This is a genomic window from Ruegeria sp. HKCCD8929 (genome assembly GCF_013031405.1).
Lineage (GTDB): Bacteria > Pseudomonadota > Alphaproteobacteria > Rhodobacterales > Rhodobacteraceae > Ruegeria.
In genome coordinates this window covers 1-55639 of record NZ_WPZY01000004.1, presented here as the reverse complement: position 1 = coordinate 55639, position 55639 = coordinate 1, and the positions used below count along the sequence as shown (strand labels likewise).

Sequence of the window (55639 nt, the reverse complement as noted above, 5' to 3'; positions counted from 1 at the left end):
CGTGGCCTATGACGGCACCGGGCGGAACAGCTTCTTCACCGAGGCGTTGCTCAGCCATATCTACACGCCGGGGCAGGATATTTCCGATCTGATGATTTCGGTCCGCAAGGATGTGCTGGCCTCGACTGGCGGGCGGCAGATCCCGTGGGACAACTCCTCGCTCACCCGCCAGTTCCGGTTCGACAACAGCCCAGTGACCGCTTCCGAAGAAACGCTGCTGTGGCAGGTCGCCGCCAATGCGCAGGACCCGTCGCTGATGCAGCTTTATATCGACCGCTACCCGCAGGGCTCGCATGCGGAAGAGGTTGTGGCGTTTCTCGACAGCACCGGTCAGGAGGGCACGCAAACCCGCACGCTGGCAGTCGGCGATGAGGATGAGCAGGCCGAGCGGCTGTGGAAACTGGCACAGCGCAGCCGAATGCGGCCATTGCTGGAGTTCTACCTTGAGCAATATCCCGAAGGCGCCCACGCAACTCAGGCCGAACGCTTGATCCAGTCGATCCCGCGGCCCGAGGACAGCACGCCGGGCGGTATCTGTGAGCGGCTGGCCACGCATCCCCGCGACCGCACCGCCTCGATCCCCGGGGTGCCCTTTGCGCGCCTGCAGCAGAATGCCTTGACTGCCATTCAGGCCTGCAGTGCGGCCACCGTTCAATCACCTGAACTGCCGCATTACGTAGCCCTTCTGGCCCGCGCTACAATTGCGGGAGGGGATATCGAACGGGCTGTGAGGCTTTATCGTCAGGCCGCCGAACGGGGCGATCTGCGGGCGATGGTCTCGCTGGCGCAGCTGTACGAGGGCGGTACGGGCGTACCGCAGGACGTGGGCCGCGCGATGGAGCTTTACGAACAAGCCGCCGAGGGCGGCAGTTTTGATGCGATGATCAATTTGGCCGTGACCCTGTTCGAAGGCCGGGTGCTTCCCAAGGATGACGACCGCGCCATCGCGCTGCTGCAACAGGCCGCCGAGGGCGGTTCGGCCAAGGCCACCTTCAATCTGGGCGTGCTGGCGCAAGATGGTATTGCCGGATTGCCGTCGCAGGCGCTGGGCTATTTTCAGAAGGCCGCGCGTGAGGGCGAACATCAGGGATATCTGGCCGCCGCGATCCTGCTGGACGAGGGGCGGGGTGTTCCCCGTGACCCCACCGCTGCCGCAAAGGCACTGCTGCGCGGGGCCGCCGAGGATAATGGCGCCGTGCTTGACCAGTTGACCCGCGCGTCAAACCAATGGTCCCGCGACACGCTGCGCGAGGTGCAGACATTGCTGAGCCAGGCGGGTTACTACACCAGCACCATCGACGGCCTGCCCGGTCCGAACTTAACCGCCGCACTCGAACAATGGCGCACCGGAGGCTTCATCGCCGAACTGCTCGCCGAGTAGTTGGTAGGGCGGCAAGCCCGGGCGCTCTGCCGAAGATTCCGACCCTGACTGGACGCTAGTGTCACCCGACGGACATCCCCCAAAACACGCGGCCAATAACGTTTTGCAAGACTGGGTGAAATGACATAGCGTCTCGCAACGACAAAGACGCCTGCCCCACCAGAACTGAGCGCCCGTGACAAAAAGCAAACAGAACCTCGATCTTACGCTGTCATCTTTCGTGTTTGACGGACACCATCCCTCTCATTACCGCGACCGGATCGGTCTGCCCGAAGAGAGGGACCCGAACTACGATAACCGCTATGATTTCCACACTCTGATCTATGATTGCTACTTCGATCCGGGCGCAGGCGAGGTGATCCTGATTTGCCCCACGCTGCTGAATTTCCGGCAGTTGATCGAGCGCGCGGAATTCCGGATCGATGGAACCCCTGCCGCCGTCAAGCAGATCGGAGATCTGTCGCGCGGCAACTTCATCACGTTCTCGGCGCCATCGGATAACCCGCAGACCCTGAGCCTGTCGCACGAGCTGTTCAAGGGGGAGCTGGCCATAAACCCGCTGCATACGGACGTATTTGCGGGCAAGAACGCGGTCTATGCGATCTCAAAGGACAACCAGCTGGAGTGGATTGCGGACTGGGCCCGTTACTACGTCAACGAGCATGGGGCCAACGCCTTTGTCATCTATGACAATCACTCCACCGCTTATCCGATGGAGGCGCTGAAAGACACGCTACAATCGGTGGACGGCGTCGAGGCAACGGCGGTTGTGCGGGCATGGTTCCCGTTTGGCCCCGGCGGGGCCGGGAACACGAACTTCAACTCCAAGTTCCTTCACATGACGATGGTCGAACTTGGCCGCCGTCGGCTGCTTGCCGAGGCGCGCGCGGTTTTGAACGTGGATATCGACGAGTTGGTCTATTCCCACTCGGGCACGTCGATCTTTGATGCAACGGCTGCGTCGGAACAGGGCTATGTCCGCATCGACGGGCGTTGGGCGTTTGCCGAAGTGCCCGCTGACGGCGCGCTTGTGCGGCACGCGGATCATCAGTTCATCCGCAGCGACGGCAAGCCCAAGGTCAGCCGGAAATACTGCGTGGCGCCGACCGGTCCGCTGAAGGGCAGGCCGTGGTTGACACACCGCATCATCTCGCGCCGCGACCCTACCGACCCGGATTTCGGGTTCTGGCATTTTCGGCGGATCACCAACAATTGGGACTACAACCGCGAGGATTTCGACACCAACCTGCTGGAGACCGATACGCGACTGACCCGGACCATGTCCCGCGTCTATGGCACTCCGGAAAAAACCTCTGCCCAGCCCAAACCGGCGGAGGTTGAGGGTGGGGGCAAAAACCATGCCGAAAAGGCCCTAATCATCACGTCGATGAAAAACGAGGGCCCCTATATTCTGGAATGGATCGCATATCACCGGGCCATCGGCTTTGATCATTTTCTGGTCTATACAAACGACTGCTCAGACGGCACCGACCTGATCCTGGACCGGCTGGACGAACTGGGTCTCGTGACTCATGTGCGGAACACGGTCCTGCGCCGTGGCCCTCAGAAAAGCGCGCTTAAATACGCCTATGATCATCCCGCGGTGGCCAAGGCCGACTGGATTTTGGTCTCGGACGCGGATGAGTTTCTGAACATCAAGACAGGCGAGGGGTGCCTCAACGATCTGTTGCACGCGGTGCCCGAGGCGGATGTCATCCCTGTCGTCTGGCGCCTGTTTTCGAATGATGGCAATGTCACCTTTTCGGACAACCTCGTCATCGAAGACTACACCGACGCCGAATTGCCGATCGATCAGGGCGGCCAGTCCCAGCGCTTTGCCAAGTCCTTGTTCCGGTTCCGGCCCGAAATCGAGCGCTTTGGCACCCATGGGCCGGTGCATCCGGATGAGGCGCTTGCAACGGTGCGCTGGGTTACACCGGACGGTGGCAAGGTCGCGGCAAGCACGCGCACGCGACCGAAACGGAAATTCGCGTATGAGGTCGCGCAGATCAACCACTATGCGACCCGTTCGGTTGACAGCTATCTGGTCAAGAAGGATCGGGGGCGGGTCAATCACTACCGCCAGATTATGGGGCTGGAATACTGGCAGAAAATGAACCTCGGCGGCGAAAAGGATCTCTCGATTGCCCGCTGGATTGGCCCGACGCGGGAAGAGATGTACCGGATCGCACAGGATCAGCCTCTTGCGCAGTTGCTCGACGCGGCAACCCGCTGGCATCGCCAGAGAATCCGCGAGTTGTGTGATACGCCCGAATACAGTGAGTTGCGCGCGCAAATTCTGGGCGACCCGGTGGAATGATTCAGGTCTGATCAATGAGATACTTGGCCCGGTGGAGGCTGCGGTGCGGGGTACGAGCACGTTTTCACGACCGATGCCGCCCTTGTAAACCAGCCTCCCGACCAATAAATATGTCTTTTCACGTTGTTAGACATTTGGCGCCATCTATGTCAGCATAATATGACCGGCGCCGTTGAGGAGATTTAGACGATGCTTGCCGCCCGGCTTTTAGATATGCACGCCTGCCCGATGGTATCTCCGGTTGTTCCACCGGTTCCGCATGTTGGCGGACCGATCTCGGGGCCGTGTGTTCCGACGGTTCTCACCTGCAAGATGCCGCAGGCAACCATAACCGATATGGCGATTTGCGTTGGCCCCCCCGATACGATTGTCAAAGGGTCGGCGACCGTATTGGTGTCCAAGAAACCAGCCGCCCGCATCACAGATACATGTGCACATGGCGGGATGATCTCAGCCGGGGCGCCGACTGTCATGATCGGAGGCTGAGCGGGCCCGGGCCCGCAGCGACACGCCATGCCCTGTTTCTGCAAAACCTCTGCCGCCAAACTGCCGACGGTCACACCCACGGCCAGCCTTTCGGTGATGGCCGTGCCGCCGCAGATGCAGCAATTGCTGAGCCTTCTGGGGCTTGAGGCTGCTGGCAGTGCCCGTGCCGATCTCAAACTGGCGGCGATGTTGCCGGGCATGACCGGCGACGCCTGGATGAAGGCAACACTGGCGGCAACGGCACCCCATATCCAACTGCCGGCAATCCTGCCCAGCGGCGGCGGCGGCATGATGTCGATGATGATGCGTCTGGCCGTGGTGGCGCCGATGTTCCCGCTGACGGATGTGCGACGTCTGGTGGCCGAGATTCAGCAGGCCGTCACCAGCCTGATGGCGCAGGTGATGCCACAGGCACAAGCGCTGCGGGGTATTCCCGGACCACAATTGCAGAACATGGCGCTGGCGGCGCGGATGACCCTGGCGCTGCGGGCGCAGGGGATTTACCCGATGGCACTGGCCAATCTGGACTTCAGCTTCGCCGCTCAGGCGGGCGTGGCCAGCCCGCAGAACCGCATGACCGCCGCGCTCGCCTTTGCGGCCCGGTTGCCCAAGATCACCATGGCGCCGTTCGCTTTGCCGCTGCCCAAGGTCAATCTGGCGCTGAACATGGCGGCTCTGGCGCCCATGGCGACCGCTCCGCAGGCAATGGGGCTGCCGCCCGCATCTGATCCCAATCTGGCGCGTATGCTGATGAACCAGCTTGCGGCACTCTCGACCGTTCCCCTGCCGCCCTTGCCGCTGCCGGTTGACGAGTTGCTGGCGCTGGCCGCCAAGCTTGAGGATCTTGAGACCATCAAGCTTGCCTTTGGCGAGGACGCTCTGACCCCTGCCGGAGTGGCGCGGGTCAACGCCATGCTGCGGTTCATGGCGCAACTGCGCATCCCGATCCCTCTGCCCGCCGTGGCGCTTCAGGCCAAGATCGACGCCTTGCCCAAGATCGACGATATCAAGCTGGGGGCGCAGGCTGCTAAAGGGGCCGGCATGAATCTTGCCGCCTCAATGACCGCGCAAGTGCCGCCGGTGCCGATATTGCCATTGCTTGAGGCTTTGGCGGCGCTCAGCGGCGTGCTGCAAAAGGCACTGAAAGTGCCGCCACTGGGCCCGTGCGACGCCTGCAACTTTGATATCGGCGCGATTCAGGACAGCCTGTCGAACATGCAGCTTCCACCTCCACCACCGCTGCCGCCATTGCCATCGTTCTAGGACAGGATTGGCGGCATCGAAGGTCAGACCAACTCATCCATTCCGACGACACGCCCTTCGGCAATTGAGATCTGCGCGGCCTTGCCCATCAGCACCGCCATGCGGCCATCGTCATAGGTGACTTCCGGGTGCGCCCGGGTTTTGCGGACCACCTCAAGGAACCGCTGGTGCTGGTAAAAAGTGGACCCGTTGTGGTCCCCCGCTTCCAGAATATCCGGATCAACGGGAACATCGTGAATTTCAGGCCCGCTGCCCCCACGCGGGCTGACGATCAGTTTCGGGGTTGGCGGCGCGCCCAGATGGTCCGGCCAGAACCGCACCGGACCGGGCACCATCGCCTCGATCTTTCCGTTCGGGCCAACGGCGCTGATCTCCTCCTGGTACATCGAACCCTCGGCAAACATGCACAACTCAAGCATCGCGCGAGAGCCGTTGGCGAACTCGACGATCGCATAACCGTTGTCCATAATATCCGGCACTTCGCCCGCGTAGGCCTCGCCCAGATGGTTTACGTCCTGACCGCCTGATGCCATCACCCGCACGGGCTCGGATTGCAGCGCAAACCGCATCAGGTCGAAGAAATGGCAGCACTTTTCGACAAAGGTGCCGCCGGTGTACCGGTTGAACCTGTTCCAGTCGCCCACCTTCTCGAGAAACGGAAAGCGATGTTCGCGTATTGTCAGCATCCTGATACCGCCGGTCACGATGTCTGCCTGTTCCAGCAACGCCGCAATCGGCGGCATGTAGCGATACTCCATCGCGACCCAGACCGGTGCCGGATAGTTCGCCATGATCGTCTCTAAACGGGCGGTGTCTTCCAGCGTCGTAAACAAAGGCTTTTCTACCAGCACCGGCAAGGGCCGCTGCGCCGCCAACTGTTCCAGTTGCTCGACATGTAGGTAATTGGGGCTTGCGATCACAACACAGTTCAGTTCGTTGATGGCCAACAGTTCAGTCATGCCGCCGACCAGTTTCGCGCTCGGATCAATGGCTGCCCCCAGCGCGGACATCTTTGCGTCGGGTTCATAGATCGCCGAAACCTTGGCATCGGGCAGCAACGCGATATTGCGCATATGCTCCTGCCCCATCATGCCGCATCCGATGAGGCCGTAGTGAATGATCTCAGCCATGCAGTTCCCTTATTTCAGACGTTGCACGTACAGTGCCTTGTCGGTGTCGTACCATGTGCGTGAATACTCGACCGGCTCAGGGGACGCGGCCCAACTGAACCGTTCTATGAATCCCGTCATCTCGCCGGGTTGTCGGCCAAAGCCCTCGGGCGCCCAGTCCGGAACCCGGCCAATGGAAACCCAGTCTTCGGCGTGTTGAATCCAAAGCCCGAGTTTGTGCTGGTAGTAGTGGTAGAGCGAATCTGAAACTGCCGCAGACAGGACTGGTCCGCTATCCCGGTCCAGCCAGATTTCCTCGACCGCAATCGGTGTCTCGTTCAGGTATCGCAGCCGCCGGATCCGGGTCGCGCGGCGCGATGTGCCGAAATCCGGCAAATTGGGGTCTTTTTCGCATTCCGTCAGATCAAGGATTGTGGCAGTTGGCAGCCCGCCTCCACCGTGCAGTTCCAGCCTGAACATAGAATAGATGCTGCGGACATCGCCGCTGTTGCGGACATAATTCCCCGAGCCCTGAATACGCTCCAGAAGCCCCTTTTTCTCCAGCTCGGCCAGCGCCTTTCGCAACGTGCGAACGGTTGTTCCATACTGTTCGGCCAGCTTGCGTTCCGGCGCCAGACGCTCGCCATCGACCAGACGCCCGGCCGAGATTTCCCTTATCAGAACCTCGCTGATCTGCAGATAGATCGGCAGCGCTGTGTGCGGGTTTGTGGCCGGGCTCTTCAAGGTTGTGACGCCGTGTCGCAGGAAAAATTGATACACCATTGATCTACATCAAGGCGCCTGATATGCAAGAAGAAATTGGGCGCTGATCGCAGGGAGCAAAAAATGACGGTCGTACCGGTCACATCAGCCGATCTGGATGCATCCGAGGTATCCTGGTTTTCGGCCCTGTGTTCGGACGATTATCAGTTTTTGGGGGTGCCGGATGGCGATCTGCGGTCGTCATGGGCGCATTGCTCGGAAATCGTCAAAACCGCCGAGGCGCAAGGGTTTCGGAACATCCTGTGCCCGTCTTCCTATCAGGTCGGGCAGGACACGCTTTCGTTTGTCGCCGGGTGTGCTCCGATCACGTCAAAGATAAACCTGCTGGCTGCCGTGCGCTGCGGTGAGATGCAGCCGATCATGCTGGCCCGGACCATCGCAACGCTGGATCACATGTTGCAAGGCCGGTTGACGGTGAACATCATTTCCTCGGACTTTCCCGGGGAAAAGGCCGCAAGCAGATACCGGTACCAGCGATCCCGCGAGGTGGTCGAGATCCTGAAACAGGCCTGGACGCGAGGCGAGATCGATCATCAGGGCCAAGTCTACACTTTCAGCGGACTGACAACCGATCCGGCCAAGCCGTACCAGACCGGCGGCCCGATGCTGTATTTCGGAGGCTATTCGCCCGATGCGCTGGAACTGTGCGGCGAGCACTGCGACGTTTATCTAATGTGGCCCGAGAAGGTCGAGGAACTGGAGGGCCGCATGAAAGCCGCCCATGCCGCTGCCGGGCGTCACGGCCGCACGCTGGACTATGGTCTGCGGGTGCATGTCATCGTGCGTGATACTGAGGCAGAGGCCAGGGAATACGCCGACTACATCGTCTCTAAACTGGACGATGAGCGGGGCCGGGCGATCCGCGAGCGCGCGCTGGACGCAAAATCACTGGGCGTCAGCCATCAGTCCAAGAACCGCGACATCGCGGACGAACACGGCTTCATCGAGCCGCATTTGTGGACCGGGGTGGGTCGCGCTCGCTCGGGCTGTGGTGCGGCGTTGGTCGGGTCAGCCGATCAGGTTCTGTCCAAGCTTGAAACCTATCGGAACATGGGCATACGTGCCTTCATCCTGTCGGGCTATCCGCATCTGGATGAGGCCGAGCATTTTGGCACGCGCGTGCTGCCGCATCTCAAGACCTGCTCGTTGCCGCATGAATATGGCCGCGTGCCCGCAGAGACACCCAAGACACCGCTCGGCGTGGGAGAGCGACGCTGATGGATCGAATTTCCCTGACACCCGATCTGGAATTCAGCCGCCTGATCTACGGCATGTGGCGTGTTGGCGACGATACCGATACGTCGCCCGCGCGTGTCGAGGCCAAGATTCAGGCCTGTCTGGATCAGGGCATCACGACATTCGATCAAGCCGACATCTATGGCGGCTACGTTGCCGAGGCCATTCTTGGCGCCGCGCTAAAGGCGAACCCGTCCCTGCGCGCCCGGATGGAGATCGTGACGAAATGCGATATCGTCGCTCCGATTGGTCGGTACGCCGACAAAAGGGTCAAATACTATGACACGTCTCGTGCGCATATCGAAGCGTCGGTCGAAACCTCACTGCGTGACATGGGCATTGAGCACATCGATCTGTTGCTGATTCACCGTCCCGATCCGCTGCTGGACCAGCATGAAACCGGCCAGGTGCTGGATGATCTGGTTGCCGCGGGAAAGGTCAGGGCGGTTGGTGTGTCAAATTTCCGTCCGTGGGATTGGGAGTTGCTGCAGTCAGCGATGAAAACGCCGCTTGCCACCAATCAGATCGAGATATCGCTGGGCGAAATCTCCCCCTTCACCAACGGAGATCTCGCGTTTCATCAAAGGCTTGGGCATCGCCTGATGGCTTGGTCTCCGCTGGGTGGCGGCAGTCTGATGACCGGGTCCGGGGCGGTTGCCGAACGTCTGGATGCGATTGCCGCCGAGCAGGGTGTGGATCGCGCCGCGGTTGCCGTCGCGTTTCTGCTCAGACATCCCGCCGGCATCCTGCCGGTGCTTGGCACCAACAATCTTGAACGTATCCGCCGGATTTCAGACGCCCTGAAAGTCCGGCTGGATCGCGAGGCGTGGTTCACCCTTTACGAAGCCGCCCTCGGGCAGGAGGTGCCGTGATGTCGCTGCAATTTGCCAACGCGAAAACGGCATTTGTGCCGGATGCCTCGAACACCAGATTGCTGCGTGACGCATTCGGCAGGTTCGCAACCGGCGTGACCATCGTGACGACACGCACCGAATCCGGGGCCGTCGCGATCACGGCAAACAGCTTTGCGTCGGTGTCGCTCGATCCGCCGCTCGTCTTGTGGTCCCCGGATCGGAACTCGCGCCGGTTTCCGTTTTTCGAGGACGCGGAGCACTACGCAATCCACGTCCTGGCGGCGGATCAGCGCGAATTGTGCTGGCAGGTCGCGCAGGACGCTTATGCGCTAAAGAACAGAGAACTTGGTATAAACGATCAGGGCGTTCCCATCCTGCCGGACTGTCTGGCACGGTTCGATTGTACGCAAAAGGCGGTTTATGACGGCGGCGATCACGCCATCGTTCTGGGGCAGGTCACGCACGCTCAGATGCGCGACGGAGGAGATGCGCTGGCGTTTTACATGGGCCAGGTCGGAAAGTTTGCGCCGGGCTGACGCGCCGAATTTGGGAGGAGGAGGACCACTTGGGATCAGATGATGCCGGGCCGCTGATAAAAGGGATGGCCGTACTGGCCGTCGTAAACGACCAGCTTTTGCGGTTAGGTCGCGCAATCGGTGTTGCCGCCATCGCGGTGATGGTCGCGGTCATTCTGATACAGGTGGTGTTCCGGTATCTGCTCAACAACGCACTCCCCTGGCCGGATGAGGCCGCTCGGTTTTGCATGTTGTGGATGACCGGTTTGATGGCGCCGACCGCCTTTCGGCAGGGCGGGTTTGTCGCTTTGGACACGATCGACGCGCTGCTGCCATCCAAGGTCTTGAATGCGCTTCAGATCGTCCTGCTGGCCGTGTCTTTGGTTGTCCTGATCATCGCGATCCGGATAGGATGGTCCGAGGTGAACGGCATCGGAGGCCGCTTTGCCACCGCATCGCTCTATCTCCCACTATCCCTTGGGTTTGACGAATGGTTCCGCCTGCCGCGAAGCTGGATGATGGCATCTCTGGTGGTGGGTCTCGCCCTGCTCATACTGGTGAATATCGAGCTGATCCTGCATCGCCTGCTCACCTTGTTGGGATACGACCTGCCACCGCTTGGGCAAAACGATGATCAGATGCAGAGGGCCGAGTGATGTTGATCTGGTTCCTCCCGCTGTTTCTGTTCTTTCTGATCATCGGTCTGCCGGTGTTTTTCGGCCTTCTGGCCGCGCCCGGCATCCTGCTATGGCTGAGCGGTCAGGAACGTGACCTGACCCTGCTTTATCGCAATCTTTACAACGGCATGGACAGCTTCCCGCTAATGGCCATCCCGTTCTTCATGCTCGCGGGTGAGTTGATGAATCGTGGCGGGATCACGATGCGTTTGGTGGAATTCGCACAGGCCCTGATGGGGCACCTGCGCGGCGGTCTGGCGCATGTGAACGTCCTGTCCTCGATCCTGTTCGCGGGTCTCTCCGGCTCGGCTGTTGCCGATACCTCGGCGCTGGGGTCGATGCTGATCCCGGCGATGGAGAAACAGGGCTACACCCGCCGGTTCGCCGCAGCGATCACCGCAGCCAGTTCGGTGATCGGCCCGATCATACCGCCATCGGGCATCATGATCATCTACGCCTACGTGATGGGTGAAAGTGTCGCCGCCCTATTTCTGGCCGGGATGGTGCCGGGTCTGATGGTCGGGATCGGCCTGATGGTGGTCATCAAGGTCATGGCAGACAAGTACGACTTTCCCGTCGCAACACGCAAATACACATGGAGCGAGCGCGGACAGGCCAGTCTGAGCGCATTCTTTCCCCTGCTGACACCGATCATCATTCTGGGCGGTATCCTGCTGGGCGTCTTTACTCCGACCGAGGCTGCCGCGGTTGCCGTTGCCTACGCGTTGGTGATCGGCCTCTTTGTTCTCAAGACCCTGAAGTTGAGCGAATTGCCGGATGTTCTGGGCCGCGCGGGTCTGACGTCGTCTGTCGTGCTGTTGCTGGTGGGCGCCGCGGTCTCGTTCAAGACCGTTGTCAGCCTGAGCCACGCGCCGGAAATCCTCGCCGATTTCATACTGACGCTGACAGAAAATCCGTTGCTGCTGCTGTTTCTGATCAACCTGCTGCTGTTCGTTGTCGGCATGTTCCTGGATGCGGGCCCGGCAATCATCATTCTGGGGCCGATCCTGGGACCGGTCTTTACGGGGCTGGGCGTTGACTCGATCCACTTCGCCATCATCATGTGCGTGAACCTGACCGTCGGACTGGCGACGCCCCCCATGGGTCTGGTCCTCTTCGTTGCCTCTGCCGTCTCAGGTGAGAGGGTGACGACCATCGCGCGCGCCATTTTGCCGTTTCTCGCCGTCGAGGTTGTGGTGATCTTCCTCATCACCTTCTTCCCGGCGCTGTCCATGACGATCCCCACGCTGACGGGATTTGCAAACTGACACAAGATCTGAGCCACAGGGAGGAAACGCAAATGCTCAAATCTAAACTCTGGACGGTCGCAACCGCGGCGCTGCTGGCCTGCGGTGTCGCAGGGGCTGCCGCAGCCGCGGATTTCAAGATACGGGCGACCGCCAACTCGAACGAAAACGATGAAGACTATGACGGTCTGGTCGTGTTCAAGAACTATGTCGAGGCGGCCTCGAACGGGGCTATCGAAGTTGAGCTGTTCATTGGCACGCAGCTCTGTTCGAACGGGGCGGAATGCCTGCAGGGCATCGCCGATGGCTCGGTCGACATCTACATTTCGACATCTGGCGGTGCTGCGGGCCTGTTTCCTTATGTCCAGGTCCTGGACCTTCCCTATCTGATGGCGGACGACCGCATCGCGGAACACGTTCTGTCCGGAGATTTCACCCGGACGATTCGCCAGATGGCATTGGAGGATTCCGGTGACTCGATTCGTCTGATGACCATCGGCAACACCGGTGGCTGGCGCAATTTCGCCAACACCAAACGCCGGGTGCAGTCGCCCTCGGACATGGAAGGGTTGAAGATCCGCACCGTGGTTGCCGACCTGCCGCAGGAGCTGGTCAAGGCACTTGGAGCGTCGCCCACGCCGATCCCGTGGCCGGAGCTGTTCACCTCGTTCCAGACTGGGGTGGTCGAGGGATCCAAGAACGGGATCACCGACATCATGGGCATGAAGTTCCCCGATGCCGGCCTGCAATATGTGACCTTGGACGGACACGCCTATATGGGCGCCCTGTGGTGGATGTCGAACCAGACTTTCATGTCCATGCCCGAAGACATTCGGACGGTGGTCGTGGATGGCTTTGCGGCCCTGCAACAAGCCACATTCGCTTCACCCAAGCGCAAGTCGATCGCCGCATATGAAGAGTTCGTTTCCGGTGGCGGTGACCTCTACGTGCTGTCGCCGGACGAAAAGGCCGCGTTCAAGGAGGCCGCTGCGCCGGTCTATGACTGGTTCACCGGCAATGTCGCACGGGGTGACGAAGCGTTTAACGCTTTGACCGAGGCCGTTGCGGCAGCTGAGGCGGATATCAACGACGCCCGCGCATCGGATATCCAGTAAAAACCGGGCCGATGGCGTGTCACTAAAAACGCCGTCCGCCAAATCCGTCCCTCATCGAAAGGGATACATCCAGACCTTGTAATCGGCGATCAGAATATGGGCCTTATCGATCTGCTCCGGCGTCATCTTCTTGATAACCTCTTCCAGACTGATCGCCGCGTCCGGGTCGCCGCCGATGGCCGACAGGGTGTACCACATATAGGCGCGCACCAGATCCGGGGCGGGCATTCCCCGGCCGATCTCATAATACCAGCCCACCCCGGACTGCGCGCCGGGATGCCCCTTCATTGCGCTGCGCAGATACCACTCGAACGCGCGCTGATCGTCCCGCTCGACGCCAAGACCCATGGCGTACATCACGCCGATCAGCTCTTCCGCATCGGCATTCCCCGAGCGTGCCGCCGGTTGCAGCTCGACCAGGGCGGCCTGATAGTCACCGGCTTCCATCAAATCGCGGGCCTGTTCGATTTCTGCAAATGCCGGGAACCCCGTCATTGCAAACGCCGCTACCCCCAGAAACCTGTTCACTTCGCCGCTCCCTTACTGCTGGCGCTGTCGATGGGCACTGCATGGGCCCAATCCCTTCCCAAACCGCTGACCGACGCCGATTTTCTGCAGTTCGATCCGCTGCAGGCGGAACTTGGTCAGTTGCTGTTTTATGACAAACTGCTGTCCGGGAACAGAAATATAAGCTGCGGAACCTGTCATCACCCGGCTTTCGGGTCGTCGGACGGCCTCTCGCTGGGACTGGGTGAGGGCGGCGTTGGTCTGGGTCCCGACCGCACACCCGGGATCGGCGCCGCACGGATCGAACGGCGGGTTCCTAGAAACGCACCGGCCCTGTGGAACCTGGGGGCAAGGGACATCACGGTGCTGATGCACGATGGGCGCATCAGCCGGGACACTCTGTTCGGCAACGGGTTCAACACGCCAGCCGAGGAATGGCTGCCGCAGGGGCTGAATTCGATCCTGGCCGCGCAGGCCCTGTTTCCCGTCACCTCGCACACCGAGATGGCAGGACAACCGGAGGAAAACGAGATTGCCGGGGCAGTTAATGACCGGATCGACTACGCGTGGCCCATTCTGGCCAAGCGCGTGCGCGGCATTCCGGAATATGGGGCCATGTTCGTGGCCGCCTTCGACCATATCGAGAGCCCAGAACAGGTAACCATGGTCGATATCGCCAACGCCCTGGCGGCCTTTGTTGCCGTGGAGTTCAGAAGCCATAACAGCCGCTTCGATCAGTACCTCGCCGGAGACGACACCGCGTTGTCAGCCCGCGAAAAGGATGGAATGGGGCTCTTCTTCGGCAAGGCCGGGTGCAGTGGTTGCCACGGGGGTCCGCTTCTCAGCGATCAGGGTTTTCACGCCCTCAGCCTGCCGCCATTCGGGCCCGGACGCACCCGCAGGTTCGACCTGATCGCGCGGGATGTGGGCCGGATGGGAGAATCGGATCGTCTTGAGGACATGTATCGCTTTCGAACGCCCATGTTGCGCAATGTCGAGCTTACCGCCCCTTATGGTCACAACGGCGCCTATCGCAACCTGGAAGACATGGTGCGCCATCACCTCGACCCGCAAGAACAACGCTCGCAATGGTCGCAGACGATCCCTGTGTTGCCCGACGTTCCTGAGTTGACCAAGGTCGATTTCATTGTGCAGCAAGACCGGCGCGAAATGGAACGGCAGCAGGCTGCGGTGGATATCCAGATAGGCCAGCGTTCGGAGGAGGAAATCGGGGCCCTTGTTGCGTTCCTGAAATCCCTGACCGACACATCCGAGGGTGTCATGCCGTTTGGCGTCCCAAACGAGGTGCCCAGCGGACTTCCGGTGGATCTGCAACCGTGAACTGACAAAGGTAATGGATGGGCGATGGTGCCTGAAACACCAATTTAGGGTCTAATCAACCTCGACCTCAACGGTTTGAACCCATGCTCAAGCATTCAAAACTCTTTGCAGATCGTCCAGTCCTGTGGACCTTCGGGCAGGTTTGGCTAGCTTAAGCCCATGTTGGACCTGCTCAGCGATATTCTCACCCGCCTGTCCCTTCGGGGCACGCTCTACTTCCGAACCTCCTTCACTCCGCCTTTCGGCATTCAGGTGCCGCCTTTCGAAAATGTGGCCCGGTTTCACTTCGTACAGCGGGGAGAGCTCAAGGTGCACGTGCCCGCGACCGGAGAGACGCTGCGGTTGAAACAAGGCGATCTGATCCTGATCCCCCATGGTGCTGCGCATATGCTGCTCTGCAACGAAGTGCAGCCGATGGAGGCCCTGCCGCTTGACCGGGTGCTGGAGGAGGCCGGATACAAGGGCGACGGCGTGCTGGTCTATGGCGGTGCCGATGACGGACGGGACACGCAGTTGATCTGCGGGCATTTCTCGTTTTCCGGACCGCCGGGGCGGGGCGGCACGGGGCATATGCTGATCGACCGGCTGCCGCCCTTCATCGTGATTGAGAACTATGGCGAAGAGGGCGGTGCCTGGATCGAGGCGACGTTGCGCATGATCGGGTCCGAGGTGAACGGGGCACGGATCGGCGCCGATCTGATCGCGCTGAAACTGTCCGAGGTGCTGTTCGCGCAGGCGATCCGGGCCTATCTGGAGCATCAAAGCCCCAGCGACGCGGCCCTTGCCGGGTTCGCCGACCAGCGCATCTCACGCGCGCTGACCGCCTTTCACCGCGCCCCGGCCGAGGACTGGAGCGTCGAGGGTCTCGCGCGCGAGGCAGGCATGTCGCGCACCGCCTTCGCGCAGGTCTTTGCCGAGAAGATGGCGGTGACGCCGATGCAGTATCTGACCAACTGGCGCATGCAGATCGCCTGCCACGGCCTGTCCGAAAGCCGCTGGAACGTGGCGGACGCGGCAGCAGAGGTGGGTTACGCCTCCGAGGCAGCGTTTTCACGCGTGTTCAAGAAGCAGGTCGGCCTGTCTCCGGCTGCCTATAAGGCAATGCACTGAAACGTGAGGTGATCCGGACGATCTGCAAGATATCGCGGACGCACTGGGCTGCACCGTTCGGCGGGCCTTTCCTAACTTGGGGACATCTCAACTCAGGAAAGGAAATCAGATGTCCCTTCGTTTCGTGACCCGTAGCATTCATGCCTATCTCGACTATCCGGTGGCATTTGCCCTGATGGGGCTGCCCTTTGTTCTTGGCCTTGGCCAATCCAACCCGCTGGCGCTGTGGCTGTCCGTCGCGACAGGCGTAGCGGCCTTTGTCCTGACCGTGCTGACCGATCATCATCTCGGCGTCTGGCGGGTGCTGCCGTACAAGTTCCATCTGGCGGTAGATCTGACCGTGGGCATCGCCTTTCTGGTGGCACCCAGCCTGTTGGGCTTTGCTGGACTCGACGCCTTGTTCTACTGGCTGAACGGTGCCGCGGTGGTTGCGGTGATCTCACTCAGCGCGCCCGAACAGGAGGCGATGGCCTGAGCGCGGCCAGGTCAAACAGCCAACCATGAGCTTTCATGAAGTAAGGCCGTGGGTTCTTGGACCCGCGGCCTTGCTTTTGCTGCCAGGGTAGTTGCGAGGCAGGCGCCTTCAGAAATCGACGCCCCGCTGGGCCTTGATGCCAGCCTTGAAGGGGTGTTTCTCCTCGGTCATTTCGGTGACCAGATCGGCATAATCGCGCAATTCCTGTGGTGCATCGCGACCCGTGAGGAACACGCTGGTCTTGTCCGAGCGGGCCCTGAGACCTTCCAGAACCGCATCCACCGACAGGTATTCATACCGCAGCGCGATGTTGATCTCGTCCAGCACCACCAGATCGTAGTTGCCGCTTTCCATCAACTCGTGTGCCTTGCCGAACGCCGCCGTTGCCGCCGCGATGTCGCGCTCGCGGTCCTGCGTGTCCCAGGTGAAGCCTTCGCCCATCGTGTGCCAGGTCACCAGCCCGTGCTCTTCGAAAAACCGGCGCTCGCCGGTTTTCCACTTGCCCTTGATGAACTGGACTACGGCCACTTTCTGCCCCCAACCCAGCGCGCGGATGACCACGCCAAAGGCGGCTGAGGATTTGCCCTTGCCCTTGCCAGTGTTTATCAGCAACAGACCCCGGCCCGGATCGACCGCCTCGGACACTTTCTTGCGGTGCTTGGCCTGCACCTCCTGCATCTTTTCCTTGTGATCCTGCGCGTCGCTCATGGGGGAATCCTCGCTCGTTGTCCGGCCCAACCTAGGGGATGTGCGGCAAAGGTAAAGGTCAGGCCTTGGGATCGGTGACCGCACGGGCCTTGCCGCGCTCCAGCCCCAGTTGATGCTCGCGCCAGATCACCAGCACGTTGCCCGCGATGACCAGCGCGGCACCGGCCAGCATCACCACCGTCGGCAATTCGTCGAACCAGATATAGCCGATGACGATGGCGAACAGCATGGTGGTGTAGTCATAGGGTGCCAGCATCGAGGCCTGACCGAAGCGGTAGGATGAGGTCACCAGAATCTGCGCCACCCCGCCGACGAGCCCGGTCAGGATCATCAGCGCCGCCTGCTCCCATGTTGGCACCACCCAGCCGAAGAATACCGTCAGGCCCGAAAGCAGTGTGGCGGTGGCGGAGAAATAGAACACGATGGCCGCCGGGTGGTCCACCTGCACCAGCTGCCGGATATGGATCTGGACGAAGGCACGGGCGATGGTGGCGCCCAGCACGCAGAGCGCGCCAATGGTTGCCGCGCTTTCCATCGTGCCGCTGCCCAGACGCGGCCAGAGCATGATCAGGACACCCAGCAGCCCCACTGCCACCGCGCCTATGCGAATCATTCGGATCTGCTCACCCAGCATCACGGCGGCGAGGACAAGGGTGAAGATCGGGGTGGCATAGCCGATGGCCGTCACCTCGGGCAGGGGCAGCAGGCCGAGGCCGGTGAAGGTCAGCCCCATGGCGGTGGTGCCCAGCACGCCGCGCCAGAAATGGCCCATCGGTTTCTTGACGATGAAGCCTTGCCGCAATTCTCCACGCGAAATCAGCCAGATGACGATGACGGGAATGGCGAAGAGTGAGCGGAAGAACACCAGCTCTCCCGGCGGGATCTCGTCCGAAAGCGCCTTGACCAGTGCCGACATCGACGTGAACAGAACAAGGGCGCCCAGTTTGAGCGCCACTGCCAGCATGGGTCGATGCGATGTTAAGGAAACGGTCATCGCGGCGACCCTGCGCCTTTGCTGGGCAAAGATCAACGGGAGACCTGAAAGTTTCAGGCCCCGTTTCGTTCTGGCGTCCATCCGGTTGGGACGATGGCGCCGATTTCGCCTGCGAATTCTTCGAGGAATCGCAGCATCCGGCCCGTGCGTTCCTGCGCCAGCGTCCGTCCCCTCTCGGTCAGCATGTCCTCGGGCAGAGCCAGCAGCTTGACCCGCCAGTGGTCGATCGAGAACTGCAGGTCGTCCAGCGGACGGTGTTCGGCAAAGGGGTCGGACGGGTCATAAAGCGCGCGGCCCAACGCACCGGCCACTGCAAAGGTGCGGGCAATGCCGACGGCGCCGAGCGCGTCCAGCCGGTCGGCGTCGCGCAGGATCCTCGCCTCTGGCGTTTCGGGCGGGATTTGGGCCGAAAAGCTGTGGGCTGCGATGGCGTGTTGAGTGGCCTCGATTTCCGCCGGGGCGAACCCCAGATCGCGCAGGATGGGCGCGGCCTGATCCGCCGAATGGCGCGAGGCGAGGTGGCGGTCGGGGTCGTTCTTGGGCAGGTTGACCAGATCGTGCAGATAGCTGGCGGCCATCAGCACACGCAGGTTGGCCTGACGGTCCGCAATGGCTTGTGCGTTGAGCCAGACCCGGTCGAGATGCGCCAGATCATGGGCCGGGTCGGTTGCCATGCGGGCGCTTGCGACCTCGCGCAGCTGGGACTGAAGCTCAGCCAATGTGGCCCCGGTTTTTGCCAATCTGGCCGCGATGCAGCAGCAGGTGATCGAGGATCACGCAGGCCATCATCGCTTCGCCCACCGGCACGGCGCGGATGCCGACGCAGGGATCGTGGCGGCCCTTGGTGATGATCTCGGTTTCCTCGCCCGATTTGGTGATGGTCTTGCGGGTGGTCAGGATAGAAGATGTGGGTTTTACGGCGAAACGCACCACTACATCTTGTCCGGTTGAGATGCCGCCAAGAATACCGCCCGCGTGGTTCGAGCTGTATTGCGGGCCGTCCGGACCCATGAAGATCTCGTCGGCATTGGCCTCGCCGGTGAGTTCGGCGGCGGCCATGCCTTCGCCGATCTCGACGCCTTTGACGGCGTTTATGGACATCATCGCGGTGGCCAGATCAGTGTCTAACTTGGCATAAATCGGCGCGCCGAGACCTGCGGGGACACCCCGGGCGACGACCTCGACCACGGCGCCGACCGAGTTGCCGGATTTGCGCAGGTCGTCCAAGTACACCGCCCAGTCCTCGGCTGCCTGTGCATCGGGCGTCCAGAACGGGTTTTGTTCGATTTGTACCCAGTCAAAACGCTCCCTGTCTATTTTGTACGCCCCCATCTGCACCATGTAGCCGGTGATCTGGACATCAGGGGCAAGCTGCTTGATCGCCTCGCGCGCCAGCCCGCCTGCCGCGACCCGTGCAGCCGTTTCGCGGGCCGAACTGCGGCCACCGCCGCGATAATCGCGGATGCCGTATTTCTGCCAGTAGGTGATGTCGGCATGACCCGGGCGGAACTTGTCGATGATGTCGCCGTAGTCCTTGGAGCGCTGATCGGTATTTTCGATCATCAGCTGGACCGGGGTGCCGGTGGTCTGGCCTTCGAATACGCCGGACAGGATTTTCACCGCGTCCGCTTCGCGCCGCTGGGTGGTGAACTTGTTCTGCCCCGGTTTGCGCTTGTCGAGCCAGTGCTGGATCATGCCTTCGTCAATCGGCACACCCGGCGGGCAGCCGTCGACGGTGGCGCCGAGCGCCGGTCCGTGGCTTTCGCCCCAGGTGGTGACGCGGAAGAGGTGGCCAAAGCTGTTCATGGACATGCGCGGTGCTCCTTTGAGGGTCGTGCTTAGCGGGGTGCGCTTTGGGCCTCAAGAGGATTTGCTTGGAGGAGGTGGGGGAGGGGGCGCTGCCCCCGTCGCCTGAAGGCGACTCCCCCGGAGTATTTTTGAAAAGATGAAGATCAGGCCGCCTTCAGCAGTTTGGATCTGGTTTCGGTGATCTGGAGCGCGGTGCGGGCGGCTTCGCGGCCTTTTTCCACGAAATGCGCGCGGTAGATCGCGTTGTGATGATCCGTCTCCTGATACTGGTGCGGGGTCAGCGAGACCGAAAGTACCGGAATGCCGGTATCGAGCCCGGCGCGCATCAGGCCATCGACCACGGCCTGGGCTACGAAGTCGTGGCGATAGATGCCGCCATCCACCACGAAGGCGGCGCAGGCGATAGCGGCGTATGTGCCGGTCTGGGCCAAATCGCGGGCCAGCAGCGGCATCTCGAACGCGCCGGGGACGTCGAATATATCGACCTGGTCGGGCGGAATGAGGTCGAGAAAGCCGTCGAGTGCGCGGTCGACGATATCGGAATGCCAGTTGGCTTTGACGAAGGCATAGCGGGTGTGTGTCATCGTGAACTCCTTTAGGTTTGACACGTCACCCAAGGCGATCACGGGCCCGCCCGCCGGGTTTCCGGCGTGGCTTGCGCGTTCTCTTTCATCCGGACTGTGACCGTCGGCTCTGGCCTCTCACCAGATCTGCTGACACTTTTCGCTGGCTCCACGATCCGAAAACCGGTTCCCACTTTTCGGATCGTGGACGCGGGAAAGCCGCTCGCGGGCTTACGAGGTCACGCCCCGCATACCGCCGGTGGGGAATTCCGCCCCGCCCTGAGAACGAAAGCGAGCTTGCCAAGCCATGCCGCGATCTGCAAGAGCGATGTCAGGACAGAGGAGAGAAACGATGCATCCCAACCCGATCTTTCGCGGTGAGGCACGCGCGCGGTGTGAGGCGTTTGCCCGGGACCGGGGGTTTGGTGTGCTGGCGGTCGCAGGTGACGGGGCGCCGCTGATCAGCCATGTGCCGTTTTTGCTGTCTGAGGACGGGACGCTGGCCGAGCTGCATCTGATGCGGTCGAATCCCATCGTTCGGGCGCTGAAGGCACCGGCACCGGCCCGGATCGCGGTCAGCGGGCCGGACGGCTATGTTTCGCCCGACTGGTACGGGGTGCCGGATCAGGTGCCGACCTGGAATTATGTCGCGGTGCATCTGGCCGGAGAGCTGGAACTGCGCCCGCAAATGGAGTTGCGGGATCTGCTGGACCGCCTGTCGGCCCATTTCGAGGCGCGGCTGCTGCCCAAAACCCCCTGGGTCAGCGCCAAGATGACGCCGGAGGCATTGGAGCGGATGATGCGGATGATCGTGCCCTGCCGGATGCGCGTCGATGACGTGCAGGGGACCTGGAAGCTGAACCAGAACAAGCCGGACGACGTGCGGCTTGCGGCGGCGAGGCAGATCGAGGCCGGAGGTGTCGGGGCCGAGCTGGGCGCCCTGGCCGCGCTGATGCGCGGGGATTAGGCGTTTTGCGTTTTATCTGAGATACGTTCACCGGAATGCGCGTTCGACCTAAGGGAGAGGTAGCGTATTCCGGTTCAAATCAAACGTAAAGCGCTTTGGGCGCCCGAGATCTGGATGTGAATCAGGCTCTATTCCGGGCTGAATGTGGTCAGATAGGCCGCGATGTCGGCTGCGCCCTTTTTCAATTTGACGCTCATGTTGGGGCGGGCGGTGTCGTCGTTCAGGAACGCGCGGATGAAACCGATGGGATCGGCAGCGTAGGCGGCGATGTTGTCCTCGGTCCAGACCAACCCCTCTTGCCCGGCGCGGATCATATCATCGGTGAACATGCCGATGGGCAGCCGCTCGCTGCCGTTGAGATAGTCGTATTCGGTGCCCGCGACCCGGCCAACCACGCCGTAGAGGTTGGGGCCGGTGATGCCGCCCTTCACCAGAACCTCGCCATCCTTGATGATCGCGTGGCATGAGACGCAGCGCGAGTAGAGCGCCTTGCCCCGGTCGGGATCGCCCGCCGCCTGTGTCTGAGCCGTGGTGACCAGCGTCAGGAAGAGGGCGGCCAGAGTGTTCCTTGTCATGTAGACTCTCCGTTGGTGGAGTTCGCGCGTCGGGCGGGTTATCGGCATTCGCGCAGAAAGTGCAAGGTGAAATTGTTTGTGGCCTGAGATAAAGAAATATAGCTTAAAATTAATGTTTTAGATGAAATGGAAACAGCCCTCGATTGTCAATTACATCGCACTGAACGCCGTTAACTCGACCCCTCGCACCAAAGGATTGACCCGTCCTCATAATCAAGGCGCAGGATCTGCGCCTGCGCAGCCCGGTATTCTGCTGTTATGATGGGGAATTGAATGACACCGATGCTGTTTCGAAAGGTTTTGGAGATGAAAGGCAAATTGAGCGGTGGATGTGCCTGCGGTTCTGTCCGCTATGCCAGTGACGCGGATATCGAGTTCTCCTTTAACTGCCATTGCAGGAAATGCCAGCGCGCAACGGGATCGGGACATGCCTCGGCGTTTGCACTGCCGCTCGACTCGGTGAAGATCGAAGGCGATATCAAGGAATACAAAGGGGTGAGCGACTCGGGGGCCGCTACCTATAGCGGGTTTTGCCCTCATTGTGGGTCGCCGCTGATGAGCCGCACCGAGCGCTTTCCTGAACGGCGCTATTTCCATGCAGCGACGCTCGACGACCCGTCGATGTTTGATGTCGGTTTCTCGGTATTTCAGGAAGAAGCCCAACCTTGGGATCCGCCGCATGAGGATGCAGGCGCTGCACCGGAATAGGTTTGAGCCCAGCCAGGTCGCACCGTTCAATGTACTGCCTCTCGTTTGAAGGGTGTGCCGGGGTGGTTCTGATGTCTCCGAATCGTCCGGAATTTGGGGCTGGAATGCGGGTTAAATAGCGGGGTTGAGGCGCAAATCGGGGACTTTCGGATGGTCGTCGTCTTGAAATTCTGTGTCTGCGTTGCGACATGAATGCGCACATGCGGCGTAGTGCGCGCCTATGACCGCTGGACGAACCGATTTCTCCCGGATAGATACCCGCTGATGAGTCACCGCATTCGTGCGGCGCACATGCATGTTTGCCCGGGCTCGGGCGCTGGAATCGGAGAAAACCTCGTGTCCCACGCAGAAGACCACGAAGGCACCCGCAGAGATTTCCTCTACTATGTCACGGGTGGCGCAGGTGTAGTAGCAACGGGGGCCGCCGTCTGGCCTCTGGTCAACCAGATGAACCCGTCGGCGGACGTTCAGGCGCTGTCCTCGATTCGCGTTGACGTGTCGGACATCGAGGTTGGCACCCAGATCACCGTGAAGTGGCTGGGCAAGCCGGTGTTCATTCGCCGCCGGACCCAGGAAGAGATCGACGAAGCCCGCGCGGTCGAGTTGTCGGAACTGCCGGACCAGGAAGACCGCAACGCCAACAAGCCGGGTCTGGATGCCGCGGACGAGAACCGCAGCCTGGACGAGGCCGGTGAGTGGCTGGTGATGATGGGTGTGTGTACCCATCTGGGCTGTGTGCCGCTGGGTGATGGCGCAGGCGACTTCCACGGCTGGTTCTGCCCCTGCCATGGCTCGCACTACGACACCTCGGGCCGCATCCGCAAAGGGCCCGCGCCTGAGAACCTGTTCGTTCCGGTCGCCGAGTTCGTCGACGAAACTACCATCAAGCTGGGATAAGGAGACGCGCTCATGTCCGGTATTCCGCACGACCACTACGAACCGAAGACGGGTGGCGAGAAGTGGCTGCACAGCCGCTTGCCCATCGTCGGCCTGCTGTATGACACCCTTATGATCCCCACGCCCAAGAACCTGAACTGGTGGTGGATCTGGGGCATCGTCCTGGCGTTCTGCCTGGTGCTGCAAATCGTCACCGGCATCATTCTGGTGATGCACTACACGCCGCATGTTGATATGGCCTTTGCCAGCATCGAGCACATCATGCGCAACGTGAATGGCGGCTATATGCTGCGCTACCTGCACATGAACGGCGCCTCGCTGTTCTTTGTCGCGGTCTATATCCACATCTTCCGCGGCCTGTTCTACGGCTCGTACAAGTCCCCGCGCGAGATCACGTGGATCATCGGCATGCTGATCTATCTGTGCATGATGGGCACCGCCTTCATGGGTTACGTGCTGCCCTGGGGGCAGATGTCCTTCTGGGGTGCGACCGTGATCACCGGCCTGTTTGGCGCGATCCCGTTCATCGGAGAATCGATCCAGACCTGGCTGCTGGGCGGGCCTGCCGTGGACAACGCCACGCTGAACCGCTTCTTCTCGCTGCACTACCTGCTGCCCTTCGTGATTGCGGCGCTGGTGGTGGTGCATATCTGGGCCTTCCATTCGACCGGCAACAACAACCCCACCGGTGTTGAGGTTCGCCGCGGCTCGAAAGCCGAGGCCGAGAAGGACACGCTGCCGTTCTGGCCGTATTTCGTGATCAAGGACGTGTTCGCACTGGCCGTTATTCTGGTCGTCTTCTGGGCCATCGTCGGCTACATGCCGAACTATCTGGGCCACCCGGACAACTACATCGAGGCCAACCCGCTGGTCACGCCTGCACACATCGTGCCCGAATGGTACTTCCTGCCGTTCTACGCGATCCTGCGGGCCTTTACCGGTGAGGTCTGGGTCGTTCAGTTCGCCAGCTTCATCACCGGCGGCATCATCGACGCCAAGTTCTTTGGAGTTCTGGCGATGTTCGGTGCGATCCTGGCCATGGCGCTGGCGCCGTGGTTGGACACCTCGACCGTGCGTTCGGGCAAGTACCGTCCGATGTTCAAATGGTGGTTCTACCTGCTGATCTTCGATTTCTTCGCCCTGATGTGGCTGGGGGCGATGCCCGCCGAGGAGCCTTTTGCGACTTGGTCGCTGATCGCCTCGGCCTACTGGTTCGCCTATTTCTTCGTGATCCTGCCGATCCTGGGCGTGATCGAGAAGCCCACCGCGCAGCCGGAGACCATCGAGGAAGACTTCAATGCGCATTATGGCAAGGCTGGCGGCGACGCCACGCCCGCCGAGTAAGAAGAGGGACCGGAAACCATGTTGAAGAAACTTGCAATCGGTGCCGCTTTTGCCCTGGCTCTGACCCCTGCCGCGTCGTTCGCGGCAGGCGGCGGCGAGCAGCATATCGAGGACTTCCAGTTCTCGTTCGAGGGGCCGTTCGGCAAATACGACCAGAACCAGCTGCAACGCGGTCTGCAGATCTATACCGAGGTCTGCGCGGCCTGCCACGGTCTGCAATACGTTCCGCTGCGCACGCTGTCGGATGAGGGTGGCGTGGGCCTGCCCGAGGATCAGGTGCGCGCCTATGCGGCCGAGAACTTTACCGTTTTCGACCCCGAACTGGACGATGACCGCGAGGCACGCCCGACCGATCACTTCCCGGCCAACACCGCTGCCGGTGCGCCCGACCTGAGCATGATGGCCAAGGCGCGTGCGGGCTTCCACGGGCCTGCCGGTCTGGGCATCAACCAGCTGTTCAAGGGCATGGGCGGCGCGGAATACATCGCCTCGCTGCTGGACGGCTATACCGGTGAGGAAAAGGAAGAGGCTGGCACCATCCTCTACGAGAACTCCGCCTTCCCCGGTGGCTGGATCTCGATGGCGCCGCCGCTGTTCGATGAGCAGGTCGAGTTCGCGGACGGTCACGAGGCGACCGTCGAAGCCATGTCGCAGGACGTTGCCGCGTTCCTGATGTGGGCCGCCGAGCCCAAGATGATGGCACGCAAGCAGGCCGGTTTTATCGGGGTGATCTTCCTGACCATCTTGTCGGTGCTGCTGTACCTCACCAACAAGCGTCTCTGGGCGCCGGTGAAGGGCAAGAAGCACTAACCGTCAAAGTGCTGAACAGATGACCCCGCGCTTACCCGGCGCGGGGTTTTTTCTTTCCGCCGGTGTGCGCCAATGGCGTTTCGGGGAAGCTTGAAGCGCCAATACCCCGTCGCGCTCTTGGGACATTGGCGATCAGGGATGTGTCAGCGTGTTCCCGAAACACCCTAAGTCAGGGGTCGCTATGGCGAGCTGGCGCGCGCCTTGGCGTTGAACTTGGCCCCGTTGCTTGCGCAATGGCCGCTCCAGGTGCCGTTCCACTTGCCCTTGTCGTTTCGTTTCAGGGCCAGCCGGCCCTTGGAGTTCGCCCCGCACCGGCCCCCGGTAAAATCGACATCGACAACCAGGGTTCTGCCCTTGGCGGCCAAAGTGGAGACTCGGGTTGCGGTGCTTTCCCCGACCCGTCCGTCCGGGATCGAGGCCTGTCCGTTTCGGGTCTGCAATTGCAGGGTGAACGGGTATTTTGATTTGATATCAACGCTCCACCGTCCCTCGGGCAGCGTGTCTGCGAATGTGCCGCTTGCGGCAAATGTACAGATGAGGGTCGCAACCAATAACTGTGGCTTCATACTTTTTGTCCAATTTTCACACAAATAATCACTATCAAATACCATAACACGTCAAAGCGGCCAAATATTCGGCCTGTCGTGCGGGAATATGGGGTGTCATCCGGGGGTATACAACCGCCCCCGCAAAGGCTCAGGCCGCGCGCAGGGAGGTCGCATCCGTTCCTGTCACCAGCGCCTCGATCACCGCGCCTTCGGCCTTGGGCGAGCCGAACTGCACCTCGGCAAACTGCTCGGTCCGGCCCATATGCGGGTTTTCCATCAGGATGCGATGGGTCTTGCCGATCTGGGCGCTGAGGTGGTTTTGCACTTGCCGGTTGCCCTCGGCGCGCAGCCGGGCGGCGCGCTCCTTGATGGCCTTGCCGTTCACCTGCGGCATCCGCGCGGCGGGCGTGCCGGAGCGGGGCGAGTAGGGGAACACGTGCAGCCAGGTCAGGTTGCAGTCCCGGACCAGCTTCAGCGAGTTCTCGAAATGCGCCTCGGTTTCGGTGGGGAACCCGGCGATGATATCGGCGCCAAAGGTCATCTCAGGCCGCAGCTTGCGCGCGTCTTCGGCAAAGCGGATGGCGTCGTCGCGCAGGTGGCGGCGTTTCATCCGTTTCAGAATCAGGTCGTCGCCATGTTGCAGGCTGAGGTGCAGATGCGGCATCAGGCGCGGCTCGGTGGCGATGGCCTGCATCAGGTTGTCATCCACCTCGATCGAGTCGATCGAGCTGATGCGCAGGCGCGGCAGGTCGGGCACTAGTTTCAGGATGCGCATGACCAGATCGCCCAGTTGGGGTTGCGCCGGCAGGTCGGCGCCCCATGAGGTCAGGTCGACCCCGGTCAGCACCACCTCGTTATAGCCGCGATCCACCAGGCGCTTGATCTGATCCACCACCACGCCTGCAGGGACGCTGCGCGAGTTGCCGCGGCCATAGGGGATGATGCAGAAGGTGCAGCGGTGGTCGCAGCCGTTCTGGACCTGCACATAGGCGCGCGAGCGGGTGCCGAACCCGTCGATGAGATGCCCGGCGGTCTCGGTGACCGACATGATGTCGTCGACCTGCACCGCCTCGGTTTCGCCGATGAAATCGGCGGCCATGCCGGTCCAGGTCTCGGGCTGCATCTTTTCGGTGTTGCCGATGACCGCGTTGACCTCATCCATGGCGGCGAAGGTCTGGGGTTCCGTCTGCGCGGCGCAACCGGTCACGATCAGGCGCGCATCCGGGTTTTCGCGGCGCAGCTTGCGGATCTCCTGCCGCGCCTTGCGCACCGCTTCGGAGGTCACCGCGCAGGTGTTCACGATCACGGCGTCGGTGAGGCCTGCCTGCGCCGACAGCTCCTTCATCGCCTCGGTCTCATAGGCGTTGAGACGGCAGCCCAGCGTGGTGAATTTGGGCGCGCTCATCTGAGGCTCTCCAGAAATTCCCGGGTCAGGGTGCCGGAGAAGACATGCATGGTCGGGCCGGTCATCCAGACCCCATCCTCGCGCCAATCGATCCAGAGCGTGCCGCCGTCGAGGTCGATCTGTACCTTGCGCCCGGTAAGCCCCCGTCGGGCGGCGGCAACGGCCGTAGCGCAGGAGGAAGAGCCGGAGGCCAGCGTGATGCCCACGCCCCGCTCCCACACCCGCATGCGGATGTGATCGGGGCCGATGAGCTGTGCGACCTGCACGTTGGTGCGCTGAGGATAGAGCGGGTGGTATTCGTAGCGGGCGCCGAACTCTTCCAGCGGGATCGCCTCGGCATCCTCGACAAAGAAGGTGCAGTGCGGGTTGCCCATTCCGGTGGCCGTCGGGCCCCCTTCGATGGGCAGTTCCAGCGTGTCCACCTCTTCGGCTAGTGGGATCTCGCGCCAGTCGAGCTGCGGTGCCCCCATATTGACCGAGGTCAGCCCGTCGCCCGCATCCCGCGCCATCAGCGCGCCCCGCTCGGTGGTCAGGAGCAACTCGGTCTTGCCGGTCTCCTCCATCAGATGTCGCGCCACGCAGCGCGTTGCATTGCCGCAAGCGGCGGAGGTCGAGCCGTCGGCATTGTAGAACACCAGATGCGCGTCCCCGGTACCGTTCTCGATCACCGTCAGCTGATCGAACCCGACCCCGAACTGCCGATGGGCTATTCCCCGCGCCAGAGCCGGGGTGATCCCGATCTCCTGCGCGCGCGCGTCGACAATGACAAAGTCATTGCCCAGCCCGTGCATCTTCATCAGGGGCAAACCGGTATCCGTCTGGCGTTGCATGGCGGGCATATAGCGCTGCTCCGGGGGCGAATCCACCCTGCGGCCGAGATTTCTGAAAAAAGGTCTTGACCCCCCTCCGTGTGCTCCCTAATTAGGCCGCCTATCGGGTCGCTGGACGGTTGGAAAACTAGGGCGGCACGAGGTGCGAAATAAGGTCTTGAACCCACCCGGCAAAATGCCTTAGAGAGCGCCACGGATCGAGTGATCCGACACAGAAGTGGGCCGTTAGCTCAGTTGGTAGAGCAACTGACTTTTAATCAGTGGGTCGCAGGTTCGAATCCTGCACGGCTCACCACTGTTTTCAATGACTTACAAGAACCACAACGCTGCCATCCCGATGCGATTTCTTGTCTGGGGGACACATGGGGGACAAATATTCCGCGTTTGCCGAGGCCTTTGGGTATGCTAACTTCGATGTGCACCAGTTATTCGCTCCTCCCCGACAACTAGCTGAAACCAGCAAAAAAGCCACTTAACCCTTCAAAAGTGGACGCGGAGCGCGTACCTACTTTGCCAGCAAAATGCAACAAAATGCAGCAAAAAGCGGCGCCAATAGTGCAGGCACACTTACCGCGCTTGGAGATTTAAATCCGTGCCGGTGATTTCATACAGTGTCAGACGATTCCAACACTTGCATATGCCGAATTGATTGCGGCTTGCACATCCGCGGATTTAGCAGGATCGCCTCTAAAGTATGTTAGGGCGGCAGAACGCAGGGTGCGCCGACAGTCGCGGAAAGTTGCCATGCGCGACAAGCGAGTGAGTGTCAGGTAGTAAAGCAAGCCTGTCTCGCCTGGCTGCAACAAAGGATCTCCGTTCGCATCCTGTGAATTGAATAGATTGTAGGCAGCCTTGTTGTGAATGTTGCTGTTGATGTGTACTCCGCCATTGTCGAATGGCGTTCCGATATGTCGGCGTTGCGACCAGTGATCGGGATCGCCGGTGCGGGCTGGGTTCTCCATATCACGGAGCGGCAAACCGCCATTACCTAGCCCGGACCCGAGTTCCCAATTCCAGTTTCTCAAGGGTTTTGGCTCGTCGGGATACCAATTCTTAACCAGTATTCCGAAGATGTCGCTGAAAGACTCGTTCAGAGCGCCTGATTCGTCCCGATAGACAAGATTGCTTGTAGTTTCGGTGACGCCATGACTCAATTCATGCGCGATAACATCCAGATGGCGTGCGTAACTTTCGAACTGGCCCGTGGAGTTTTGGGTTTGTCCATACCACATGCGTTTGTTCCACCAGACCGCATTCTTCCAGACTGGAGGGGGGCTATGCTGTGAATAGGTACAATTCACCATAGAGATGAGGCGCATGCCTTTGCCATCAATTCCATTGCGCTTCAAAACATTGTTGAAGAAGTCGAAGACCAAAGTCGCATGAAAGTGCGCACTCACACCGGCAGGATTGCTGCTCATGAAATCGGTAGCCGCACTGTCGATGGGAGTGGCGGTTGGCGGGGAGGTGATGTCATTGAGACTGTGGTCGAAAGTTTCAATGTTTCGCAGCGGGTCGACCATTTCAAAGCCGTTACCGTTGGTTCTACCGTGAAAGTCGCGCTGAATACCGATATCGTCGTCACCCTGGCAGAGGACAGGTATGTCGAGGAACGGCTGAGAACTAAAGTAATAAACAATCTCCCCGGAATGGGCGTCGACCAGGTAATCGAACATTAGAAAGTGCTCGCGCGGAGACGGGCCTATGCCATGGCCATGGCCCTCAGAGAGTGCATCTACGGTTTCACGAGGTGCGCCGGGCACGCTCTTGAAGTGAAATGTTAGGTGCCAGTCGCCGCCGTCCTGAGTGGCAAAGTAGCAAAGCACCGGGGCTTCGACCTCTACTGCTTCAAGAGTCGCTCCTGAAAAAGCCCTGATGCTGTCAAGGGCTTGTGCGGCGCTGAGTGTTGCCACAGGCGAGACATCCGGGGAGTTGGTGAGTACTGCGTCGAAGGAGTTGAGCCGTCGGCTGTATGCCTCCAATTCGACCACGGCATTGGTACCGAAGACAGGAATGCCTCGGGCCTGTTGCTCGAAATGCACAGAGCGTGCACCCGCGGCGGGCAGTTCTTCTGCCCGGGTTAGTACGAGGCCGGGTGTGGTCGAGGTGTCCTCGGGCGCAATGACGTCAGTGAGTTCGGAATCCTTAGCGGATACCAGCAGTTGTTTGGCATAATACCGTGCGGCCATCTCGTCGGATTGAAAAACGGGGGACTCGGAGGGCGGTCCCCCAACTGCTTCTTGAGAACCGTCTGCGAGGGCAGCTTGCAAACCGGTGGGAGCAGCAAGGGACGACTCCGAAGGAGCGCCAGCGGCATTGAATGTAAAGGTTTTATACTTGGCGGCCATATCTAGTCCTCCAAATCTTCTGTTTTCAAATGAGTTGGACCTTTTGCGAACGTCAGGTCACATAGTTCCGGTTATACCGGCGTAATGTCTTCTTCTGGTAGTGCTCGACAAGAATATCATAAAATTACCTCCGGGTTTAGCGCTCGCTATTCGGACTCCCCCCTTTGGGGCTGATCAAGCGCACGTTCATCATCATACCGACCGAACAGCGAAACGATCACTTCCACTTACTGAGAGCTTGCCAGAACGAGCGGCGGGCTTTGCGGAAACGACCGTACATCGAACCACTTGAAGCACGTCCCGTCCGGGTTCTGCTTGTCGCCCATGCGGATGAACGTGCCGTTGGAGCCGTGCCGGATGAGCGCAGCCCGGAAGGCTCTCAGGTCGATGAGTTGCCAACTGTTGAGCGATTGCCCGTCCGGTCTAGCGTGCCCGTAGAACAGCCAGTCGCCGTTGCCATTCACAATTTTGGACAGCTCGGTTTCGACGCCAGAGGGCACCTTTGCGCGAATGGTGAACTGGTGGGGGTAGCGCTCTGCGTAGCCGTGACGCCTCACTCTCGCTGCAATGCGCATGTCCTTGGCGTCCAGCATCACGAGGTCGGTTGCCTGGAAGTGGTCGAGGGGATCAGGGGCAGCCCGAATAATGTGAGTGCCGATGATGCTTTTGATTTCAGGTAAAAACTGGTCCGACCAACGTCGGTTACGGGGATAAAAATTCATGTTGAGTCTCCGGGTAATTCCGGAAGAGGGCGCGCTGAAATACCGGCGCCCTCCCGTTGTGAAATTCAATGTGTTTTGTCTAATTCAGGAGGCGCAGGGCGTCCGCCTCCATGACTTTCGCATGCTCGTCCTCCCAGAAGCCGTCACAGCGGATCAGGAGGTGAACCTTTATTGCCACGTCCCGAAGGGTCACGCAGTCTTGGTTCATAATCCGGTCCTCAAGGTCGGTGACGTTATCACGGACAGGGCCAACCGTTTCGTTGTGGTCCTCGGCAATGCCGCTTGCGTCCTCATTGCCAGCAGCCCGCGCAGCTTCAAACACCTCGCCATTCTCATCAATGAGCCGGTCATATTCGGGGTAGAGAGCGGACAGCCGGGCGTACAAGCGGCCAATGGGGGTTTCTTCGGTCGCAGCCAGAGCGGGCAGAGAGGCCGCAGGAGCGGCGCACAGGGCCGTCAGGGCGGTGCGGCGGTTCATTTCTTCATGGGGTTGTCTCCTTTCTCAGGCGCGCTCAAGCAGCTTGTTCGCGTCAGAAACCAAGCCGTCTATCTGGTCATCACACCAGACGCCGCGCACGCGGTGGGTAACTGCGACCTTTACGGCCAAGTCCTCACCGCAGCGGGCCTCAAGGTCAGTGATTTCATCCTCGATGGCTGTCAGGCGGTCATAGGCTGGTTCAATCACCCGCGCTTCAAAGTCCTTGTCAGCGGGACCAGGTTTTTGCCCAGCCGCCTCGGATATGGCACATAGGCGTGCAGCTTCATTATTCGCGGCCTTGACTTCGGCCACCGCTTCGACCCAGCGAGGATAGAGCGCCAGAATTGGTGTGGCAGGAAGTGCGGTTGCGATCCGCTCAGAAAGGGATGGTACGGTTGCTTGCGCTTCCATCAGACCGCCCTCCGGCTCAGCGCCCGCAAAGTCCGGACAATGTTGTTCATGAGAACGGCGTCATCGGGACAGAACGAACCGTCCACCATGCCCCATGCTTCCGAGGCTGCGAATTCCGCTTGCGCCAGTACTCCGTCCAGAGTTTTGGCGGGCACACGGCAAAGCTGTTCCTGCAATTCCAGCTTGCGCAACTGCCGGGGATCATCGTCCTCCCAATCGACTCGGGAGGCCAAGAACTCGTCAATAATCGCCTTCCATTCGGCGTGCCATGCGCAGTGCGGGTCTCTGGTCTCAGTCGGTAGAGCCTGTCCGGCAGTAACAGGCACGGCTGCGACAAGTGCAGGCACCGTAGTGACAAATGTGCGTCGGGTTACGGGTTTCATGGGAACTCCTTTTCAGTTTGGGAAGTGATAAATGTGGCCGTCTGCCGCGATCCGGGTGACGGTCGCGAGGTTCACAGACCTTGCAGCGCGGGCCTCAGCGTCCCAGACGGGCAGCAGGTGGGGGTGACGGCGGGCGCGGGTCATAATGGCCTTGCGTGCCGCCTCTGACGCCACCTCGCCCTTGACGTGCTGGCGCAGGGCGGCGGGCTGGACACGCATAACGCGCTCGGTGCCGTCTTTCTTGGTGAACGTGACCGACGTGAACCGGCCTGACTTGCCGTTGCTGCGCACATCATCTTGCGATGCAAGATAGTCGGCTCGGTTGGCGTGGCTGTGAATAACGAAGTTCTCGGGGGCCAACTCAAAGCTGGGTGCCAAGATATCAACGCAGAAATCCACTCGGGCGATGCTCACCTGATGCGCCTCAAAGCGGACGCTAAGGCGGGTGAGTGTCTTGTCGATGTAGGCGCGAGCATAGCCAAGGCCCTGTGTTGCCAGAAGCGTCGAGCCTACTGAGATTCGGATTCCCCAAGGGTCACGTGCATTCGGCTTTTTGAAGAACCATGTGACGTCCAGTGGCCCGCCTTTCAGGATAAAGCGATAGCCATTGCCACCATAGGGCAAGAGATCAAAATCAGCGCCGCCGTACGTAACCGGAACTTGCGCACGGTTTTCTTCGGCTCTCTCCCGTTCGGTGTTCAGAAGCTCGAATAATTCCGACGAAATATTGGCCTGTACTGAAAGGGCAATGGTATCGAAGCCACGATGAACGACATGCATTTGGTTGGGTCTCCTTGGGTTCTCGTATTTCCAGAGGGGGGTGCTACAAACACCCCCCTCTGTCGGCGGACGCCGCGCGATTTGGTTGAGGTTTGGAAAGTGGACGGGCGCCAAAGCGCCCTTCAATGGTGCCTCCGGCGGGGCAGCATTTGTTTTGGGGCCGGGCTGAGAGCCCGGCGGATGTCATTGGCTGGCTGCTGCCTGCTTCCGGGAAATCCAGTTTTCTGCCCGTTCGGCGCATTTGGCGACGTTGAGCAGATCATTGTGAGAGAAAGCGCTGGTGGTGCGCCAGTCACCCTCCACCGTCTTGTACGAGCGGGAAATGTCGACGGAGAAAAAGCCGTCATTGTCCCAGATCGTTGCGGTGATCAGTCCGATTTTGAACTTGAAGGCAGGTTGTTGTGTCACTGTGAACTCCTTTCATTGAACCTGTCGGCAGACGCAAAAAGGGCGCGAGGTGGCGACACCCCACGCCCCTGAGAGCCATCCGGCCCCAAAATCCCGCTCAGCGCTGCCAACTCTGAGCGGGCAAAACTCGAATGTCAGGAAGGTGCGGTGCTGGTATTGGCGACCCGCTTACCAGCAATCCACTTTTGCAGATCGCGGCGGGTGTAGCGGACAGAACGACCAGACACTTTTACAAACATCGGCCCGCCGCCGCGCACGCGCCAGTTCTGCAAAGCCCGCACGGAATAACAGAGGTAGTTGGCGGCTTCTTTTTCATCGATAAGCCGGTCGAAGTAGTCTGGGTCAATCTGTGCTTGCATGGTCGCCTCGCTGCATTTCGTTTCGTTGCAGGCAATATGCAGCGTAGATTCGGCCCGGTCTAATGTCATAAATGGCCCAAAACCTGTCCATTTATGACACCCCTATTTTTTATGGCCAAACAAGCGTCGAGCTACATTCCCGATGGCGTGCACCGATGGATTTCTTTGCGCGTCATCCACCCAGAAGAACAAAAACAGAAAATCGAAAAATGATCCCTTGTAGGGGCGCTCTTCATCAAGATCATTATACCAGTATGAGTCCATCGGTTTGCGGCCTGAATAGCGTTCAAACACAGCGCCAAGACGTTTGATGGTTTCTTCAAGGTTCTCGTTTTGCTTGGGTCTGGCGCGTGGGCGCATGTGACCCTCCAAGGCTCCCCGACTAGCAAGTGGAAGTTGGGCAGGGTCTCCTTCAAGACGTCTATGAGATATTCGCCGTAATCCAGCCCTTCGTGGTCGGCGCCTATTGCATTCTCAAAATAGTCTGCGGGTTCGTTGACCATGCCAGCTTCTTCCAGTTCCCATCTTATGGACGTTGGAAGGTCTGAAATCTGGTCCCGCAGCGAAGTGACCGCTTTGTCGAGTTTCCGATAGATTGTCTTGCATTCTTTTGCGGGAAGTTTCGTCATCTTGCGGTCGTTAGGTCGGTACCGCTGAGTAATCCAATCAATGTCTGTCGCGAAACCCTGTGCCACCGGCAGGGAAAGTCCCATCTGGCACCACATGTGTTCGACGTTGAACGCATGTTCGTCACCTTGATTATCCGACATCTGCTCTGCACCTGTTACATTATCTATCGTATGATCGACCGCTGGCCGCCTATGTAACGTTACCTATACGTAGGGCGGTCAAATCTTCACTCGGTCCCTATGTAATGTAACGTTACCGAACAACCCTTAGGGGAGCAGCACGCACATCCTTGCGAACGGCCCGGGCCAAGCGGCTTGCGACCGAGCCTGCTGCTCGCTGAACCGCATCATCGGCAAGATGCGCGTAGCGCAGGGTTGTCGTCAGATTTTTGTGGCCCATGATTTCCTTGAGGGTGAACGGGTCTATCCCGTCTTTCATCGCAACCGAAGCATAGGTGTGCCGCAGGTCGTGAAGGCGCACGTCGTCTAGTCCTGCCGCGCCACGAATGCGCCGCCACGGTTTCTGCAAATTGATCAAAGGGCCATCCTCCGACTCCCCTAATATTACGTAGGGGTTTTTCGGTTGCCGGGGTAACTCCATCAAAATGTCATAGGCTTCCCTAGGCAGCGGAATGCGCCGCCGCCCGGTTTTGCTGTCCGGCAGTTCCAGATGATGTGCGGTTACATAATCCCAGCGGAGTGTCAGAATCTCACTGAGGCGGCATCCCGTGTAGATCAGCAGCAGGACCGTCGAAACTGCGTAGACGCTCTCCGTGCCTTCTTCCAGTGCCTCTGCCAGCACTTCACCAAGCTGCACCTGTTCCTCGTCCGAGAGGTAGCGTTTCTTTTCTTCCTCGCGGAATTTCTTGATCCGGCGGGCCGGGTTAGAGCCAGCTTGGCGCAGCCCCCAATCTTCGGCCAGATTGAACAGCTTTGACAGCATGCTGGCGGCACGGTTGGCCTGATATGGTGTCTCACGCAGAGCGTGGTGAAACGCCACCACATCGGCGCGTGTGACTTCGGCAATCGGCAGCGGGCCGAGCCGGGGCCGGATAAAGCGGCGAATGATGCTGTGATAGTCACGGGCCGTCGTCGGCTTGCAATGTTGATCAACATATTCTTCCAGGAACCGGTCACAGAGCCCTGCCACGGTCGGCGCGCGCATCTTGGCTTGTTTCTCGGCAGAGGGGTCCGCGCCACGCGCCACGTCGCCCAAGAGCTGCTTTGCGCGCGTCCGTGCTTCCTCGGCGGTCAGGACGCCATGCTGGCCAATGGTAATGCGCCGCGTCCGCCGCCCAACCCGATATTGGATCAGGTAGGTCTTCTTGCCAGAGGGATAGACCCGCAGCCCAAATCCGCGCATGTCCCGGTCCCATACCAGATACTCCTTGGCCTCGATGGCCAGCCCCTCAACAGCGCGTTTGGTCAGTTTGAACATATCCAGAACACTCCTTGCTTCCGGCCTGCTTCCGGAAGCTATACGGAAGCAAATGGCGGCGAATTCTGGCGTTATTCATGAAGTCTTGGCGCAAGGCCGGTCAACGTAAATAATTGTTTTCGCTTCATTTTTGTCAGTGTGGCGAAATCTGGCGAAATGCAGAGAAAGCGCACTGGCCGTTCTTTTAATCAGTGGGTCGCAGGTTCGAATCCTGCACGGCTCACCACTAATCTCAAAAGAGATCAAGACGTTGGAAGGCCGCTCAGTCGAGCGGCCTTCGTCGTTTTGGGTTCCTCTGCAACAACTTTGCAACAAATCATTCGCTGCAACGTAAGCGGTCGATCCTTGAGACCGACCGGTTACGATGTTGATTTTGTTGGCTACCTTTTGGCGGGCCTTTCGATGTAGATTTCCTTCAACGCCACTTCTTTCCACAGACGCACCTGAAGGCGCTCGGCCAGTTTCTCTGCGAAGAACATCCCATCATGGTCATCTTGAAGGACGGCCTGCGCGAGTTGAAGTGCGAGGCGCTTGGTCACTTTCCGATGACACCGCTGGGCGATCTCACGTTCCAGCATGGTTTCAAGTTCTGACTGCGGAACGAGCATTTTGACGGGTCGGGTCGGGAGTTTTTCCAGTACGTTCATGCCGCGACTCCTTCGTCGAGAGCCATCTGCTCGGCGCGTTCGGCATAGCGGCCATTGGCGAAGTGATAGACGACGCCATCCATCTCCTCGTGGTGATAGCCGAGCGGCCACCGCGCATCGTGGTGACGGTCGATGATCTTCTTCACGAGTTCCATCTCGCGCAAAGCTCGCTCATCTGCCATGAGCACAGTTTGGTCTGTCATGGCGTAGTACCTTTGCTGTCTGTTGCCATTCAATCGCCACCTTCCTCATTGATGATGGCTTGATGGATAGGTCTCACAAAAATGGAATTGCCGATACGGGATCACCGGGGCGCGAACCTAACCAGTTCGAGCCCCACAAGTTCGATGATCTGCCAGCCGAAAGACCGATGCATGCAGGCGACACATGGCGCGCGCCGGACACCACGGATGCGAAGGGCAAAAAGCGATATGAGCGGGAGCTTGCGTTTAGGGCATGGGACTACCTCGCCCGACACAACCCAGATCGCCCACTTCCCAGATGGGCCGCCAACTACCTTCGAGGCGTCGCAGGCTCGATCACGTCAGATATTCGCCCGCACGGCAGTTTATCGCCTGCTTCCGCACACGCAGCCCTTGGCATTGTCGGTGAACAATGGCCCGAGCATCATCAAGAATCAGTCCATGCGATCATTAGCGCGTGGATTGACCCGGATCGTCCGGGTGGGCCACTGGTCGATGGGCGTAAGGCAGGCGCTGTTCGGTATATCGAGGAATACATGGGGAACGATCCCACGGTCCAAGTCGATACCGTCATAGAGTGGTATCGAAAGGGCCAGAAGGCGCGGAAGGCAGAGCCGGATCGACCGCCTAGGGAAGAAGAGTTCTCCGGCAGTCAGCACAAAAACTCGCCCACGCGGATCATTCTCTCGCCCCGCCGCTGACGCCCTGTCCGTTCAAACGGCCCTTCAGGACAGCGCGACCAGTTCCTTAAAGTCAGTCTCGCGAATGATACGCAATGGATGGCCAGCGGCAACGAGGCCTTCTGCCTTAACCGGCTCGCCGTTCTGCCAAATCGCGCGAGCAATATCCTCCACCGCACAAGGCATGGGCAGCGGACGATCCAGAATGAACGCATCCTGCCCGCGCCATTCATCGACGCCTTCAACGCCGTTGAACCAGCCCGTCACTGTGTCACCGAGTTCCGCAACGCCTTTGAATGTAAATAGGTTCTCATCGCCCACGATCCGCGCAACATCCGCTCGGAGTTTTTCGGCTGCGGCCTTCTTCATGGCGTTGGTTTCGCCATATTCCTCCTCCCGGTCGCCGGTGCCGTAGAGCAGCGCGGCTTTCGAGCCAGATGTATTCGCCTGCCGAACAACTGAGTTATTGTGCTTCTGCACGTCGATCTCGACCCATTCATCCACATGGAAGAATTGTTCGATCATGGTCCTGTCCATTGTCGCCGACATGAGGACCGTCTGCACCTTCACTCGGTCATCCTCATCAACCGGGATCGCGCTGACGATGGATGCCCAGTTGGTCAGCAGCTTCTTTTTGTCCTTCGAAACCCGAATGCGGTTCAAAGACCGGGCTTCCAGGCAATCGCGAAGGCGGCGCCAGACACTTTCGTATTGCCACCAGTGGCGGTCGTAGGCCTGAGCCGCCTTGAGGCTCTGCTCGTCGTCCATGTCGGGCGTCACATCGACCTGTGGCTTGAGATCACTTTCCGCCTTGATCAACTCGGCGCAAATGTCTGGCGTGAACCCCGCTTCGTTACGCGCATCCAGTGACAACCGCCCGATCTAGGGCCGTTTTTGCCCCAGAGGTGCACTCTAGGTCTGGGGCGCAATGCCGATTCCGTCTCACGAAGGCTGCTCTGAATGCCGCCATCGTGGCGCATAGTCCCTTGTTCGACCGTGTCTTTCACGCGGACAGGGACGCCCAGTACGCCGTGGCCCGGCACCGACGCGTTCTTCCAACAGCCTTGCTTTGTCGGATCAATGATCCGCCGGGGAAACCGGCGCGACAACGCTCAGGCCGAAAGCTTCACGGTCAGCGCCAGGTGTCTCGGATGCTGCCGTTCGCTGTACTGCTTGTGAATTGTCGAAGAGGCTGTCGGCGAGGGACTGAAGGTATTGCCAAACGCTCCGCCTATCTGGGAAACATGAAGAACTCCTCGCGGATGATCTTGCCATTGTCGATCGTATAAAGTGCTAACTCGCGCAAGGTCATCTGCTGACCGGTGGCCTTCTGAGTCACCTCGGCTTCGAAGCGCACTCCGAACCGGTTGGGCGGGTGGATGTAAGGTCCGTCCGCGTTGAGCGTGTGAATCTCGTGCGTTGCCGCCCAATCCTCACGTTTCCCCCTGATGGCAACCCGGCCCTTGGCGATCCGCACATCGCGCCCAGGTGGCACAACCGCTTCGACCGACTCCGCGTTTTCGGCGTAGATTTCGTCGACATTTGAAAAGCCTTGACGATGCCGCATCGCCTCAACGAATTCCCGCCCAAGTTTGACTAGATCTTCCATACATGTCCTCCTAAACCTTGCAGATGATCTTGGCACGATTTCCTAGCACACAACTTGATCAGGATCAGAGCGCTTAGCAACAGGTCAAGGTCCAAATCACGTGCAGGCGTCCGGCAGCTTGATCAATGATGAACACCGCTTTGAGCCCTGTGTTCCCTGCTGCGGTGCGAGCCTTTTCCATCGTGGGAAAGCCACTCACGAATATATCCAGTTTATCGGCCAGATGGTCTTCGTTGCAGGTAGAAGCTGAAAACGTGCTTGCCTCCGCTCCCACCTCACGGAGAACCCAAAACGGGCAGCACCTGTTTTGTTTGCGTTCGGGGATGCTCACGAACTTACCTGCGATCGTATTCAACCCGATCAACTGACGGCCGAGCTAGCGGCACCAGGCATGCGACATCCATTGACGCCATTCGTGCTGTAGGCAGCGGAATGCAGGGGAATGAGCTTCTGGACCTACGCTGAAAGCTACACCAGCAGCAGCCATAGCCGAGTTAGCTGCCATTCACAGCAATTGCAGCAACCGTCACCTACTTTATGGCATCCCATTTGTGAGGCGATTGCGGCGATTTCAACTTTCGGCATGGCGCTATCTTTTGGCTTTCAATCCCAGTGCTTCTTTCTGTTTCGATGTGAGATGCTTGGAGGCAGCGGTAATCGTGGCTCTCGACAACCGCTCCTTGTATTCGTTGAGGAATGCGATCAAAGCGGCTGGATCTTTCTTTCCAGCTTCCCTTGTCCACGACCCAATGGCTTTCTGAACATAGGTATCTTCGTCGTCCGCCAGCAGCCCGGCGATGCGAAACGTATCCGACACATCCCCACGTCGGATGAACGCAAATGTGCTGACCAATGCAGTGCGCCGTTCATGCGGGTTCTCTGATCGCGCCATGCGGTCGAGCACTGACCGGCCTTTGTCCAGCAGGTACTCACCAATGACATTTGGTGCCGCGCGATCAACGAAATCCCAATTGTTCAATCGGTCGTGGCGGCGAAGGTAGAGGTCGAACAGGGCTTTGCGGTCTTCGCCCGACAACCGCTTCCTGCGGGCCTGGAAATCCATTACAGAGACCGCTGCCATGCGCACTTCGTAGCGAGGGTCGTCCAACAGCGCGTCAATTTCCGAAAGTGCCAGCGCGGTGAACATCTTGGCGATTGGAAAGACCTTCGGCATCGGAACGCCCATGACCTGGGTATCCGGATCATCTCCCCGGAAGAACTTAGCGACATACTCGATCTTGGTGGGATCTGCCACTTCTTCCAATGCTGCAATGACATCACCTGAATTCATCCCAGTTAAACCGCCTTAAGCCATCTCGGGCAGCAGCGCGTCGAGATTGGAATAGCTCGCCTCGAGGCCCTTATCCATTGGGGTCTGCAGCACAGCATCATGTGTGCCCTTACTGTCGTAGTGAAGGAGCATCGTAACAGTCGTTCGCCCCTCAAGTTCTTCAAAGGTCTGTTCAACAAGCGTTTCGCTGTCAGGCGCAAAGTCGAAGGCCTCGGTGCAGACGATGCGGTGATCATGCTCGATTTCTTGGTAGATACCGCTGGCGCTCATGCAACCTTCCGGCCACTCCCAGACGTAGCGATAGGCGCCGCCCACTCGTAGATCAATGTTACATTCCGGCATCGTGTGACCCGCAGGACCGGTCAACCAGCGCTTCACAAGATCGGGCTCTGTATAGGCGCGCCACACGAGGCGCCCCGGGGCGTCGAAACTGCGGATAATCTTGATAGTCGTGTCAGTTGGACTGATCATCTCAAGGGGCTTCATTCATTGCTTTCCTTTTCGACGAGTTCGGCAAGCACACCATCAAGCCGCCTGTAATTTGCATCCCTTAGAGTGATGGTGATGCTCCGGTGCAGGCATACCTAGCAGCACTTGAAGGCACTCAGGAGGGCGAACTGAGTGAATTTATGGTTCAAGTAGGCAACGGTCACCGAGCCCCAAAGTTGAATCCACGCATCTGGCGTCACAGACCCCGCTCGCTGCATCGTAGCAGACGTTGCGTTAAAAAAGGGGATGGGATCTGTGATATTCCCAAACGGCCCAAGTTGTTTGGCTTCGACCAGTTTGCTTCAAGTTTCGGCTTTCTCGGTATCGGATTTACCCTAACGTGTTCGAGGATGCCTGCATCGTCCGTAGGCACAGTATTTGAGAAAGTGAGCTAGGGATCACTGATGGCGACATTACTCAAGAAGGGATCGAAGGGCAAAGACGTTGAAACTCTTCAGACCGACTCAAACAAGGCAAAAGCAAAACCAAAGATCCCGCCACACTCCTTGCATCAACAGTAATTCGTCCACTCGGTAACACGAACCTCGCGGGTTGCATCCACTCGCATCATCCCCTGTCCGACAAGCACGTCAACTTGCTGCAACTCCTGAACTAATTCCTTTGGCTCATATCGCCTGTTCGCCATTCTCCGTCCTCCGCTTCAAAAACATAACGGCGGTCCGTTTCAGATGGAGCATTCCATGCTATTCCGTTAGCAATTCTTCAATATTGGCGTCCAGTTGCGCGGTGAAGCCCGGGTCGTTACCTGGGTTGGCCGCGCAGTGACCCCAAGGAGAATCATAAGGACGGAAGATGGCGTTTGGCATGTGGCGGGCTTCGATCTCGTTGTCCTCAGGCGGGAAATAGAGATCCTGCGTGCAGGGCATCAGGATGGCGCGAGCCTTGATCGCGCCCAGTGCGGCCTCGAAATCGCCGTTGTAGAGCGGCCCGGCCGAGATATCGCCCGCCTGCCATGTCGCGAGCTTGGCCAGAAGGTTGTTGGCGTCCCAGCCCTCGACATGATCGCGCTCCCAATCCTGCAGCAGGTCCTCGATTGTCTGGAAGCCGAGTTGACGGAACAGCCCGTTGCGATAGAAGGTCTGGGAAAACGCCCAGCCCGCATAGACCCGGCCAAAGGCGGCAAGTCCGGCCGCCGGTGGCGCGTCATAGTCGCCGCCTTTCCACGCCTGATCGGCACAGAGCGCGGCCTTGACCCCTTCGAGAAAGACGAAATTGTGCGGCGAGGTCCGGGCCGAGGCGCAAAACGGCAGGATCGCCTGAACCATGTCTGGATACTGCGCCGCCCATTGATAGGACTGGCACCCGGCCATCGACCAGCCCGCCACCAAAGCGATCTTCTCGATGCCCAGATGGTCGTGGATCAGCCGATGTTGGGCGGCGATGTTGTCCCACATCTGCACCAGCGGAAAACGCGGCCCGTCCTGCGGCGGCGCGCTGTTGCTGGGAGAGGAGGACCGTCCATTGCCGAACAGGTTGGGGCTGACGATGAAATGCCGCGCCGGGTCGATGGCACGACCGGGACCGAAGAAGCCTTCGTTCCGTGTATTGGTGCCGGTGTAGAAGGTGGGCAGCACGACCACATTGTCGCGGGCGGGCGACAGTGTGCCGTAGGTCTTGTAGGCGAGTTTCGCGTCCCGCAGCGTTTCACCCGACAGCAGCGCCACATCGCCCAGTTCGAAAATCTCAAATGCGTCGGTCATGTCTTTCCCAACTCAATGTATAGTGTCATCCGGGCTGGCTTCGCCCCGCATCAGACGCATGATTTCCCGCTCGCACTCGGGATAGCCTTCGAGTTGAACCAGCTCTTCCTTGCTCCTGATCTGCCTGCCTGTCTTGAAACCCAGATCGAGGATGGTCTTCAGCTGCCCGGGATGGGCTGACAAAAACACGATCCGGTCAGCCAGAAAGATCGCCTCCTGAATGTCATGGGTCACGAGCAGGATGGTGGTGTGGGTCGTGCGGACGATCTCCAGCAGCATTTCCTGCATGTGCCAGCGGGTTTCGGCATCGAGCGCGCCATAGGGTTCATCCATCAACAGTATCTCGGGTGCATTGGCGAGTGTACGGGCGATGGCCACGCGCTGTTTCATGCCGCCTGACAGGGTCTTGGGGTAGGCATCCCGGAATTTCCCCAGATGCACGAGCTCGATATAGTGCAGCGCCCGTTCGCGGCGCTCACCCTTGGGAACGCCGTTGAGCTTCATGCCGTATTCGACATTCTGCAGCACTGTCAGCCAGGGAAACGAGGTATAGCTCTGAAACACCATGCCGCGTTCGCGGGCGGGGCCGTGGATGGGCTGGCCCTCAAGGCTCAGATGCCCAGTGCTGGGCGCCTCGAGCCCCGCCACGATGTTCAAAAGCGTGGACTTGCCGCAGCCCGACGGGCCCAGCAGCACGCACAACTCGTTGCGCGTGACGGAAAAGGACACATCGCGCAGGGCCTCAACCGCACCGCCGCGTGTGGGGAATGTCTTACCGACATTCTGGACGGTCAGTATGGTGTCGGTCTGCATGATGCGCCCCTTCCTGCCTGTCCACTCAGCCGCGATACCCGCTGTCGTAAAGATCCTTGTGCAGGCTGCAATCGACCCCGGTTTCGGGCGGCGCCACCTTTTCGATCAAGTTGAACTTCACCCACCAGTCGCTGACCAGGTTCCAGTGATCGCGCATCTGGCCGTTGGCCTGTTCGAAGGGCGGATTGCCGGGGGCCGAGCCGCAGAACTGCGCCGCCTCCATGAAGTCGTAAACATAGAGCCCGCCGTCCAGACCGGTGCCGTCCTTACCGATAACAAGCTCGACATCCGCAAGGCTCATGCCCATACCATCGGCGATGATCTGATTGCCCTCGCCCGGGTTCTGCTTCCACCAGGCGATGGCATCATACATCGCTTTCATCGTCAGCAGCGCCACGTCGCGACGGTCGTTGATCAGCGCGTCGCTCATGTAGTGGCCATCGGCGATCACCCCGTGTTTCAGCCAGAACGGCTCTTTCGATTGGGCCAGCACGCTCGACCCTTCCAGCGCCCTGAGCGTGTTGGTGCCGTAAGGCTCCCAGAATTCCGAGGCCGCCACGCCACCACCGATCATCGCGGCGAAGGCATCGTCGGCGATGATGTTGCGGTAGGTGACCGAGTCGAAGGGCTGGCCATTCTGCTCGAGCCACATTGCCACATAGATCTGCGCCAGTCCGCCTTCGAGCACTGCGACCTCTTTGCCCGCAAGATCGGCGGCAGTCTCAATTCCCGGACCAGCTACAATCTTGTCGGTGCCGTAGGACAGGTTGCCAAAGGCGACCAGCTTGACCGGCAGGCCGCGCTCGACCCCCACGGGCGTGAATTCAGCCGTGGAAGAAACCACGTCCAGCTGGCCCGCAGCCACCAGATTGAAGCTTTCATAGGGGTCCTCGATGGTCTGGTAGTCGATGTTCAGATCGGGGGCGAGGCCCTTTTCGATGGCGATGTGCCAGAACCCGTATCCCGGCCAGGTGAAGCCCGCGATCCTGACGTCTTCGGCGGCCTGAACCGCCACGGCGGTGCCAGCCAGAATTAATGCGGTCGTGCAGCCTGCGGCTGCTTTCAGTAATGTCTTGGTCATCGTCGCGATACCTCCCTTGCGATCTGCCCGAATGTTTGCGCCTGTGTTGCCTGCCTCTTTCCCCTCATTCAGGAATAGTCTTCGAGATATTGGAATGCGGCCCGATGCAGAGCGCGCAGCAGGAAGTCGAACAGCAACCCCAGCGCGCCGATTACCAGAATGCCCGCCATGATCTGATCCACGTGCAGGAACCGCTTGGCGCGCATCATCATGGCGCCGATCCCGGCATCGGCGGCGGTGATCTCGGCAATGACCAGATAGGTCCAGCTAACAGCCAGCATCTGCCGCATCGCCACGACGATATTGGGCAGCGCGGCGGGTACGATCACCGTGCGCAGCACCTGCCAGCGCGATCCGCCCAGCGTCACCGAGGTGCGGATCAGGTCCTGCGGTACCGACTTGGTGTGGTCGGCAATCAGTGTGATCAGGAACCAGATCACCCCGATGAACAACAGCGCCAGCTTTTGCGCGTCCCCTGCCCCGAACCACATCAGCAAAAGCGGGATGAAGGACGGTGCGGGCAGGTAGCGCCAAGCCGACACGAATGGGCTGAAGAACGCCTCGACCACCCGGAACGAGCCCATCAGGATACCCAGCGGTACTGCCACCGCGCAGGCCAGAGCAAAGCTGAGCATCACACGCCCGACACTGATCGCCACATCGCCGAGGAACCCGTTTTCGGCAAAGAGCGTATAGAGCGCGCCCAGCACCTTGCCGGGTCCTGGCAGCAGGATCTCGGTCATCCAGCCGGACCAGACGGCCAATTGCCAAAGTCCGAAGAACAAGACCCAGACCAGAACGCCCAAAGCGATACGCCACGAGGCCGGGATATCCGATTTGAACTCGAAAATCCGTCTTGTCCGCCGGGCGGGCCCGGGGCGGGCCAAAGGGCTGTCCTGAACGACCTGGGTCACGTCCCGCTCCACATCAGTAGAGCCGCAGATATTCCTGCACCTCCCAATCGGTGACCGACTGGTGATAGCGTTCCCACTCGTCATTCTTGTATTCGAGGTAGGATTTGCGCATCACCGGCCCCATCACCCGCTCGGCCATGTCGTCGTTGCGCAGTGCCTCGATGGCGTTGAACAGCGTGCGCGGCAGGCGGCGGATGCCCAGTTCGGTCAGCTCGGTCTCGGTCTTGGCATAGAGGTCGAAATCGGTGGGCTTGCCGGGGTCGATCTTTTGCCGGATACCCTCGACCGCGCAGATCAGGTGCATCGCCATGGCCAGATATACGTTCATCGTCATGTCGCAGGCGCGGTTTTCGATGCAGTGACGGCTCTGCGGCAGACGAAACTGGGCCGAGCGGTTGTTGTAGCCGTAGGTGATATTGGTGGGCGCCCAAGTGACGGTACCTCCCTCGAACCCGCCCACACGCGGCACCAGCCCGTTGTAGGAGTTCACGGTCGGACAGGTGATCGCGGTAATCGCCTCGGCATGTTTCATCAGGCCGCCGACGGCAAAGCGGGACTCCTCGCTCCAGTCGCCATCCTCGGTCTTGAAGATGTTCTCGCCCGGGCGGCTATCATGCTGCATCGACATGTTGATATGCGCGCCAGACCGCCAGTCGCCCACGGTGGGCTTGGGCATGAAGGTCACGAACATGCCGTGTTTCTTGGCGACTTCCTTCAGCACGATGCGCAGGAACGCAAGGCGGTCGGACATTTCCAGCATGTTGGTATAATGAAAATCCAGCTCGAACTGCGAATAGGCGCCTTCGGCCACCACGTCATGCAGGTTCCAGCCCAGCGCTTCGATGATGTCGATCATATCCTTAAGGAAGGGCATCGAGTCGATCGAGTATTCGACGTCATAGCCAAAGGCCTGCCGCCGCGGGCGCATGCCGTCCGCCGGGTCGTCGTCAAAGGCCTTCACCGGCTGTCCGGCCTCGTCATATTTCATGACGATGAATTCGGGCTCGACTCCCGCATATCCGGTATAACCCTCTTGCGCCGCCTCATGCATCGCGCGTTTCAGCGCCTGACGCGGGCAGACGTTGTAGGGTGCGTCCTCCCAATACAGATCCGAGAAGATCATCGCCAGCGAGGTATCCCACGGGCAGATGTAGACCGCGTCGAGATCAGGCACCACGACCTGATCGCTGTCGGCGGGGCTGAGCTCGGGCACGAACGAGATCGAATGCACGGCGAATTGCGGGCCCTTGCCCAGGCACAGTTCCTCAAGATCACTCATCGGAACCGGTTTAGTCTTGGGGACGCCGTGCAGGTCGATCCAGGCGGCCATGACGTATTTGACGCCCGCCGCCTCGAGCCGTTCGCGCAGTTCAGGGATGCGGGGGCGGTTGCGTTCCACCGCATCCTCGAAGCTCTCGTAATAGATCTTTCCTTCGGGATTGGTCTTGAGCATTTCTGTGTCCTCCCAGTGGATAGGCAATCAACTATCGTTCGCTGCCCGGGGCCGGTCAGCGGTGCATCGCGCGAACGGGCCGCGCGTCGTGTCGTTCAGTTCAGGACCAAGCGCCGGTCACGGGATCCGGCGCCCGGTTGCGGGAAACCTCTCTGTTTCAGCCGGGGACGAAATCCGCGGGGTCGATGCCCGGGACTTCGGTGATACCGGCCAGTTGTTTCCAGTTGTGGGGATAGGCGGCGTAGAAGATCACGCATTTCCCGTCCGCCTCATATGAGATGTGATTGTCCTTGGGGACAAAGAGCACATCACCGCGGTTGCAGATGTAGCTTTCGCCATCGCAAACCAAGCGGAAGGTGCCCTCCAGACAATAGATGATCTCGTCACAGGTCAGGTCCCACGGCACCTTGATGTTGTTCAGCACATTGATGCCGCCGCACATGGACTTGCTGAATTCACTGGTGACCATCGGTTTGATGTAAGTGTCGCTGTCGTCCATGGCGTCGTAGCGTTCCTGGACCAGGTCGAACTTGAAAAGCTGCGGTTGATCGCCCATGGGTTATGCCCCTTCGCTGGCCAGGTGTTTCAGGATGGATTCGTTCAGTTCGACCTTGTAGCCGTCCGGGTCCTCGCAGAAGGCGATCACCCTTGTGCCGTTCTTCATCGGCCCCGGCGGGCGGGTGATGTTCACCCCGGCAGCGGCGAGCTGTTCGCAGGCCTTGTAGACATCCGGCGTCTCGATACAGATATGACCCCAGCCATTGCCTTTTTCGTAAGGCTCTTCCTGATCCCAGTTGGCGGTCAGCTCCAAAGTCGGAGACTCGGCCTCGGGGCCATAGCCGATGAAAGTGTTGGTGAACTTGCCTTCGGGATAGTCCGTGCGGCGCAGCACCTGCATTCCCAGAATTCCACAGTAGAATTCCAGTGACTTTTCCATGTCCATGACCCGCATCATCGTATGGGCCAGGCGAAACCCGTTGGAAATGGGTTCACTCATTTGTCTTGTTCCTTCCGTTCAAACACTTGCCAGATCCTGTTCGATGAGGTCCTGAAAGGCGCGGACGCTGTCCTCCCACGCCGGTGACAACAGGCCACCATCGGCGGCGACGGGAGATTTGCGCCCCTCATACATGCGCTCGACCATCTCATGGTCTTCCTTGTGCACATCCCACCAGAGCTGTTTCAGCGCCTCGACCTCCTCGTCGGTCAGCGTCTGCCCTTCGGTGGTATAGAGCGCGCGGTATTGCTGCATCTTGCCGGGGCCCGTAGGGATATTCAGATACACCCCCAATTGATCGGGGAAATAGCGGCCCAGAATGAAGTTGGGATAGAGCGTCAGGTAACGCGAGCTGACGCCCAGACTGCCCGAGGTTCCGATTTCCTGTTTCAGGTCCACCGCGCTGCCGATGCAGTTGCCATCGGTGATCGTATAGTGATCCGCCAGCGGCTGATCGGTGGTCGAGGAATGGACGAACTGAACATGGTAGGGCTCAATGAAGTTCTCCATGATCAGTTTCCAATTGGTGTCGATCTCGCCGAAATCGAGCATCCCGATCGACTCGACCTTGTCGAAATTCATCCCCTCGAGCCGGGCGATCAGCGGCGCGGCATACTCCTCGAACGCGGGCGCGGTACCGTCGAGATTGACGAAGATCCAGTCGTGCCAGACATGGGTCCGCACCGGTTTGAGACGGTGCTCCTTCAGCTCGAACCCGTCGAATTCCTGCTTGCCGGTGCCCGCGAAATGCGGTGCTGCCCGCAGGCGCCCCTCTAGATCATAGGCCCAGGCGTGATAGGGGCAGCGGATCAGCTTGCCGACATTCTTGGGCTTGTCGACCAGCGTCAGGCAGCGATGCAGGCACACATTGTGAAACACCTGAATGCCGCCATCGGCGCCGCGCAGTGTCAGCAGCGGCTGACCCGCGCAGGTCACCGGGTGCGTATCGCCCGGATTGGAGATTTGATGCGCGAAGCCGATGAACACCCAGTTCTTTGCCAGCACGGTCTGGCATTCGCGCAGCCAGATCTCCTCGCTGCAATAGGCTTCGGCCGTCAGGCCGTGTTTCGGCCCGTCACATATCTTGGTTCTGTCCATGACAGCGCTCATGCTTGTTCTCCCACCACGCCTGGGCGCGCAACACGCTTCCCCATGCGCGTTAACATCCTCTCAGACCCGTCCTCGGCGGGCCGCCCTGTTTGGGGTGCGGTCAGCGCACCAGTGGAGTTGAGCGACGTGCAGATTTCCTGATTGCCGTTTCGTCAATACTCACCAAAGATGTTACGAAAATCGCACGATATCGCAAGAGTTATTGCGTAAATCGTGACATCTTTCGGAAACACCCGGATTATCAGAACTTTTTCGCAGCTCATTGCAGAATCCTTCGAATTCCGCATGGCTGCATCTACAAAATTTGCCGAGACTCGCAACAACGGGGCAGAATCGGCCACGATCCGAAGTCCTCGCTCTACATAGCTTTGACAGTCCAATTGTGGATTCCGGACCCATACCCTATCGTGAACTGCGGAATCGGAAATCGAACCAGGGACAAATGGCGGATCGGCAGAACTCACCAACACGGGCAAAACGCACGCATCAAGGCATCCGCTCACCGGGGGACGATCTGAACCAGCAGATCATCCGGCTGTTGCAGATGGACGGGCGGATGGCGTTTTCCGAGATCGCGCAGCGGCTGGATGTCTCCGAAGGAACCATCCGCAACCGCGTGAACGGTTTGCGCCAGAACAACATGCTACGGATCGTGGCTATGTCCGATCCAGTGGCCACGGAATACACTACCGACGCCATGATCGGCATCAACGTAGCCTCGGGCGTCTCGCCCCGGCAGGTTGCCGCGCGGCTGGAGAACGACCCGCGCGTGGTATTCATCCTCTGGGTCGCGGGGCGCTACGATCTGATCATCGAGCTTGTCAGCGACGATGATGACGCGCTGAAAGGGTTTCTGGAGCGCGAAATCCACACCCGCGACGACATCGCCAACGCCGATGTCATGCCCGGCCTCAAAAACTTCAAAAACCAGTTCCTGCTCAAACAGAACTGGAAGGAAAACGGTAGAGCCGCTGACTCTTGATACCCGCAGACAAAGTCTTTTCCCCACCTGCGAGCGCATGCGTTAAAAGTCTACCCCAAAACCACTGCCACCAGTTTGCTGAACGGCGTGAAACCGGGCAAAGGGCTGGATTTACATAGATGGATCAGGGTGTGAAAGCCCACACCAGCCACAAGAAGGCGGGTGACCATCCGATTTGACGCCGCGATGCAGCTTTCGCATTGCGGACATTTATGCGTCACGCAGCAATTCCAAAGCGGCAGCGACTGCGGTGCACAGAGTCTGTTGAAAAACTCCGGAACCAAAATCTTCGCCCGCAATCCTTATGTGGGTATTCGCAACGGCATCAGAGTGATCACAACGTAATCTGCCCGAACGCAAATGGACTGAACTTTGCAACAGACCTCGAGCCACAGGTATTCTGATCCGATCATGAGTTCGTCTTCAATCCACTTCGCGACGGAGGCACGCGTTCCTTCAGATATCTCGAAACGCACAGGTTTCTGCGTCTTGCTCTGCAAGACTGACGCCCGTTCTTTAATCTGACCAGAGGCCGTTACGTCGGCGATTTTCATCTTTACCAGATCACGGCCGCGTAACTTGCTGTCGATTGCCATGTTGAACAACGCGAGATCACGGTGGTCTCGGCTAGTTCCAGTCGAACTCGGATCGCCCAGACATGCTTAGGTTTTAGCGGCCGCTTCTGACCGACGATATGTATCTTGTTCCAAGCTGGGCGAAGCGCGCGAACGGCAGGTAGGTTTGGTGTTTCCATGACTGATCCTCCGATCCGCCATGCCCTCCCACAAAGACAACCCGACGTTGCCGAGGGGCAATATCACAGGATGCTGCGTCGCCTCAGTGCACCTCGGAATTCAATCTCATCGGCGATAGTCACCTTGTCGCATTTAAGCGTACCGGCCGTACCAAAAAACACACGCAGCCCTGCCAGGAAGATGGCGGATAAAAACAGCGCGAGTGCGGTGACTTCCACCCGGCGCGGAAAAGTTGCGATCCCGGCTGTTTGAGGAGGGACCACAACCTGAAATCGGGCCGCACCCAGCGCTGCAGCGTACCGGGCCTCTTCCAGTGTTAAAAGTGCGGCGGCCCAGGATCGTTCGGCCAGTTCGACCTGAACCAGCGCCGAGTCATAATCCACAAGACGCTCGTTCAACGAAGGACCCGCGCTGTCATCGATCAGACGCGTGCGTTGGGTGTCGATGCGGGCTTTGAGCGGCGCCTCCTGCTCGCGCGGCTTTCGCATCTCCGAATTCGTCTCGGAATGACCAGCGATGATGTTGCGGGCATTCCCGGCCTCGAGATCCAGCAGATCCCGTTCCAGGCTGGCAATGGCGCCATAGATCCCCTCGATCCGGGCACGCGGGTTGGCTTCTCCGCTGGCGATCTGCACCTTGATGAGCGACAGCCGGGCACGCTCTAGGTTCTCCCGCGTTTGAGCCACGGTTCTTTCTTCCTGCGAGATTTGCTCGGAAAACAGCGCCTCGGCCAGATCGTTCACATGGGCCTCGGTCCTGACAAGGATCGCTTCGGAAAACCGGGTCGCATCCTGCGCGGTTCGGGCGCGGACCGTCATCGTGATCAGGCCCGTCCGGATGTCGATGACGGTCTTCAGATACCTGCTGAACATCCAGGCCTCGGTCACTTGTAGTTCCGGAATGCTCTGCACGCGGGCAAGCGGGTCCATCTCTGCACCTGCGTAGTAGCTGACGATGCCGATTTCGTGCTCAAGCTCCCGCATCACCGCTTCGCATATCGCTTCTGCATCGATGGCATCAGACTTCCCTCGCTTGACGTATGGCTTCACGTACATTGGCGGGATCAGACGCACGTCGTGGCCCAGGGTGGTCAGTTCGCGAGCCCAGTGATGGGCGCTACTGCAAGACTCCATGCCAATGAGGCGCGGCTTCAGCGAGGCGAAGAACGGCAGTGCTTGCGCACGTCGAAGCGGGCGATTGAAGACGACGACATAATCCTCGGCAATTGCATGGATCTGAAAAACGTTCTTGGCCAGATCCACGCCGATGGTGGCAACCTGCATGGGGTGGCTCCTCTCAAAAGCAGACTTAGACACCTGCACTATGGCGCATCGCAACGCCGGTTGGAGCAGGAGCCATCCAACCCATCAGGAATTACGGGCCGCACCGCAGCGAAAGCCGACAGTGGTCAAGGGCAAGCCTGGGTAGCAATCTGTGATTTCGGCTGGCTCCATATTTTGCGCGAGCAGCGAATGGCCGGTCTGGGGAAGCCGCACTGCGGCGCTGGAGACAGTGGTGAACGTCTCTTATGGGCCGAAGCCTTGGTTCGCGCCAGGCGCAAGATCTGCCTCGCTCCGGCTTTGCGGTTCAATACTCCGTTCCAAGAAACCACATACTGTGCATGCACAACGACCTTGCTCACTTCGAAAAGATCGCTCACGCCACTGTCGCTTCCTTGCCGAGGGCTTTCCGGCCCGCTGCAGAAAACGTCGTTCTGCGCGTCGCCGAGTGGCCTGCGCCCACCATGCTGGACGATCTTGGCGTCGCGGATCCACACGAGCTGACGGGGCTCTACGAAGGAACTCCTATGACCGAGAAATCGGTTCTCGACATGGCGCCGCCTCCGGATGTTGTCTGGCTCTTCCGACAGCCGATCATGGCGGAGTGGCGCGATCGCGGCAATGTCGAGCTCAACGAGTTGATCGCGCATGTTATTATTCATGAATTCGCCCATCATTTCGGATGGACTGACGAGGAGATAGCGGCCATCGACCAATGGTGGACTTGAGCGGTTGTTCTTTGCCCGGGCGAGCTGGCAGTTTGAGCCTTTGTTGATCAATTCGGCGCCACCGTCGAACGTCCGCAATGTGGAAGTACGCTTGCGTGACCTGCTATGCTGGTCCCATGGCCGGTCCGGTATTTCTTTCTCGTCCACCCTCTCGAGCAGTCGGTGGGCTGATTGCCCGAATTTCGGGCTATTCATCAAAGACGAAACCAAGTTGGTTTCTGGAAACCGCCGAGCTCGTCTTTCCGATCGTGTTCAATCTTGGCCCACCATGGGATATCCGGCTCGGACGCGACGGCGATGTCAACCGCAACTCCAGCTTCACCGCTGGTCTTTTCGCTGGCCCGGTGGCTGTATCCTGCGATGCGGGAGCCGAACTGTTGCAGGTCGATTTGACACCGCTGGGCGCTTCGCGGTTGTTCGGAGGCGCCGCCGCCGAGCTTGCTGCGCAGGTCGTTGATTTAAGAGCAGTTGATCGGTTCGAAGGAGAGTACGACGCGATCCACGACCAACTTCACGGGGTTACAGACTGGCAGGTACGGTTTGAACTGATCGAGCGGTTTCTCGCGCCCAGGTTCGGTCATGCGGCCTCAATCCACATTCAAAAATCATGGCGCTTGCTGGCGCAGGGAAACACGGTGTCGGATACCGCTGCCGCCATCGGGTGGAGCACACGACATCTCAGGACGCGGTTTCGGCAGGAAACCGGCATACGTCCTGTCACAGCGGCGCGCATGCTCCGCTTTCAGCGTGCGCGGACGTTTGCCCTTTGCTCTGACAATGCCGATTGGGCCGATATCGCGGCGGCTGCAGGGTATTCAGACCAAGCGCACCTGATCCGAGCCTTTCACGAATTCGCAGGAGAGCTGCCAACGACCTGGGCGAGGAGTGTGCGGCCATCGGAACCCAGGCTACACTTGTGACCAGTTCCGAAATCTTCAATTCAAGGCCAACGCCCTAAGGCATGCTTCTGACAAAAGAAGTTCGGAGAGCGCCCATGAAAGGTTCCAATATCATTCCCACAATTCGTTATGAAGATGCTCCTAGGATGATCGAATGGTTGTGTGGTGCTTTCGGTTTTGACCGACACTTGGTCGTCGATGACGGCCACGACGGCATCGCACATGCACAACTGACGCTTGGCAACGCGATGATCATGCTCGGTAGTGCGCGCGATGACGCGTTTGGCGCATTTCAGACTACCGCTCGCTCCCTCGGCGGCATCTCGCAAAGCCCTTACATTGTTGTCGATGACGTCGACTACGTCTGCGAAAAAGCGCGTGCTGCAGGTGCCGAGATCACGATGGAGCCCAAAGATGAAGACTATGGGGGGCGTGTGTTCAGCTGCCGCGATCCAGAAGGGCAATTGTGGAACTTCGGCACCTATGATCCCTGGACTACCGACAAATGAGCGCAGCACCATGACCATTCGAGGCTGTTTCGGTCAGAACGAAACTAGTCTAATCGGTCCCGGAACGGACCTTGAACAGTCAATGTCGGACGTCCGCAAAGTCCACATTGAACAGTCATCCGGCAACTGCGCCCAGCCTCTACACGGAAATCGGCGGCTAGCCCATGGCTGCCCTATTAACGACTGGTGGGCCTAGCAGTTGTCACTGCGTCGGCAATCATCCTGCTGCAGGGTGAAGCCAAACCTCCGCTTCTGGTTCATGGGCAGCGCGAGTGCCATCAGTCTCTGCACCAAGACGTTTCGCAACTGCCTGTGAACGACGGTTTTCGTGATGAATGTAGCTGACCAGCTGAGTCAAACCATGGCATTGATGCGCCCAATTGCGAACAGCATAGGCGGCTTCTGTTGCGTAGCCATTGCCCTCAGCCGCATCAAAAAGATGCCAAGCCAACTCCACTTGTGGCCAGTTGGAGTGCTTGAGCAGCCCCACCCGACCAAGAGGGGTGCTATCCCCATGCAACGCCAAGGTAAAAAATCCGAACCCATGCCACTGCCAATGGCCGATACCGGTCAAAAAACCAAACCAAGCTTGGGCTTCGCTAACCGTTTCCCCTTGCGCCCTCATTCTCGGTGAACGTGTCATGAAGGATGTGAACTCGGTTAGGTCGCTTTTTTCTGGGCCGCGCAATATCAAACGTTCCGTTTCAAGATTTGGTGCAGACGTCAAAGGTTGTTCCAAAGTGGGCTCCGTTTTCCGACCTCTTAGCTTTCCTGTTCCGTGACGGCTAGTTTAGTGCGCTGACTTCGGTCTAGAGGTTAATTACTAATTCGATTGTGCATTGTTGACATTTCATGAGCCTAGATGCTGCGAGGAGCAGAAACGTCAGCTCTAGGGTCAGGATTCATAACCAGTAGATGACGGTTGCTGCGAGTGCGATGGCGGAC

At 59.6% G+C, this 55639-nt stretch carries 59 protein-coding genes, 1 tRNA gene, 3 pseudogenes and 1 riboswitch (1 of these 64 cut by a window edge); of the genes and pseudogenes, 24 read left to right on the top strand and 39 right to left on the bottom strand.

Features of this window, described 5'->3' with window-relative positions; all coding sequences use genetic code 11:
* From GOX53_RS07510 to GOX53_RS07495, 4 genes are all read left to right on the top strand, one after another.
* A protein-coding gene (locus tag GOX53_RS07510) for a caspase family protein (RefSeq protein ID WP_371810266.1) crosses the window boundary here: on the top strand, nt 1-1381 show its 3' portion. It extends 551 nt beyond the left edge of the window; the window shows 1381 of its 1932 coding nt (coding positions 552-1932); its start codon lies beyond the left edge, outside the window; it ends in the stop codon at nt 1379-1381.
* A 175-nt stretch (nt 1382-1556) separates the two neighbouring features.
* Nucleotides 1557-3701, top strand: a complete 2145-nt coding sequence (locus tag GOX53_RS30280) for a glycosyltransferase family 2 protein (protein WP_171174970.1) — start codon at nt 1557-1559, stop codon at nt 3699-3701.
* A 189-nt stretch (nt 3702-3890) separates the two neighbouring features.
* Nucleotides 3891-4187 (top strand): PAAR domain-containing protein, encoded by a 297-nt coding sequence (locus GOX53_RS07500; RefSeq protein WP_171174969.1) that lies wholly within the window; start codon nt 3891-3893, stop codon nt 4185-4187.
* Between the two features lie 27 nt (nt 4188-4214).
* Nucleotides 4215-5450 carry a hypothetical protein gene (locus tag GOX53_RS07495; protein ID WP_171174968.1) on the top strand — a complete coding sequence of 412 codons (1236 nt, stop codon included), beginning with the start codon at nt 4215-4217 and terminating at the stop codon, nt 5448-5450.
* Nucleotides 5451-5473: 23 nt separating this feature from the next.
* Here GOX53_RS07495 and GOX53_RS07490 read toward each other — a convergent pair whose 3' ends face one another.
* A complete protein-coding gene (locus GOX53_RS07490; RefSeq protein ID WP_171174967.1) occupies nt 5474-6580 on the bottom strand; it encodes a Gfo/Idh/MocA family protein in 1107 nt (368 codons plus the stop codon).
* Between the two features lie 9 nt (nt 6581-6589).
* Nucleotides 6590-7342 (bottom strand): GntR family transcriptional regulator, encoded by a 753-nt coding sequence (locus GOX53_RS07485; protein WP_171174966.1) that lies wholly within the window; start codon nt 7340-7342, stop codon nt 6590-6592.
* A gap of 63 nt (nt 7343-7405) precedes the next feature.
* Between GOX53_RS07485 and GOX53_RS07480 the strand changes: the two genes are divergently transcribed.
* From GOX53_RS07480 to dctP, 6 genes are all read left to right on the top strand, one after another.
* Nucleotides 7406-8560, top strand: coding sequence for an LLM class flavin-dependent oxidoreductase (locus tag GOX53_RS07480; protein ID WP_171174965.1), 1155 nt, complete (start codon nt 7406-7408; stop codon nt 8558-8560).
* Nucleotides 8560-9450, top strand: coding sequence for an aldo/keto reductase family oxidoreductase (locus GOX53_RS07475; RefSeq protein ID WP_171174964.1), 891 nt, complete (start codon nt 8560-8562; stop codon nt 9448-9450). The genes GOX53_RS07480 and GOX53_RS07475 overlap by 1 nt, the downstream gene beginning before the upstream one ends.
* On the top strand, nt 9450-9968 hold the full coding sequence (locus GOX53_RS07470) for a flavin reductase family protein (protein ID WP_171174963.1): 519 nt from the start codon (nt 9450-9452) through the stop codon (nt 9966-9968). The genes GOX53_RS07475 and GOX53_RS07470 overlap by 1 nt, the downstream gene beginning before the upstream one ends.
* Before the next feature lie 65 nt (nt 9969-10033).
* A complete protein-coding gene (locus GOX53_RS07465; RefSeq protein WP_171175578.1) occupies nt 10034-10603 on the top strand; it encodes a TRAP transporter small permease in 570 nt (189 codons plus the stop codon).
* Nucleotides 10603-11892, top strand: coding sequence for a TRAP transporter large permease (locus GOX53_RS07460; RefSeq protein ID WP_171174961.1), 1290 nt, complete (start codon nt 10603-10605; stop codon nt 11890-11892). Before GOX53_RS07465 ends, GOX53_RS07460 begins: the two co-directional genes overlap by 1 nt.
* A 32-nt stretch (nt 11893-11924) precedes the next feature.
* Complete coding sequence (gene dctP / locus GOX53_RS07455; RefSeq protein WP_171174959.1) at nt 11925-12986, top strand: TRAP transporter substrate-binding protein DctP; 1062 nt, start codon at nt 11925-11927, stop codon at nt 12984-12986.
* Between the two features lie 51 nt (nt 12987-13037).
* On the opposite strand, the gene GOX53_RS07450 is transcribed toward dctP, so the two are convergent.
* On the bottom strand, nt 13038-13481 hold the full coding sequence (locus GOX53_RS07450) for a tetratricopeptide repeat protein (RefSeq protein ID WP_171175577.1): 444 nt from the start codon (nt 13479-13481) through the stop codon (nt 13038-13040).
* Between the two features lie 63 nt (nt 13482-13544).
* On the opposite strand from GOX53_RS07450, the gene GOX53_RS07445 reads away from it, so the two are divergent.
* The 3 genes from GOX53_RS07445 to GOX53_RS07435 all read left to right on the top strand — a co-directional run bounded on the left by GOX53_RS07445 (nt 13545) and on the right by GOX53_RS07435 (nt 16419).
* Nucleotides 13545-14834, top strand: coding sequence for a cytochrome-c peroxidase (locus GOX53_RS07445; protein ID WP_171174957.1), 1290 nt, complete (start codon nt 13545-13547; stop codon nt 14832-14834).
* A gap of 159 nt (nt 14835-14993) precedes the next feature.
* Complete coding sequence (locus GOX53_RS07440) at nt 14994-15944, top strand: AraC family transcriptional regulator (RefSeq protein ID WP_171174954.1); 951 nt, start codon at nt 14994-14996, stop codon at nt 15942-15944.
* A gap of 109 nt (nt 15945-16053) precedes the next feature.
* Nucleotides 16054-16419 (top strand): hypothetical protein, encoded by a 366-nt coding sequence (locus tag GOX53_RS07435; RefSeq protein WP_171174953.1) that lies wholly within the window; start codon nt 16054-16056, stop codon nt 16417-16419.
* A gap of 108 nt (nt 16420-16527) precedes the next feature.
* Here GOX53_RS07435 and cobO read toward each other — a convergent pair whose 3' ends face one another.
* From cobO to GOX53_RS07410, 5 genes are all read right to left on the bottom strand, one after another.
* Nucleotides 16528-17127, bottom strand: a complete 600-nt coding sequence (gene cobO / locus GOX53_RS07430; RefSeq protein ID WP_171174951.1) for a cob(I)yrinic acid a,c-diamide adenosyltransferase — start codon at nt 17125-17127, stop codon at nt 16528-16530.
* A gap of 58 nt (nt 17128-17185) precedes the next feature.
* Entirely contained in the window at nt 17186-18121 is a 936-nt protein-coding gene (locus GOX53_RS07425; protein WP_171174949.1) for a DMT family transporter, read from the bottom strand.
* A gap of 53 nt (nt 18122-18174) precedes the next feature.
* Nucleotides 18175-18840 (bottom strand): HD domain-containing protein, encoded by a 666-nt coding sequence (locus tag GOX53_RS07420; protein ID WP_254446499.1) that lies wholly within the window; start codon nt 18838-18840, stop codon nt 18175-18177.
* Nucleotides 18833-19933 (bottom strand): chorismate synthase, encoded by a 1101-nt coding sequence (aroC, locus tag GOX53_RS07415; protein ID WP_171174947.1) that lies wholly within the window; start codon nt 19931-19933, stop codon nt 18833-18835. Before aroC ends, GOX53_RS07420 begins: the two co-directional genes overlap by 8 nt.
* A 140-nt stretch (nt 19934-20073) precedes the next feature.
* Entirely contained in the window at nt 20074-20514 is a 441-nt protein-coding gene (locus GOX53_RS07410) for a 6,7-dimethyl-8-ribityllumazine synthase (RefSeq protein ID WP_171174945.1), read from the bottom strand.
* A gap of 73 nt (nt 20515-20587) precedes the next feature.
* A riboswitch (FMN riboswitch) is annotated at nt 20588-20784 on the bottom strand.
* 61 nt (nt 20785-20845) lie between these two features.
* Here GOX53_RS07410 and GOX53_RS07405 point away from each other — a divergent pair.
* Nucleotides 20846-21460, top strand: coding sequence for an FMN-binding negative transcriptional regulator (locus GOX53_RS07405; protein ID WP_171174943.1), 615 nt, complete (start codon nt 20846-20848; stop codon nt 21458-21460).
* Between the two features lie 128 nt (nt 21461-21588).
* On the opposite strand, the gene GOX53_RS07400 is transcribed toward GOX53_RS07405, so the two are convergent.
* The gene (locus GOX53_RS07400) at nt 21589-22035 is read right to left on the bottom strand and encodes a cytochrome c family protein (protein WP_171174942.1); all 447 of its coding nucleotides are present in this window, start codon (nt 22033-22035) and stop codon (nt 21589-21591) included.
* 273 nt (nt 22036-22308) lie between these two features.
* Here GOX53_RS07400 and GOX53_RS07395 point away from each other — a divergent pair, with 273 nt between their 5' ends.
* The 4 genes from GOX53_RS07395 (at nt 22309) to GOX53_RS07380 (ending at nt 25794) form a co-directional block, all read left to right on the top strand.
* A complete protein-coding gene (locus tag GOX53_RS07395; RefSeq protein ID WP_217351701.1) occupies nt 22309-22743 on the top strand; it encodes a GFA family protein in 435 nt (144 codons plus the stop codon).
* Nucleotides 22744-23079: 336 nt separating this feature from the next.
* Nucleotides 23080-23640, top strand: a complete 561-nt coding sequence (gene petA, locus GOX53_RS07390) for a ubiquinol-cytochrome c reductase iron-sulfur subunit (RefSeq protein ID WP_171174940.1) — start codon at nt 23080-23082, stop codon at nt 23638-23640.
* A 12-nt stretch (nt 23641-23652) separates the two neighbouring features.
* Entirely contained in the window at nt 23653-24984 is a 1332-nt protein-coding gene (gene petB / locus GOX53_RS07385) for a cytochrome b (RefSeq protein ID WP_171174938.1), read from the top strand.
* 18 nt (nt 24985-25002) lie between these two features.
* The gene (locus GOX53_RS07380) at nt 25003-25794 is read left to right on the top strand and encodes a cytochrome c1 (protein WP_171174936.1); all 792 of its coding nucleotides are present in this window, start codon (nt 25003-25005) and stop codon (nt 25792-25794) included.
* A 179-nt stretch (nt 25795-25973) separates the two neighbouring features.
* On the opposite strand, the gene GOX53_RS07375 is transcribed toward GOX53_RS07380, so the two are convergent.
* From GOX53_RS07375 to dapF, 3 genes are all read right to left on the bottom strand, one after another.
* Nucleotides 25974-26360, bottom strand: a complete 387-nt coding sequence (locus GOX53_RS07375) for a hypothetical protein (RefSeq protein WP_171174934.1) — start codon at nt 26358-26360, stop codon at nt 25974-25976.
* A 130-nt stretch (nt 26361-26490) separates the two neighbouring features.
* Nucleotides 26491-27747 carry a tRNA (N(6)-L-threonylcarbamoyladenosine(37)-C(2))-methylthiotransferase MtaB gene (gene mtaB, locus GOX53_RS07370; RefSeq protein WP_171174932.1) on the bottom strand — a complete coding sequence of 419 codons (1257 nt, stop codon included), beginning with the start codon at nt 27745-27747 and terminating at the stop codon, nt 26491-26493.
* Nucleotides 27744-28586: a diaminopimelate epimerase gene (dapF, locus tag GOX53_RS07365; RefSeq protein WP_171174930.1), complete on the bottom strand. Its 843-nt coding sequence runs from the start codon at nt 28584-28586 to the stop codon at nt 27744-27746. The genes mtaB and dapF overlap by 4 nt, the downstream gene beginning before the upstream one ends.
* Nucleotides 28587-28796: 210 nt before the next feature.
* Here dapF and GOX53_RS07360 point away from each other — a divergent pair.
* Nucleotides 28797-28872: transfer RNA gene (locus GOX53_RS07360), tRNA-Lys, on the top strand.
* A gap of 319 nt (nt 28873-29191) precedes the next feature.
* On the opposite strand, the gene GOX53_RS07355 is transcribed toward GOX53_RS07360, so the two are convergent.
* The 12 genes from GOX53_RS07355 to GOX53_RS07300 form a co-directional block, all read right to left on the bottom strand.
* Nucleotides 29192-30925, bottom strand: coding sequence for a M4 family metallopeptidase (locus GOX53_RS07355; protein ID WP_171174928.1), 1734 nt, complete (start codon nt 30923-30925; stop codon nt 29192-29194).
* A 227-nt stretch (nt 30926-31152) separates the two neighbouring features.
* Nucleotides 31153-31647 carry a hypothetical protein gene (locus GOX53_RS07350; protein ID WP_171174926.1) on the bottom strand — a complete coding sequence of 165 codons (495 nt, stop codon included), beginning with the start codon at nt 31645-31647 and terminating at the stop codon, nt 31153-31155.
* Nucleotides 31648-31726: 79 nt separating this feature from the next.
* Nucleotides 31727-32125 (bottom strand): hypothetical protein, encoded by a 399-nt coding sequence (locus GOX53_RS07345; protein WP_171174924.1) that lies wholly within the window; start codon nt 32123-32125, stop codon nt 31727-31729.
* 24 nt (nt 32126-32149) lie between these two features.
* Nucleotides 32150-32536 carry a hypothetical protein gene (locus GOX53_RS07340; protein ID WP_171174922.1) on the bottom strand — a complete coding sequence of 129 codons (387 nt, stop codon included), beginning with the start codon at nt 32534-32536 and terminating at the stop codon, nt 32150-32152.
* Nucleotides 32536-32919, bottom strand: coding sequence for a hypothetical protein (locus GOX53_RS07335; protein ID WP_171174920.1), 384 nt, complete (start codon nt 32917-32919; stop codon nt 32536-32538). The genes GOX53_RS07340 and GOX53_RS07335 overlap by 1 nt, the downstream gene beginning before the upstream one ends.
* A gap of 12 nt (nt 32920-32931) precedes the next feature.
* The gene (locus GOX53_RS07330) at nt 32932-33699 is read right to left on the bottom strand and encodes a hypothetical protein (RefSeq protein ID WP_171174918.1); all 768 of its coding nucleotides are present in this window, start codon (nt 33697-33699) and stop codon (nt 32932-32934) included.
* A 183-nt stretch (nt 33700-33882) separates the two neighbouring features.
* A complete protein-coding gene (locus tag GOX53_RS07325; RefSeq protein WP_171174916.1) occupies nt 33883-34107 on the bottom strand; it encodes a hypothetical protein in 225 nt (74 codons plus the stop codon).
* Between the two features lie 134 nt (nt 34108-34241).
* Nucleotides 34242-34466, bottom strand: a complete 225-nt coding sequence (locus GOX53_RS07320; protein WP_171174914.1) for an AlpA family transcriptional regulator — start codon at nt 34464-34466, stop codon at nt 34242-34244.
* A gap of 102 nt (nt 34467-34568) precedes the next feature.
* On the bottom strand, nt 34569-34826 hold the full coding sequence (locus tag GOX53_RS07315) for a hypothetical protein (protein WP_171174912.1): 258 nt from the start codon (nt 34824-34826) through the stop codon (nt 34569-34571).
* Nucleotides 34827-35348: 522 nt separating this feature from the next.
* Nucleotides 35349-36533 (bottom strand): site-specific integrase, encoded by a 1185-nt coding sequence (locus tag GOX53_RS07310; protein WP_171174910.1) that lies wholly within the window; start codon nt 36531-36533, stop codon nt 35349-35351.
* 380 nt (nt 36534-36913) lie between these two features.
* Nucleotides 36914-37180 carry a hypothetical protein gene (locus GOX53_RS07305; protein WP_171174908.1) on the bottom strand — a complete coding sequence of 89 codons (267 nt, stop codon included), beginning with the start codon at nt 37178-37180 and terminating at the stop codon, nt 36914-36916.
* Complete coding sequence (locus GOX53_RS07300; RefSeq protein WP_171174906.1) at nt 37177-37383, bottom strand: hypothetical protein; 207 nt, start codon at nt 37381-37383, stop codon at nt 37177-37179. The genes GOX53_RS07305 and GOX53_RS07300 overlap by 4 nt, the downstream gene beginning before the upstream one ends.
* A 62-nt stretch (nt 37384-37445) precedes the next feature.
* Between GOX53_RS07300 and GOX53_RS07295 the strand changes: the two genes are divergently transcribed.
* Nucleotides 37446-38084 carry a hypothetical protein gene (locus GOX53_RS07295; RefSeq protein ID WP_171174904.1) on the top strand — a complete coding sequence of 213 codons (639 nt, stop codon included), beginning with the start codon at nt 37446-37448 and terminating at the stop codon, nt 38082-38084.
* Between the two features lie 24 nt (nt 38085-38108).
* Here GOX53_RS07295 and GOX53_RS07290 read toward each other — a convergent pair whose 3' ends face one another.
* The 12 genes and pseudogenes from GOX53_RS07290 to GOX53_RS07235 form a co-directional block, all read right to left on the bottom strand.
* Nucleotides 38109-38831, bottom strand: a complete 723-nt coding sequence (locus GOX53_RS07290) for a hypothetical protein (RefSeq protein ID WP_171174902.1) — start codon at nt 38829-38831, stop codon at nt 38109-38111.
* 463 nt (nt 38832-39294) lie between these two features.
* On the bottom strand, nt 39295-39672 hold the full coding sequence (locus GOX53_RS07285) for a nuclear transport factor 2 family protein (protein WP_171174900.1): 378 nt from the start codon (nt 39670-39672) through the stop codon (nt 39295-39297).
* Between the two features lie 589 nt (nt 39673-40261).
* Nucleotides 40262-40963, bottom strand: a complete 702-nt coding sequence (locus tag GOX53_RS07280; protein ID WP_171174898.1) for a DNA alkylation repair protein — start codon at nt 40961-40963, stop codon at nt 40262-40264.
* Between the two features lie 15 nt (nt 40964-40978).
* Complete coding sequence (locus GOX53_RS07275; protein ID WP_171174896.1) at nt 40979-41449, bottom strand: SRPBCC family protein; 471 nt, start codon at nt 41447-41449, stop codon at nt 40979-40981.
* A gap of 707 nt (nt 41450-42156) precedes the next feature.
* On the bottom strand, nt 42157-43173 hold the full coding sequence (locus tag GOX53_RS07270; RefSeq protein WP_171174894.1) for an alpha/beta fold hydrolase: 1017 nt from the start codon (nt 43171-43173) through the stop codon (nt 42157-42159).
* 12 nt (nt 43174-43185) lie between these two features.
* Entirely contained in the window at nt 43186-43986 is an 801-nt protein-coding gene (locus GOX53_RS07265; RefSeq protein ID WP_171174892.1) for an ABC transporter ATP-binding protein, read from the bottom strand.
* A gap of 25 nt (nt 43987-44011) precedes the next feature.
* A complete protein-coding gene (locus GOX53_RS07260; RefSeq protein ID WP_171174890.1) occupies nt 44012-45067 on the bottom strand; it encodes an ABC transporter substrate-binding protein in 1056 nt (351 codons plus the stop codon).
* A gap of 68 nt (nt 45068-45135) precedes the next feature.
* Complete coding sequence (locus tag GOX53_RS07255) at nt 45136-45981, bottom strand: ABC transporter permease (RefSeq protein ID WP_371810265.1); 846 nt, start codon at nt 45979-45981, stop codon at nt 45136-45138.
* 13 nt (nt 45982-45994) lie between these two features.
* Entirely contained in the window at nt 45995-47434 is a 1440-nt protein-coding gene (locus GOX53_RS07250) for a glutamine synthetase family protein (protein WP_171174886.1), read from the bottom strand.
* A gap of 277 nt (nt 47435-47711) precedes the next feature.
* Nucleotides 47712-47903 (bottom strand): annotated as a pseudogene (locus tag GOX53_RS30275) (cupin domain-containing protein); the annotation flags it as partial.
* A 90-nt stretch (nt 47904-47993) separates the two neighbouring features.
* Nucleotides 47994-48431, bottom strand: a complete 438-nt coding sequence (gene gloA / locus GOX53_RS07240; RefSeq protein WP_171174882.1) for a lactoylglutathione lyase — start codon at nt 48429-48431, stop codon at nt 47994-47996.
* A gap of 18 nt (nt 48432-48449) precedes the next feature.
* Nucleotides 48450-49541: an aromatic ring-hydroxylating dioxygenase subunit alpha gene (locus GOX53_RS07235; protein WP_171174879.1), complete on the bottom strand. Its 1092-nt coding sequence runs from the start codon at nt 49539-49541 to the stop codon at nt 48450-48452.
* Between the two features lie 442 nt (nt 49542-49983).
* On the opposite strand from GOX53_RS07235, the gene GOX53_RS07230 reads away from it, so the two are divergent.
* Nucleotides 49984-50523, top strand: coding sequence for an Lrp/AsnC family transcriptional regulator (locus GOX53_RS07230; RefSeq protein ID WP_254446498.1), 540 nt, complete (start codon nt 49984-49986; stop codon nt 50521-50523).
* Nucleotides 50524-50912: 389 nt separating this feature from the next.
* On the opposite strand, the pseudogene GOX53_RS29765 reads toward GOX53_RS07230, so the two are convergent.
* Together GOX53_RS29765 and GOX53_RS07225 are read right to left on the bottom strand one after the other, a co-directional pair.
* Nucleotides 50913-51277 (bottom strand): annotated as a pseudogene (locus GOX53_RS29765) (integrase); the annotation flags it as partial.
* Between the two features lie 978 nt (nt 51278-52255).
* A pseudogene (locus GOX53_RS07225) lies at nt 52256-52561 on the bottom strand (IS110 family transposase); the annotation flags it as partial.
* Between the two features lie 338 nt (nt 52562-52899).
* Here GOX53_RS07225 and GOX53_RS07220 point away from each other — a divergent pair.
* From GOX53_RS07220 to GOX53_RS07210, 3 genes are all read left to right on the top strand, one after another.
* Nucleotides 52900-53286 carry a metallopeptidase family protein gene (locus GOX53_RS07220; protein ID WP_171174878.1) on the top strand — a complete coding sequence of 129 codons (387 nt, stop codon included), beginning with the start codon at nt 52900-52902 and terminating at the stop codon, nt 53284-53286.
* A gap of 116 nt (nt 53287-53402) precedes the next feature.
* A complete protein-coding gene (locus GOX53_RS07215) occupies nt 53403-54206 on the top strand; it encodes a helix-turn-helix domain-containing protein (RefSeq protein ID WP_171174876.1) in 804 nt (267 codons plus the stop codon).
* A gap of 74 nt (nt 54207-54280) precedes the next feature.
* Nucleotides 54281-54694, top strand: coding sequence for a VOC family protein (locus tag GOX53_RS07210; RefSeq protein WP_171174874.1), 414 nt, complete (start codon nt 54281-54283; stop codon nt 54692-54694).
* A 217-nt stretch (nt 54695-54911) separates the two neighbouring features.
* Here the strand turns inward: GOX53_RS07210 and GOX53_RS07205 are convergent, their stop codons facing one another.
* Nucleotides 54912-55433: a GNAT family N-acetyltransferase gene (locus GOX53_RS07205; RefSeq protein WP_171174872.1), complete on the bottom strand. Its 522-nt coding sequence runs from the start codon at nt 55431-55433 to the stop codon at nt 54912-54914.
* Nucleotides 55434-55639: the final 206 nt, after the last annotated feature.

Bases quoted from the DNA above. Each gene is read 5' to 3' on its own strand.
- GOX53_RS07500 (WP_171174969.1), top strand. From the start codon at position 3,891: ATGCTTGCCGCCCGGCTTTTAGATATGCACGCCTGCCCGATGGTATCT.
- GOX53_RS07495 (WP_171174968.1), top strand. From the start codon at position 4,215: ATGCCCTGTTTCTGCAAAACCTCTGCCGCCAAACTGCCGACGGTCACA.
- GOX53_RS07490 (WP_171174967.1), bottom strand. From the start codon at position 6,580: ATGGCTGAGATCATTCACTACGGCCTCATCGGATGCGGCATGATGGGG.
- GOX53_RS07485 (WP_171174966.1), bottom strand. From the start codon at position 7,342: ATGGTGTATCAATTTTTCCTGCGACACGGCGTCACAACCTTGAAGAGC.
- GOX53_RS07480 (WP_171174965.1), top strand. From the start codon at position 7,406: ATGACGGTCGTACCGGTCACATCAGCCGATCTGGATGCATCCGAGGTA.
- GOX53_RS07475 (WP_171174964.1), top strand. From the start codon at position 8,560: ATGGATCGAATTTCCCTGACACCCGATCTGGAATTCAGCCGCCTGATC.
- GOX53_RS07470 (WP_171174963.1), top strand. From the start codon at position 9,450: ATGTCGCTGCAATTTGCCAACGCGAAAACGGCATTTGTGCCGGATGCC.
- GOX53_RS07465 (WP_171175578.1), top strand. From the start codon at position 10,034: ATGGCCGTACTGGCCGTCGTAAACGACCAGCTTTTGCGGTTAGGTCGC.
- GOX53_RS07460 (WP_171174961.1), top strand. From the start codon at position 10,603: ATGTTGATCTGGTTCCTCCCGCTGTTTCTGTTCTTTCTGATCATCGGT.
- dctP (WP_171174959.1), top strand. From the start codon at position 11,925: ATGCTCAAATCTAAACTCTGGACGGTCGCAACCGCGGCGCTGCTGGCC.
- GOX53_RS07450 (WP_171175577.1), bottom strand. From the start codon at position 13,481: ATGACGGGGTTCCCGGCATTTGCAGAAATCGAACAGGCCCGCGATTTG.
- GOX53_RS07445 (WP_171174957.1), top strand. From the start codon at position 13,545: ATGGGCACTGCATGGGCCCAATCCCTTCCCAAACCGCTGACCGACGCC.
- GOX53_RS07440 (WP_171174954.1), top strand. From the start codon at position 14,994: ATGTTGGACCTGCTCAGCGATATTCTCACCCGCCTGTCCCTTCGGGGC.
- GOX53_RS07435 (WP_171174953.1), top strand. From the start codon at position 16,054: ATGTCCCTTCGTTTCGTGACCCGTAGCATTCATGCCTATCTCGACTAT.
- cobO (WP_171174951.1), bottom strand. From the start codon at position 17,127: ATGAGCGACGCGCAGGATCACAAGGAAAAGATGCAGGAGGTGCAGGCC.
- GOX53_RS07425 (WP_171174949.1), bottom strand. From the start codon at position 18,121: ATGACCGTTTCCTTAACATCGCATCGACCCATGCTGGCAGTGGCGCTC.
- aroC (WP_171174947.1), bottom strand. From the start codon at position 19,933: ATGTCCATGAACAGCTTTGGCCACCTCTTCCGCGTCACCACCTGGGGC.
- GOX53_RS07410 (WP_171174945.1), bottom strand. From the start codon at position 20,514: ATGACACACACCCGCTATGCCTTCGTCAAAGCCAACTGGCATTCCGAT.
- GOX53_RS07405 (WP_171174943.1), top strand. From the start codon at position 20,846: ATGCATCCCAACCCGATCTTTCGCGGTGAGGCACGCGCGCGGTGTGAG.
- GOX53_RS07400 (WP_171174942.1), bottom strand. From the start codon at position 22,035: ATGACAAGGAACACTCTGGCCGCCCTCTTCCTGACGCTGGTCACCACG.
- GOX53_RS07395 (WP_217351701.1), top strand. From the start codon at position 22,309: ATGACACCGATGCTGTTTCGAAAGGTTTTGGAGATGAAAGGCAAATTG.
- petB (WP_171174938.1), top strand. From the start codon at position 23,653: ATGTCCGGTATTCCGCACGACCACTACGAACCGAAGACGGGTGGCGAG.
- GOX53_RS07380 (WP_171174936.1), top strand. From the start codon at position 25,003: ATGTTGAAGAAACTTGCAATCGGTGCCGCTTTTGCCCTGGCTCTGACC.
- GOX53_RS07375 (WP_171174934.1), bottom strand. From the start codon at position 26,360: ATGAAGCCACAGTTATTGGTTGCGACCCTCATCTGTACATTTGCCGCA.
- mtaB (WP_171174932.1), bottom strand. From the start codon at position 27,747: ATGAGCGCGCCCAAATTCACCACGCTGGGCTGCCGTCTCAACGCCTAT.
- dapF (WP_171174930.1), bottom strand. From the start codon at position 28,586: ATGCCCGCCATGCAACGCCAGACGGATACCGGTTTGCCCCTGATGAAG.
- GOX53_RS07355 (WP_171174928.1), bottom strand. From the start codon at position 30,925: ATGGCCGCCAAGTATAAAACCTTTACATTCAATGCCGCTGGCGCTCCT.
- GOX53_RS07350 (WP_171174926.1), bottom strand. From the start codon at position 31,647: ATGAATTTTTATCCCCGTAACCGACGTTGGTCGGACCAGTTTTTACCT.
- GOX53_RS07345 (WP_171174924.1), bottom strand. From the start codon at position 32,125: ATGAACCGCCGCACCGCCCTGACGGCCCTGTGCGCCGCTCCTGCGGCC.
- GOX53_RS07340 (WP_171174922.1), bottom strand. From the start codon at position 32,536: ATGGAAGCGCAAGCAACCGTACCATCCCTTTCTGAGCGGATCGCAACC.
- GOX53_RS07335 (WP_171174920.1), bottom strand. From the start codon at position 32,919: ATGAAACCCGTAACCCGACGCACATTTGTCACTACGGTGCCTGCACTT.
- GOX53_RS07330 (WP_171174918.1), bottom strand. From the start codon at position 33,699: ATGCATGTCGTTCATCGTGGCTTCGATACCATTGCCCTTTCAGTACAG.
- GOX53_RS07320 (WP_171174914.1), bottom strand. From the start codon at position 34,466: ATGCAAGCACAGATTGACCCAGACTACTTCGACCGGCTTATCGATGAA.
- GOX53_RS07315 (WP_171174912.1), bottom strand. From the start codon at position 34,826: ATGCGCCCACGCGCCAGACCCAAGCAAAACGAGAACCTTGAAGAAACC.
- GOX53_RS07310 (WP_171174910.1), bottom strand. From the start codon at position 36,533: ATGTTCAAACTGACCAAACGCGCTGTTGAGGGGCTGGCCATCGAGGCC.
- GOX53_RS07305 (WP_171174908.1), bottom strand. From the start codon at position 37,180: ATGAACGTACTGGAAAAACTCCCGACCCGACCCGTCAAAATGCTCGTT.
- GOX53_RS07300 (WP_171174906.1), bottom strand. From the start codon at position 37,383: ATGACAGACCAAACTGTGCTCATGGCAGATGAGCGAGCTTTGCGCGAG.
- GOX53_RS07295 (WP_171174904.1), top strand. From the start codon at position 37,446: ATGGATAGGTCTCACAAAAATGGAATTGCCGATACGGGATCACCGGGG.
- GOX53_RS07290 (WP_171174902.1), bottom strand. From the start codon at position 38,831: ATGGACGACGAGCAGAGCCTCAAGGCGGCTCAGGCCTACGACCGCCAC.
- GOX53_RS07285 (WP_171174900.1), bottom strand. From the start codon at position 39,672: ATGGAAGATCTAGTCAAACTTGGGCGGGAATTCGTTGAGGCGATGCGG.
- GOX53_RS07280 (WP_171174898.1), bottom strand. From the start codon at position 40,963: ATGAATTCAGGTGATGTCATTGCAGCATTGGAAGAAGTGGCAGATCCC.
- GOX53_RS07275 (WP_171174896.1), bottom strand. From the start codon at position 41,449: ATGAAGCCCCTTGAGATGATCAGTCCAACTGACACGACTATCAAGATT.
- GOX53_RS07270 (WP_171174894.1), bottom strand. From the start codon at position 43,173: ATGACCGACGCATTTGAGATTTTCGAACTGGGCGATGTGGCGCTGCTG.
- GOX53_RS07265 (WP_171174892.1), bottom strand. From the start codon at position 43,986: ATGCAGACCGACACCATACTGACCGTCCAGAATGTCGGTAAGACATTC.
- GOX53_RS07260 (WP_171174890.1), bottom strand. From the start codon at position 45,067: ATGACCAAGACATTACTGAAAGCAGCCGCAGGCTGCACGACCGCATTA.
- GOX53_RS07250 (WP_171174886.1), bottom strand. From the start codon at position 47,434: ATGCTCAAGACCAATCCCGAAGGAAAGATCTATTACGAGAGCTTCGAG.
- gloA (WP_171174882.1), bottom strand. From the start codon at position 48,431: ATGAGTGAACCCATTTCCAACGGGTTTCGCCTGGCCCATACGATGATG.
- GOX53_RS07235 (WP_171174879.1), bottom strand. From the start codon at position 49,541: ATGAGCGCTGTCATGGACAGAACCAAGATATGTGACGGGCCGAAACAC.
- GOX53_RS07230 (WP_254446498.1), top strand. From the start codon at position 49,984: ATGGCGGATCGGCAGAACTCACCAACACGGGCAAAACGCACGCATCAA.
- GOX53_RS07220 (WP_171174878.1), top strand. From the start codon at position 52,900: ATGCACAACGACCTTGCTCACTTCGAAAAGATCGCTCACGCCACTGTC.
- GOX53_RS07215 (WP_171174876.1), top strand. From the start codon at position 53,403: ATGGCCGGTCCGGTATTTCTTTCTCGTCCACCCTCTCGAGCAGTCGGT.
- GOX53_RS07210 (WP_171174874.1), top strand. From the start codon at position 54,281: ATGAAAGGTTCCAATATCATTCCCACAATTCGTTATGAAGATGCTCCT.